This window comes from Nitrincola iocasae, assembly GCF_008727795.1.
Classification (GTDB): Bacteria; Pseudomonadota; Gammaproteobacteria; order Pseudomonadales; family Balneatricaceae; genus Nitrincola; species Nitrincola iocasae.
The window spans coordinates 3,224,080-3,281,750 of sequence record NZ_CP044222.1 but is presented as its reverse complement, the minus strand read 5'-3'; the positions used below and the strand labels follow the sequence as shown (position 1 = coordinate 3,281,750).

At 50.4% G+C, this 57,671-nt stretch carries 50 protein-coding genes and 3 tRNA genes (2 of these 53 only partly in view); 46 read left to right on the top strand and 7 right to left on the bottom strand.

What is annotated here, in order from left to right:
- The 29 genes from rpsB to F5I99_RS14970 form a co-directional block, all read left to right on the top strand.
- On the top strand, positions 1–110 hold the final stretch of the coding sequence (rpsB, locus tag F5I99_RS15110) for a 30S ribosomal protein S2 (protein ID WP_151057410.1). Its footprint begins 625 nt before the window's first position; the window shows 110 of its 735 coding nt (coding positions 626–735); the start codon falls outside the window, past its left edge; the stop codon is at positions 108–110.
- A gap of 109 nt (positions 111–219) precedes the next feature.
- Entirely contained in the window at positions 220–1,080 is an 861-nt protein-coding gene (gene tsf / locus F5I99_RS15105; RefSeq protein WP_151057409.1) for a translation elongation factor Ts, read from the top strand.
- 192 nt (positions 1,081–1,272) lie between these two features.
- Positions 1,273–2,028 (top strand): UMP kinase, encoded by a 756-nt coding sequence (gene pyrH, locus F5I99_RS15100; protein ID WP_151057407.1) that lies wholly within the window; start codon positions 1,273–1,275, stop codon positions 2,026–2,028.
- Positions 2,021–2,578: a ribosome recycling factor gene (gene frr / locus F5I99_RS15095; protein ID WP_151057405.1), complete on the top strand. Its 558-nt coding sequence runs from the start codon at positions 2,021–2,023 to the stop codon at positions 2,576–2,578. Before pyrH ends, frr begins: the two co-directional genes overlap by 8 nt.
- Positions 2,579–2,658: 80 nt before the next feature.
- Complete coding sequence (uppS, locus tag F5I99_RS15090) at positions 2,659–3,369, top strand: polyprenyl diphosphate synthase (protein WP_456093912.1); 711 nt, start codon at positions 2,659–2,661, stop codon at positions 3,367–3,369.
- Positions 3,370–3,372: 3 nt separating this feature from the next.
- Positions 3,373–4,182 carry a phosphatidate cytidylyltransferase gene (locus tag F5I99_RS15085; protein WP_151057401.1) on the top strand — a complete coding sequence of 270 codons (810 nt, stop codon included), beginning with the start codon at positions 3,373–3,375 and terminating at the stop codon, positions 4,180–4,182.
- Between the two features lie 33 nt (positions 4,183–4,215).
- Complete coding sequence (gene rseP / locus F5I99_RS15080; RefSeq protein WP_151057399.1) at positions 4,216–5,568, top strand: RIP metalloprotease RseP; 1,353 nt, start codon at positions 4,216–4,218, stop codon at positions 5,566–5,568.
- 42 nt (positions 5,569–5,610) lie between these two features.
- Positions 5,611–7,977 (top strand): outer membrane protein assembly factor BamA, encoded by a 2,367-nt coding sequence (gene bamA / locus F5I99_RS15075; protein ID WP_151057397.1) that lies wholly within the window; start codon positions 5,611–5,613, stop codon positions 7,975–7,977.
- 13 nt (positions 7,978–7,990) lie between these two features.
- Positions 7,991–8,485 (top strand): OmpH family outer membrane protein, encoded by a 495-nt coding sequence (locus F5I99_RS15070; RefSeq protein WP_151057395.1) that lies wholly within the window; start codon positions 7,991–7,993, stop codon positions 8,483–8,485.
- Positions 8,486–8,493: 8 nt separating this feature from the next.
- Positions 8,494–9,531, top strand: coding sequence for a UDP-3-O-(3-hydroxymyristoyl)glucosamine N-acyltransferase (gene lpxD / locus F5I99_RS15065; RefSeq protein ID WP_151057393.1), 1,038 nt, complete (start codon positions 8,494–8,496; stop codon positions 9,529–9,531).
- Positions 9,528–9,965: a 3-hydroxyacyl-ACP dehydratase FabZ gene (gene fabZ / locus F5I99_RS15060; protein WP_151057391.1), complete on the top strand. Its 438-nt coding sequence runs from the start codon at positions 9,528–9,530 to the stop codon at positions 9,963–9,965. The genes lpxD and fabZ overlap by 4 nt, the downstream gene beginning before the upstream one ends.
- Positions 9,962–10,738, top strand: a complete 777-nt coding sequence (lpxA, locus tag F5I99_RS15055; protein WP_151057389.1) for an acyl-ACP--UDP-N-acetylglucosamine O-acyltransferase — start codon at positions 9,962–9,964, stop codon at positions 10,736–10,738. The genes fabZ and lpxA overlap by 4 nt, the downstream gene beginning before the upstream one ends.
- 9 nt (positions 10,739–10,747) lie before the next feature.
- Positions 10,748–11,908 (top strand): lipid-A-disaccharide synthase, encoded by a 1,161-nt coding sequence (lpxB, locus tag F5I99_RS15050; protein WP_151057387.1) that lies wholly within the window; start codon positions 10,748–10,750, stop codon positions 11,906–11,908.
- Positions 11,905–12,489 carry a ribonuclease HII gene (gene rnhB / locus F5I99_RS15045; RefSeq protein ID WP_151057385.1) on the top strand — a complete coding sequence of 195 codons (585 nt, stop codon included), beginning with the start codon at positions 11,905–11,907 and terminating at the stop codon, positions 12,487–12,489. The genes lpxB and rnhB overlap by 4 nt, the downstream gene beginning before the upstream one ends.
- 1 nt (position 12,490) lies before the next feature.
- Positions 12,491–15,997, top strand: coding sequence for a DNA polymerase III subunit alpha (gene dnaE, locus F5I99_RS15040; RefSeq protein ID WP_151059252.1), 3,507 nt, complete (start codon positions 12,491–12,493; stop codon positions 15,995–15,997).
- Between the two features lie 165 nt (positions 15,998–16,162).
- Positions 16,163–16,537: a hypothetical protein gene (locus F5I99_RS15035; protein WP_151057383.1), complete on the top strand. Its 375-nt coding sequence runs from the start codon at positions 16,163–16,165 to the stop codon at positions 16,535–16,537.
- 266 nt (positions 16,538–16,803) lie between these two features.
- On the top strand, positions 16,804–17,763 hold the full coding sequence (gene accA / locus F5I99_RS15030) for an acetyl-CoA carboxylase carboxyl transferase subunit alpha (RefSeq protein ID WP_151057381.1): 960 nt from the start codon (positions 16,804–16,806) through the stop codon (positions 17,761–17,763).
- Positions 17,764–17,782: 19 nt separating this feature from the next.
- Entirely contained in the window at positions 17,783–19,087 is a 1,305-nt protein-coding gene (tilS, locus tag F5I99_RS15025; RefSeq protein WP_151057379.1) for a tRNA lysidine(34) synthetase TilS, read from the top strand.
- Positions 19,088–19,139: 52 nt separating this feature from the next.
- Positions 19,140–20,768, top strand: a complete 1,629-nt coding sequence (locus F5I99_RS15020) for a CTP synthase (protein WP_151057377.1) — start codon at positions 19,140–19,142, stop codon at positions 20,766–20,768.
- A gap of 36 nt (positions 20,769–20,804) precedes the next feature.
- A complete protein-coding gene (gene eno / locus F5I99_RS15015) occupies positions 20,805–22,100 on the top strand; it encodes a phosphopyruvate hydratase (protein WP_151057375.1) in 1,296 nt (431 codons plus the stop codon).
- A gap of 58 nt (positions 22,101–22,158) precedes the next feature.
- Positions 22,159–22,458 (top strand): cell division protein FtsB, encoded by a 300-nt coding sequence (gene ftsB / locus F5I99_RS15010; RefSeq protein ID WP_151057373.1) that lies wholly within the window; start codon positions 22,159–22,161, stop codon positions 22,456–22,458.
- The gene (truD, locus tag F5I99_RS15005) at positions 22,455–23,534 is read left to right on the top strand and encodes a tRNA pseudouridine(13) synthase TruD (protein ID WP_151057371.1); all 1,080 of its coding nucleotides are present in this window, start codon (positions 22,455–22,457) and stop codon (positions 23,532–23,534) included. The genes ftsB and truD overlap by 4 nt, the downstream gene beginning before the upstream one ends.
- A gap of 50 nt (positions 23,535–23,584) precedes the next feature.
- Positions 23,585–24,340 (top strand): 5'/3'-nucleotidase SurE, encoded by a 756-nt coding sequence (surE, locus tag F5I99_RS15000; protein ID WP_151057369.1) that lies wholly within the window; start codon positions 23,585–23,587, stop codon positions 24,338–24,340.
- Positions 24,340–25,002, top strand: a complete 663-nt coding sequence (locus tag F5I99_RS14995; protein WP_225307434.1) for a protein-L-isoaspartate(D-aspartate) O-methyltransferase — start codon at positions 24,340–24,342, stop codon at positions 25,000–25,002. Before surE ends, F5I99_RS14995 begins: the two co-directional genes overlap by 1 nt.
- A 17-nt stretch (positions 25,003–25,019) precedes the next feature.
- Positions 25,020–25,937, top strand: coding sequence for a DUF368 domain-containing protein (locus F5I99_RS14990; protein ID WP_225307433.1), 918 nt, complete (start codon positions 25,020–25,022; stop codon positions 25,935–25,937).
- Between the two features lie 12 nt (positions 25,938–25,949).
- Entirely contained in the window at positions 25,950–26,786 is an 837-nt protein-coding gene (locus tag F5I99_RS14985; RefSeq protein ID WP_225307432.1) for a peptidoglycan DD-metalloendopeptidase family protein, read from the top strand.
- 53 nt (positions 26,787–26,839) lie between these two features.
- Positions 26,840–27,838, top strand: a complete 999-nt coding sequence (rpoS, locus tag F5I99_RS14980) for an RNA polymerase sigma factor RpoS (RefSeq protein WP_151057367.1) — start codon at positions 26,840–26,842, stop codon at positions 27,836–27,838.
- 15 nt (positions 27,839–27,853) lie between these two features.
- Positions 27,854–28,909, top strand: coding sequence for a lysylphosphatidylglycerol synthase transmembrane domain-containing protein (locus F5I99_RS14975; RefSeq protein ID WP_151057365.1), 1,056 nt, complete (start codon positions 27,854–27,856; stop codon positions 28,907–28,909).
- On the top strand, positions 28,893–31,127 hold the full coding sequence (locus F5I99_RS14970) for a glycosyltransferase (protein ID WP_151057363.1): 2,235 nt from the start codon (positions 28,893–28,895) through the stop codon (positions 31,125–31,127). Before F5I99_RS14975 ends, F5I99_RS14970 begins: the two co-directional genes overlap by 17 nt.
- Before the next feature lie 30 nt (positions 31,128–31,157).
- Here the strand turns inward: F5I99_RS14970 and mutS are convergent, their stop codons facing one another.
- Positions 31,158–33,755: a DNA mismatch repair protein MutS gene (mutS, locus tag F5I99_RS14965; RefSeq protein WP_151057361.1), complete on the bottom strand. Its 2,598-nt coding sequence runs from the start codon at positions 33,753–33,755 to the stop codon at positions 31,158–31,160.
- A gap of 172 nt (positions 33,756–33,927) precedes the next feature.
- Here mutS and F5I99_RS14960 point away from each other — a divergent pair, with 172 nt between their 5' ends.
- The 12 genes from F5I99_RS14960 (at position 33,928) to F5I99_RS14905 (ending at position 44,440) form a co-directional block, all read left to right on the top strand.
- Positions 33,928–34,428 (top strand): CinA family protein, encoded by a 501-nt coding sequence (locus F5I99_RS14960; protein WP_151057359.1) that lies wholly within the window; start codon positions 33,928–33,930, stop codon positions 34,426–34,428.
- A 68-nt stretch (positions 34,429–34,496) separates the two neighbouring features.
- Complete coding sequence (recA, locus tag F5I99_RS14955; protein ID WP_151057357.1) at positions 34,497–35,540, top strand: recombinase RecA; 1,044 nt, start codon at positions 34,497–34,499, stop codon at positions 35,538–35,540.
- Between the two features lie 130 nt (positions 35,541–35,670).
- Positions 35,671–36,129, top strand: coding sequence for a regulatory protein RecX (locus tag F5I99_RS14950; protein WP_151057355.1), 459 nt, complete (start codon positions 35,671–35,673; stop codon positions 36,127–36,129).
- A gap of 99 nt (positions 36,130–36,228) precedes the next feature.
- Positions 36,229–38,817 carry an alanine--tRNA ligase gene (gene alaS, locus F5I99_RS14945; protein WP_151059244.1) on the top strand — a complete coding sequence of 863 codons (2,589 nt, stop codon included), beginning with the start codon at positions 36,229–36,231 and terminating at the stop codon, positions 38,815–38,817.
- A 55-nt stretch (positions 38,818–38,872) separates the two neighbouring features.
- Positions 38,873–40,108 (top strand): aspartate kinase, encoded by a 1,236-nt coding sequence (locus tag F5I99_RS14940; protein WP_151057353.1) that lies wholly within the window; start codon positions 38,873–38,875, stop codon positions 40,106–40,108.
- Positions 40,109–40,184: 76 nt separating this feature from the next.
- Positions 40,185–40,373, top strand: coding sequence for a carbon storage regulator CsrA (gene csrA, locus F5I99_RS14935; RefSeq protein ID WP_151057351.1), 189 nt, complete (start codon positions 40,185–40,187; stop codon positions 40,371–40,373).
- A gap of 50 nt (positions 40,374–40,423) precedes the next feature.
- A tRNA-Ser gene (locus tag F5I99_RS14930) sits at positions 40,424–40,513 on the top strand.
- An 11-nt stretch (positions 40,514–40,524) separates the two neighbouring features.
- Positions 40,525–40,601: transfer RNA gene (locus F5I99_RS14925), tRNA-Arg, on the top strand.
- A gap of 30 nt (positions 40,602–40,631) precedes the next feature.
- Positions 40,632–40,708 (top strand) — tRNA-Arg (locus tag F5I99_RS14920).
- Between the two features lie 318 nt (positions 40,709–41,026).
- Complete coding sequence (locus tag F5I99_RS14915) at positions 41,027–41,287, top strand: OadG family protein (RefSeq protein WP_151057349.1); 261 nt, start codon at positions 41,027–41,029, stop codon at positions 41,285–41,287.
- 35 nt (positions 41,288–41,322) lie between these two features.
- Positions 41,323–43,125 carry a sodium-extruding oxaloacetate decarboxylase subunit alpha gene (gene oadA / locus F5I99_RS14910; protein ID WP_151057346.1) on the top strand — a complete coding sequence of 601 codons (1,803 nt, stop codon included), beginning with the start codon at positions 41,323–41,325 and terminating at the stop codon, positions 43,123–43,125.
- A gap of 13 nt (positions 43,126–43,138) precedes the next feature.
- Positions 43,139–44,440 carry a sodium ion-translocating decarboxylase subunit beta gene (locus F5I99_RS14905; RefSeq protein WP_151057344.1) on the top strand — a complete coding sequence of 434 codons (1,302 nt, stop codon included), beginning with the start codon at positions 43,139–43,141 and terminating at the stop codon, positions 44,438–44,440.
- Positions 44,441–44,509: 69 nt separating this feature from the next.
- On the opposite strand, the gene F5I99_RS14900 is transcribed toward F5I99_RS14905, so the two are convergent.
- Together F5I99_RS14900 and F5I99_RS14895 are read right to left on the bottom strand one after the other, a co-directional pair.
- Complete coding sequence (locus F5I99_RS14900) at positions 44,510–45,604, bottom strand: TRAP transporter substrate-binding protein (RefSeq protein ID WP_151057342.1); 1,095 nt, start codon at positions 45,602–45,604, stop codon at positions 44,510–44,512.
- Between the two features lie 87 nt (positions 45,605–45,691).
- The gene (locus F5I99_RS14895) at positions 45,692–46,615 is read right to left on the bottom strand and encodes a DMT family transporter (RefSeq protein WP_151057340.1); all 924 of its coding nucleotides are present in this window, start codon (positions 46,613–46,615) and stop codon (positions 45,692–45,694) included.
- Between the two features lie 235 nt (positions 46,616–46,850).
- On the opposite strand from F5I99_RS14895, the gene F5I99_RS14890 reads away from it, so the two are divergent.
- Both F5I99_RS14890 and F5I99_RS14885 read left to right on the top strand, forming a co-directional pair.
- Positions 46,851–47,399, top strand: coding sequence for a TRAP transporter small permease subunit (locus F5I99_RS14890; protein WP_151057338.1), 549 nt, complete (start codon positions 46,851–46,853; stop codon positions 47,397–47,399).
- A 2-nt stretch (positions 47,400–47,401) separates the two neighbouring features.
- Positions 47,402–48,796, top strand: coding sequence for a TRAP transporter large permease (locus F5I99_RS14885; RefSeq protein WP_151057336.1), 1,395 nt, complete (start codon positions 47,402–47,404; stop codon positions 48,794–48,796).
- A 34-nt stretch (positions 48,797–48,830) separates the two neighbouring features.
- On the opposite strand, the gene F5I99_RS14880 is transcribed toward F5I99_RS14885, so the two are convergent.
- Together F5I99_RS14880 and F5I99_RS14875 are read right to left on the bottom strand one after the other, a co-directional pair.
- On the bottom strand, positions 48,831–49,754 hold the full coding sequence (locus F5I99_RS14880; protein WP_151057334.1) for a histone deacetylase family protein: 924 nt from the start codon (positions 49,752–49,754) through the stop codon (positions 48,831–48,833).
- 189 nt (positions 49,755–49,943) lie between these two features.
- The gene (locus F5I99_RS14875; protein ID WP_151057332.1) at positions 49,944–51,293 is read right to left on the bottom strand and encodes a DEAD/DEAH box helicase; all 1,350 of its coding nucleotides are present in this window, start codon (positions 51,291–51,293) and stop codon (positions 49,944–49,946) included.
- 185 nt (positions 51,294–51,478) lie between these two features.
- Between F5I99_RS14875 and F5I99_RS14870 the strand changes: the two genes are divergently transcribed.
- Positions 51,479–51,979, top strand: a complete 501-nt coding sequence (locus F5I99_RS14870) for an NlpC/P60 family protein (RefSeq protein WP_151057330.1) — start codon at positions 51,479–51,481, stop codon at positions 51,977–51,979.
- A 45-nt stretch (positions 51,980–52,024) separates the two neighbouring features.
- On the opposite strand, the gene F5I99_RS14865 is transcribed toward F5I99_RS14870, so the two are convergent.
- Positions 52,025–53,362, bottom strand: a complete 1,338-nt coding sequence (locus tag F5I99_RS14865) for a DUF1329 domain-containing protein (RefSeq protein WP_151057328.1) — start codon at positions 53,360–53,362, stop codon at positions 52,025–52,027.
- A gap of 20 nt (positions 53,363–53,382) precedes the next feature.
- On the bottom strand, positions 53,383–55,329 hold the full coding sequence (locus tag F5I99_RS14860; RefSeq protein WP_325062994.1) for a DUF1302 domain-containing protein: 1,947 nt from the start codon (positions 55,327–55,329) through the stop codon (positions 53,383–53,385).
- A gap of 227 nt (positions 55,330–55,556) precedes the next feature.
- Here F5I99_RS14860 and F5I99_RS14855 point away from each other — a divergent pair, with 227 nt between their 5' ends.
- Both F5I99_RS14855 and F5I99_RS19895 read left to right on the top strand, forming a co-directional pair.
- On the top strand, positions 55,557–56,612 hold the full coding sequence (locus F5I99_RS14855; RefSeq protein WP_225307431.1) for an AraC family transcriptional regulator: 1,056 nt from the start codon (positions 55,557–55,559) through the stop codon (positions 56,610–56,612).
- Between the two features lie 193 nt (positions 56,613–56,805).
- On the top strand, positions 56,806–57,671 hold the 5' portion of the coding sequence (locus F5I99_RS19895; protein WP_151057323.1) for a bifunctional diguanylate cyclase/phosphodiesterase. It continues 1,918 nt past the right edge of the window; the window shows 866 of its 2,784 coding nt (coding positions 1–866); it begins with the start codon at positions 56,806–56,808; its stop codon lies off the right edge, out of view.

The window sequence follows — 57,671 nt, the reverse complement described above, 5'->3', positions numbered from 1 at the left end:
CTATTCAGATCTATGCCAGCTCTGTTGCAGATGCCTGCATTGAAGGTCAGGGCAAGACTGTAGCTGATAAGAGCGAATTCGTTGAAGTTGAAGAAACAGCGGCTGAGTAATCAGTTTGTAAGCCTGGCGTGTCAGGCTTGGTGATTGTCAGACGGGGGAGCGAAGCTCCCCTTTTTTCGATCAGATTAATGAATAATTGATGTTTTGAGGATGAGTAACATGGCGAATATCTCTGCTGCGATGGTAAAAGAGCTGCGTGAGCGTACCGGTCTGGGCATGATGGAATGCAAGAAAGCCCTGGTTGAGTCGGAAGGCGATATCGAAAAGGCAATTGATGATCTGCGCAAGTCTTCCGGTATGAAAGCTGCCAAGAAAGCCGGTCGTACGGCGGCTGATGGTGTAGTTGCATTGCGTGTTGCTGATGACAACAGCTATGCAGTGCTGCTGGAAGTGAACTCCGAAACTGATTTTGTTGCACGTGATGAAAACTTCCTGGGTTTTGTTAATAAAGTGCTGGATAAAGCATTTGCAGATAAACAGACTGATGTTGCGGCGCTGATGGCGGGTGAGCTTGAATCTGCGCGTGAAGCGCTGGTACAAAAAATCGGTGAAAATATCACTGTGCGCCGTTTGTTCCTGGTTGAAGGTGCCATGGTTGATGGTTATGTGCACAGCACGAACCGTTTGGCTGCTGTTGTGGCGCTTAGCGGTGCCAGTGCTGACGTGGCACGTGATGTTGCCATGCACGTTACCGCTGTTAACCCGCGTGTTGCCAAGCCTGATGATATGCCTCAGGAAGAGCTGGCGCGTGAGAAAGAGATCATCATGGCGCAGCCGGATATGGACGGTAAGCCACAGGAAATCAAAGAAAAAATGGCGATGGGCCGGATTAAGAAGTTCCTCGCTGAAAATAGTCTGGTTGAGCAGGCGTTCGTCAAGAACCCAGAGCAGACTGTTGGTCAACTGGTTAAAGCGGCCGGTGCTGAGGTGGTTTCATTTATCCGTGTTGGTGTAGGTGAAGGTATCGAAGTTGAGAAGAAAGACTTCGCTGCTGAAGTGGCTGAGCAGCTTAAGGGCTGATCGGTCTGGTCTGCTTGACAGGGCCCGAATAGCTGATGTGTTAAAGGCTTGGGCTGGATAAATACACTATGGGTGAGCGTTGAGCTTGCCCATAGTGCTGTTGGGCAGGCTGTGTTTTCGGCAGAAAAAACTGCGTAATCGCGCTGTTTTCTTGTACACTGTTGCAACTCATTAAGTGCGGAGAACCCATCGATGCCGGTCGCTGATAAACAATCCAGATATAAACGTATTCTCCTCAAACTCAGTGGTGAAGCGCTGCTGGGTGAAGTAAATTTCGGTATTGATCCCAAGGTACTTAACCGCATGGCGCTTGAAATAGGGCAATTGGTAGGTATTGGTGTTCAGGTTGGTATAGTGATCGGTGGCGGTAATTTATTCCGTGGCGCCGCGCTGAGCGCCGCAGGCCTGGATCGTGTTACTGGTGATCATATGGGCATGCTGGCTACAGTTATGAACGCCCTGGCGCTGCGCGATGCACTGGAGCGCTGTAATATTGCTACGCGAGTGATGTCGGCAATTCCCATGTCGGGTGTGGTCGATCATTATGACCGTCGTAATGCCATGCGCTACCTGCGTCAGAACGATGTGGTTATTTTCGCTGCGGGCACAGGTAATCCCTTCTTTACCACGGATTCGGCGGCGTGCCTTCGCGGAATAGAAGTAGAAGCTGATGTGGTGGTTAAGGCTACTAAGGTAGATGGCGTCTATACGGCGGATCCGATGAAAGACCCGTCGGCAAAGCGTTACAAACATTTAAGTTTTGATGAAGTTCTGGAAAAACAGTTGGGTGTCATGGATATGACGGCAATCTGTCTGACTCGTGATCATAATATGCCGGTACGTGTGTTTAATATGAATAAACACGGTGCGCTGGTGAATCTGGTGATGGGTGGGGACGAAGGAACACTTATTGATGCCTATCCGGCTGCAGGAGAAACCTATGCTTAATGAAATAACTAAAGACGCTGAAGTGCGTATGGCCAAAAGTGTTGAATCCTTGGTCGATAACTTCAAAAAAATTCGTACAGGCCGTGCGCATCCCAGTATTCTGGATAGTGTTCAGGTATCTTACTATGGTTCCATGGTGCCGCTTTCTCAGGTTGCCAATATTAACGTTGAAGATTCAAGAATGCTGACGTTGATCCCTTGGGAAAAGAAAATGGTGCCAGAGATTGAAAAAGCCATTATGAAGTCAGATCTGGGTATTAATCCTAATGCCGCCGGTGATGTGATTCGTGTGCCTATGCCTGCGCTGACCGAAGAGACGCGTAAGGGTTATATCAAACAGGCGCGCTCAGAAGCCGAAGCGGCTAAAGTAGCCATTCGCAATATACGTCGTGATGCCAACGGTAGCATTAAAGATCTGTTGAAAGAAAAAGCCATCAGTGAAGATGAAGAGCGCCGTGGCGAAGACGCGGTTCAGAAGCTGACCGATAAGTTCGTATCGGAAGTGGACGCATTGCTGACTCAGAAAGAGTCAGATCTTATGGAAATTTAATGTATCTGCCGGAGCGCGGGGCGTAAGTCCCGCCACTCGTCCTTATGTCCTCATCTGCAAGTCAAACAAGCACCGCCTCTGTGCCCCGTCATGTTGCCATTATTATGGATGGCAACAATCGTTGGGCGAAACAGCGTCATTTGCCGGGTGTCGCGGGTCATAAAGCCGGCGTCAGCAGTGTTCGTCAAACTATAGAAGGTTGTGTCGAGCAGGGTGTAGAAGTATTAACGCTTTTTGCGTTCAGCAGTGAAAACTGGAAGCGTCCGGAGAAGGAAGTTCGGGGGTTAATGGATCTGTTTATGCTGTCGCTGGATCGCGAGGTGAAAAAACTGCATCGTCATGGTATTCGTCTGAATATAATCGGCGATCGGCAGCGTTTTTCTGCCAGATTACAGCAGAAAATGGCTGCCGCAGAAGCGCTGACGGTTGGTAACGAGGGCTTAATACTGAATATTGCTGCTAATTATGGTGGGCGCTGGGACGTGGTACAGGCAGCACGAGCTGCAATGCAGTCTTGTCTGGATGGTCAGTTGCAGCCGTCAGATCTAGATGAGGCTCTGTTCGATAGCTTTACTTCCCTGGCCAATATGCCTGAACCTGATCTTTGCATTCGTACGGGTGGTGAGCAGCGTATCAGTAACTTTTTAATCTGGCAGATGGCTTATACAGAGCTGTATTTTTGCGACTGTTACTGGCCGGATTTTGGCAAAGCAGAACTGAGTAAAGCAATTGAGAGTTTTGCTAATCGTCAACGTCGTTTTGGAAAAACATCTGACCAGATAGAGGCCTGAATAGTGCTGAAGCAAAGAGTCATCACAGCCGTTGTGTTAAGCGTTCTGATCCTGAGTGCGGTGATCTGGGCGCCGGTATGGCTGTTTTCCTTGTTGGTCGCTCTGGCAACACTTTATGGTGTGTGGGAATGGTCTAATTTTTGCCGTTTTGATGTGCGTGATCGAGCACTTTATGTGGCAGTGGGCGCGGTTCTGATCCTGTTACTTGAGTGGTTTGCGACCAGTGTGTTGGTTGCCCAGGTGATGCTTGTAGCGGGCGCTTTCTGGCTGCTGGCGCTTACTATGGTGCTGCGCTACCCCGAAGGAGTGCGTTGGAAAGCCAGTACCCCAAAGTTGTTTATAGGTCTTTTGGTACTGATTCCTGCTTGGCTGGCTTTAAGTGAGATCAAGGCGCTGGAACAGGGTGAGTGGTTGATCCTGCTGTTGCTGCTGTTGGTATGGGGGGCAGATACTGGTGCCTATTTCTCTGGAAAAGCGCTGGGTAAGCATAAACTTATGCCTAAAGTCAGTCCTGGGAAAACCCTTGAAGGCTTGCTGGGCGGTCTGCTGACGTGTGTGATGATTGCATTGCTGTATGCTTTTTTCCGTGAACTTTCGCTGATGGCGACAGTCTTCCTTGTACTGTTGGCGGTGATTACCGCCATGGCATCAGTGCTGGGAGATCTATTTGAAAGTATGTTCAAGCGCGAGAGAGGTATCAAAGACAGTGGTACGCTCCTGCCTGGACATGGTGGCGTTCTTGACAGGATTGACAGCCTGACGGCTGCTGCGCCAGTGTTTTTGCTGGGGCTTATGTATCTGCCGGCACTCTGAGTTGAGTGTTATCCATTTTACCTGGAGTGATAAATGGGATTGATCCAGACTTTGTTGGCGACCCTGGTAACGCTTGGGGTCCTTGTAACGATTCATGAATGGGGGCACTACTGGGTTGCCCGTCGTTGTGGAGTCCGGGTGCTGCGCTTTTCAATCGGCTTTGGCAAGCCGCTGTTCTCATGGAAAGGAAAGGATCAGACCGAATACGTCGTTGCGGCGATTCCGTTGGGTGGTTATGTGCGCATGTTGGATGAGCGCGAAGATACCGTGCCAGCTGAATGGCAGGGACAAGCGTTTAATACCAAGCCGGTAATGCAGCGTATTGCTATAGTGGCGGCAGGGCCGGTAGTGAATCTACTGTTTGCTGTGCTGGCTTACTGGTTCCTGTTCGTGTTGGGAACCAGTGTGATCATTCCTAAGGTCGGTGAGGTGCGTCCGGGTTCGCCTGTTGCGGTTGCTGGCTTAGGCGCGGGTGTAGAAATACAGTCAATCAATGGTTATGAGGTAAATTCCTGGGAGCAGGTAAACCTGCGACTGGCGGCTTTGATTGGTGATACCCGAGAAATTGAAATACAAGCGTCTGAATCAGGGCGCAGTGCACATAACTACACAGTGCAGTTGAATGATTGGCGAGTAGATCTCGATCGCGAGTCACCGGTCACGGCGTTGGGCTTTATTCCCTGGCGGCCCGATGTGGAACCCGTGCTTGGCCAGTTGCTGGAAGATGGCCGTGCTGCACAAGCTGGCCTGCAAACTGGAGATCGAATACTTCGGGTTGATGGAGAGCTCGCTGATACCTGGCAGGGTTTGGTTGAGTTGATTCAAGCAAGTGCTGACCAGCCTCGGGTATTCGAGGTTGAACGCTCTGGTCGTGTGCTGACTGTTGAAGTGACACCCGCTTCACGTAGGGCAGAAGATGGATCGGTCAGCGGTTTCATTGGCGCGGGTGTGCAGGTGCCAGAGTGGCCCGAGGCAATGCAGCGTGAAATACGCTATGGTCCTGTTACGGCGTTAGTGATGGGAGTTGAGCGTACCGGTCAGATGATTGTGCTGACGCTGGACTCAATTCGTAAGATGTTTACAGGAATCATCTCGGTTAAAAACTTGAGTGGTCCGATAACCATTGCTAAAGTGGCAGGGGATTCAGCTGCATCTGGCCTGGAAGCCTTTATCAGTTTTCTTGCCTATCTGAGTATCAGTCTCGGGATACTGAATTTGTTACCGATACCTATGCTCGATGGTGGCCATCTGATGTATTATATGGTCGAGTTAATCAGAGGTAAGCCCGTTAGCGAACAGGTGCAGTCATTAGGCCTGAAAATCGGAATGTTGCTGTTATTTAGCCTGATGGCTGTGGCGATGTTCAATGATATAGCGCGCCTCTGAGCAGGCATTCTTAAACCGACAGACAACAAAAGTATTTACGCCATGAAGCACACGTTAATGTTGTTCCTTATTTCACTGCTCTGGGTTACACAGGGGCATGCTAATACGCTGCCTTTCGTTGTCAGTGATGTTCGTGTTGAAGGTCTGCAGCAGGTTGATCCGGGGGCGGTGTTCCGTAATTTTCCAGTGGCTGCTGGTGATCAGGTAGATGCCGCAAAATTGGCATCGGCAACCCGCGAGTTGTTTCGCTCGGGTTACTTTGATGATGTGCAACTCAATCGTGACGGCGATGTGCTGGTATTGGTGCTGCGTGAGCGACCATCTGTCGCCATCATTCGTATTGAGGGTAATAAAGCCATCAAGGAAGAACCGCTGCGCGAAGGTTTAAGTCAATCCGGTCTACAGGAAGGTGATGTATTTCGCCGTGCGACCCTGGATCAGATCGAACTTGACCTGATGCGAGTATATTCTGCTCAGGGTCGCTATGGTGCCGATATTCAGACTGAGGTAGAGACCCTTCCAGGTAATCGTGTTGCCCTAAATATCAATATCACTGAAGGCCGTATTGCCAGTATTCAACACATTAATATCGTCGGTAACGAAGCGTTTCCAGACGATGAGCTGATAGACCTTTTTTCACTTAAGTTGCCAGGATTTCTGACTTTCTATACCAAATCTGATCAGTATTCCCGTGAAAAACTCTCCGGAGATCTGGAACGTTTACGTTCCTATTATCTGGACCGCGGCTATATCAATTTTTCCCTTGATTCAACTCAGGTCTCTGTCTCGCCGGATAAAAAAGATGTCTTTATCACAGTGGGTATCACTGAAGGAAAACAGTATACCGTCAGTGAAGTGCTGATGGTGGGGAATCTTATTGTCGGTGAAGATGAACTGATCAGTAAGATGAGTCTGGGTGAGGGTGATATGTTCTCCCGCCGCGAAATGATTGATTCCCAGGAGCGCTTGCAGCGTTTGCTCGGAGATGAGGGTTATCTGTTTGCTAACGTCAGCCCTATACCTCAGGTGGATGAGGAGTCCGGCAGCGTATCCCTGCGTTATTTTATTGAGCCGGGTAAGTTGACTTATGTCCGACGTATTGCCATTCGTGGTAATACCCGCTCTGCCGATGAGGTGATTCGTCGAGAGTTGGAGCAGATGGAGGCAGGGGTTGTCTCAAGTGAAGCCATAGAACGCTCCAAAGCACGTATAGAGCGTACCGGACATTTCAGTAATGTTAATATAGAAACGCGTCCTGTACCGGGTACTGATGATCAGGTAGATCTGGAAATTACCGTTGAGGAGCAGCAGTCTGGTCAGTTAACCGCCAGTGTCGGCTTCGCACAGAATGAAGGGATTATTCTGCAGTTAGGGGTTTCTCAGGATAACTTCCTGGGAACCGGCAAGAGTGTGGCGTTTAACATTTCCAATAGTTCAACCCTGACCGAATACAGCTTTAACTATCTGGACCCTTACTTTACCGTTGATGGTGTCAGTCGCGGTTACAACTTTTACTACCGTGAAGAAAACTACGATGAGGATGATCGTGGGGATTACAATACCGATGGCATTGGTGGTGGGATCACTTTCGGTTATCCGATCGACGATTTTCAGCGTCTGAGTTTTTCCGGTGATGTTGAGTTTTTACGCCTAAAACCAAATGATGAACTAAACGCCAGCGGCGATAATGATGCTGTGAATGTTATAAAGGCCTATGTGGATAATAATGGTGATGAATATATAAATGCCAAAATTACTGCTGGCTGGAGTGATAACCGCTTAAATCGTGCCATCTTTCCCACCCGTGGTCGGTCGCAGGGCGCTACATTTGAAGTGTCATTGCCGGGTAGCGATCTGCAGTATTATCGGGCGCAGTATAACAACCGTTTTTACTGGCCGCTTAACGACGATGAAACCTGGGTGGCGGCCTTGCGTGGCCGGGTGGGTTACGCCGACACCTATGGGGATGACAAGGACTACCCTTTCTTTAAAAACTTCTATGCGGGTGGTTTGACCAGTGTAAGAGGTTTTGAAGCCAATACTTTGGGCCCCCGTTACAGCCGAGGCAGTCAAAGCAGCAACTCACGTTCTATGGGTGGTAATGTGTTAGTGGCGGGCAGTGCTGAGCTGATTTTCCCGATTCCCTTTATGAAAGATCAAAGTGCCTGGCGTACCTTAATATTTATGGATGCGGGTAATGTATTCACCACAGAGTGTTTGCCAGGTGCTCTGGATACATCGACTTGTGTAGAGGGCGTGGACTTTGGTGATATACGCTATACAGGAGGGATAGGGGTGAGTTGGTTGACGCCAGTGGGTCCTCTGTCCATTTCTTTGGCACAGGCATTCAATAGTAAGTCCGATGATAAAACCGAGGTGTTTCAGTTCGCGCTGGGACAGACATTCTGATACAGGGGTTATAATGAAAGTTAAAGCGTTAGCCGTTATGGTTTTAATCTGTTGCAGTAGCTGGGCAATGGCGGATAAAGTGCGGGTGTTGGGTGTTCAGGAAGCCTTGTTGAGCTCTCAGGCAGCGAATGATTTTCGAGCTCAACTGGAGCAGGAGTTTGCATCCGAAGAGACTGCTTTGACAGAACTAGAGCGCCAGGCCGTGGCGGCGCGTGATCGTGTACAGCAGAATCAGGATCTGGTTTCTGAGGCAGAACTACAACAATTGATTATGCAGTTTGAGAAAGCCTATACGGAGTTTCAGACGCGTGCTGAACAGTTGAATCAGCAACGCATGGAACGTGAAGAAGAGTTCTTGACCATGATGCGTCCAAAGCTTGATCAGGCGATTCGTACATTGATCGAGTCAGAGAATATCGAGGTGGTCGTAGCCAAACAGGCAACTGTATATACCAGTAGCACCGTTGATCTTACCCCCCGAGTGATCGAACTGTTGAACCAGCAGTAAATAATCCAGTGTATAGGCTGAGTGAGTTAGTCGGACATATTGGCGGTCAGTTGTCAGGTGATCCGGATTACTGTGTTTCAGGGTTGGCTACGCTGGAAGATGCCCGGTCGAATCAGTTGTCTTTTTTTGCAAACTCGCGGTACCTAAAGCAATTAAAGGTCTCTGATGCCGGTGCGGTATTGGTGCATGCCAGTGCAGCTGTGCATGTACCCCATAATGCCATTATTGTTGATGATCCTTACCTGGCCTACGCGCGTCTGAGCCAGTTGTTTGATTGGCGTGATGCGATTCAGCCTGGCGTTTGTGCGACTGCAACCTTGGATACAACCGCTCAGATTGACGCGTCAGCCCAGATTTGTGCTCAGGCAGTAATCGGCCCCGATGTGATTATTGAAGCGGGTGTTTATATAGCCCCCCATGTCGTGATTGGGCGTGGCTGTCAAATCGGCAAGGACAGTCGGATTGAGGCAGGGGTGGTACTTTATCCTGATGTAATTATTGGCGCACGGGTGATTATACATAGCGGCAGTGTCTTGGGGGCTGATGGTTTTGGTTTTGCGCGTCATCAGCAGCGCTGGGTTAAAATCTGTCAACTGGGTGGTGTACGCATTGGCGATGATGTCGAAATCGGCGCGGGTGTGACCATCGACCGTGGCGCACTCAGCCCAACCCGCATAGAGCAGGGCGTTAAACTCGATAATCAGATACAGATCGCCCACAATGTTGTTATTGGCGAACATACAGCTATCGCAGGCTGTACAGGGATTGCGGGCAGTACTCGCATCGGTAAACGTTGTACGCTGGCAGGTATGGTAGGGGTTACTGGACATCTGACACTTGCCGATGATACCCATGTAACAGCAATGAGTCTTGTGAGTAAATCGATTGATAAGCCCGGCACCTATTCCTCAGGTACCGGATTGGAGCCTCATCAGCAATGGAAACGCAATGTTGTACGTTTTCGTCAGTTGGATGAATTAGCAAAGCGGGTGCGTTCACTGGAACAAACCAAGGCTGAAGATATTAATAAGGTTAGTAAAACATGATGGACGTAAAAGAAATCCGCAAATATTTACCGCACCGTTATCCGTTTCTGCTAGTTGATCGGGTGATTGAGCTGGTGCCCGGTGAGTCCATCGTGGCAATCAAGAATGTCACTGTGAATGAGCCGTTTTTTAACGGGCATTTTCCCGAACATCCGGTCATGCCGGGTGTGCTGTTGGTTGAAGCGATGGCTCAGGCCGCGGGTATACTGGGTTTCAAAACCATGGATAAAACCCCGGAAGGTGGTTCTATTTATTATTTTGTCGGAGCTGATGATCTGCGCTTTAAGCGCCCGGTTGTTCCCGGTGATCAGGTGAAGTTAGAAGCCCGTGTGATGTCCGAACGCCGGGGTATATGGAAATTTGCTGTCAAAGCCAGTGTAGACGATTTGATTGTCTGCAGTGCGACCATTCTGTGTGCAGACCGGAAAGTATGAGCCAGATAGATCCAACCGCTATTATTGATCCTCAAGCAACACTGGCAAGTGATGTGGTTGTTGGCCCCTGGACCTATATTGGTGCCGGGGTTGAGATAGGTGCCGGTAGTGTGATTGCTTCGCACGTCGTGATCAAAGGCCCGACACGTATTGGCGAGCACAACCGTATTTTTCAGTTTGCCAGTGTCGGTGAAGACTGTCAGGACAAAAAATACCAGGGTGAGCCAACCCGACTCGAAATAGGCGATCACAACGTCATTCGTGAAGGCGTCACCCTGCACCGGGGTACCGTGCAGGATCAGGGTGTTACCCGTATCGGCAGTCACAACCTGTTGATGGCTTATGCGCATGTGGCCCACGACTGTATTGTCGGAGACCAGGTTATTCTGGCTAATAATGCGGCACTGGCAGGCCATGTTCGGGTCGGTGATTATGCTATTCTGGGTGGCTTTACTGCCGTGCATCAGTTTTGTCATATCGGTGCGCATGTCATGTGTGGCGCCGGTAGCGTGGTACTCAAAGATATACCGGCGTATGTTATGGCTAATGGCAATACGGCGTCTCCCCATGGCATAAATGTCGAAGGCTTAAAGCGTCGGGGCTTCAGTGCTGAGACTCTGGCTCATCTGAAACGCGCGTACAAAATTATTTACCGTCAGGGACTGACGCGTGAACAGGCCTTGCCGTTGTTGCAGGAAATAGCAGCAGAAGACAGCGCAGTTCAGTTGTTGATAGATTCATTTCAGAGCTCTTCACGCGGCATTATTCGCTAGGAGGCTCACGTGTCTGCACCCCTTCGTATTGCAATCGTAGCCGGAGAGGCCTCAGGAGATATTCTGGGTGCCAGGTTACTCGCTGAACTAAAGCAGCGTTTTCCCGATCTTCAGGCTGAGGGCATCGGCGGCGAGCTGATGCAGGCTGAGGGTTTCCATAGTCTGTTTCCAATGGAACGCCTGTCAGTGATGGGGTTGACTGAAGTGCTAGGACGTTTGCCCGAGCTACTGGGTATTCGGCGTCGGTTAGTACAACGTTGGCGGTTAGCACCGCCAGATCTGGTCATTGGTATAGATGCCCCCGATTTTACCCTGAGGCTGGAGCGCAAGCTGCATGATGTGGGTATTAATACTGTGCATTATGTCAGTCCATCCGTCTGGGCCTGGCGTCGAAAACGGGTCGAGGGGATCAAGCGCAGTACTGATTTGATGCTGACACTGTTTCCATTTGAAGCTGACTTTTATCGCGATAATCAACAGCGGGTCGCCTTTGTCGGTCATCCTTTGGCCGATCAGTTTCCCTTGGAACCGGATACTCAGGCGGCACGTGAAGCACTGGGTGTGGCTGAGGATGCCTGTGTCATTGCATTGTTACCCGGAAGTCGTGGTGGCGAAGTAGGGCGTTTGGCGCTGCCATTCCTGCAAGCCGCCAGATTGTTGCATAGTCGACGGCCCACTGTGGAATTCCTGATTCCGGCGGCCAATCAGGCACGCTTTGACAGCCTGCAAACTCTGATACAAACGCAGTTTACGGATCTACCTGTGCGTCTGGTATTAAAGCAATCGGATCGGGTAATGACTGCCAGCAACGCTATTTTGATTGCATCGGGTACGGCAACACTTGAGGCCTTGTTCTGTAAAAAACCCATGGTGGTTGCTTATAAGATGGCGCCCCTGACCTACCGTATTATTTCATCTATGGTGAAAAGTCGCTGGATTTCATTACCCAATTTGTTAGCGCAAGCGACACTGGTGCCAGAAGTATTGCAGGATGACGTTACGCCTGAGCGTTTGTGTAACGAATTGGAGCATTGGTTATCAGACCCCGTGGCTTGCCAGCAACTTACAGAAACCTATACACAGATACATCAAAGTCTGCGTGGTGGTGCCAGTCAGCGAGCGGCAGATGCCGTGGAAGCGTTGCTACGTGATAAACAGGTGGTGCTATGACCGAGTCGATGCTATGGGTTGCCGGTGTTGATGAAGTCGGACGTGGACCTTTGGTGGGTCAGGTGGTGGCCGCCGCAGTGGTATTGGATCCACTCAATCCGATTGACGGATTGAAGGATTCAAAAAAACTGTCTGAAAAGCGCCGTAATCTTCTCTATGAGCAGATTTGTGAACGAGCTGCAGGTTATGCCATTGCCAGTGCATCAGTACAGGAAATCGACAAATTGAATATACTGCATGCCAGTATGCTGGCGATGCAGCGTGCGGTGCTGGCGTTAACTTGTCAGGTCGATCGGGTGCTGGTGGATGGCAATCGTTGCCCTGAGTTGCCCATGCCATCGGAGGCTATCGTAGGTGGTGATGCCAGTCACGCCTGTATCAGTGCGGCGTCGATATTGGCCAAGGTCACCCGTGATCGGCAGATGGTTGCGTTGCATCAGCTCTATCCAGACTATGGTTTCGACCGTCACAAAGGCTACCCCACGCGGGAGCACCTGCAGGCACTGCAGCGCCTGGGTCCATTGCTAGAACACCGGCGCAGCTTCAGGCCGGTACGTGAAACGCTTGAAGGAGCTGATTGATATGACCGCCGATAGCTTTGTACACCTGCGTGTACACAGTGAGTATTCACTTTATGACGGCTTGGTTAAGGTCAAGAAGCTGGTTGCCGCCGCAACGCAACAACAGATGCCTGCCGTTGCCCTGACCGACCAGACCAACCTGTTTGCACTGATAAAGTTCTATAAAGCCGCCGTAGCCGAGGGGATTAAACCCATTTGTGGTGTGGATCTCTGGTTGGCTCACCCTGAGGATGATAGTGCTGAACCCTCGCGCCTGACGCTTTTGGTTCGTAATGGTCGTGGTTATAAAAACCTGATGGAGCTGGTGTCGCGCGCCTATGCTGAAGGCCAGTCGCTACAGGATGACCGGGCTCTAGTGCGGCGCGAGTGGGTCAGGGAAAAGGCCGAGGGTTTGATTGCCTTGTCTGGGGCGTCACGCGGTGAAGTGGGGCGGGCCTTGCTGGAGGGGCATACGGATCAGGCAATGGCGTTGCTGCAAGAGTGGATGGCAGTATTTCCCGAGGCCTTCTATCTGGAAATACAACGTACCGGGCGTGTCAATGATGAAGAGCTGGTACATGCCAGTGCGGCGTTGGCCAGTCAAGCCGGTTGCCCTCTGGTAGCAACCAACGAAGTCATGTTCCTGTATGCCGATGATTTTGACGCGCATGAAGCGCGGGTATGCATCAACCAGAGCCGAACACTGGCTGATCCTTCACGTCCGCGTGATTACTCAGAACAACAGTATTTTCGCAGTAGTCAGGAAATGGCGGAGTTATTTGCTGATCTGCCATCAGCAATCAGTAACAGTGTCGCCATTGCTCGACGTTGCAATATTGAGATAGAGCTGGGAACTTACTATCTACCGGAATACCCCATCCCTGAGGGGATGACGATGGATGAATTTTTCCGCAAAGAGTCGTTTGATGGCCTGGCCTTTCGTTTAGAGACTATTCTGGATCCCGCCGATCCGGATTATGCCGCTCAGCGCCAACTCTATGATGAGCGCCTGACATTTGAGCTGGATATTATTATTCAGATGGGCTTCCCGGGTTACTTCCTGATCGTCATGGACTTCATTCAGTGGGCCAAGGATAACGATATTCCGGTAGGCCCGGGAAGGGGGTCAGGTGCTGGCTCACTGGTAGCCTATGCGCTGAAAATCACTGATCTGGATCCGCTCGAATATGACCTGCTGTTCGAGCGATTTTTGAATCCTGAACGTGTTTCCATGCCCGACTTTGATATCGACTTCTGCATGGATAACCGTGATCGGGTAATCGATTATGTGGCCGATCGTTATGGTCGTGATGCGGTATCGCAGATCATCACCTACGGTACCATGGCGGCGAAGGCGGTGGTGCGTGACGTGGCCCGGGTTCAGGGCAAGCCGTTTGGTCTGGCAGATCGCTTGTCAAAAATGATTCCCTTTGAAGTGGGCATGACGCTGGGTAAAGCGATTGAGCAGGAGACGCTGCTCAAGGAGTTCATTGAAGGTAGTGAAGAGGCCGCCGAAATCTGGGAAATGGCGCTCAAACTGGAGGGGATTACCCGCAACGTAGGTAAGCATGCGGGCGGGGTAGTGATTGCGCCCACTCGCCTGACAGATTTTTCGGCGACCTATTGTGATGAGCAGGGACAAGGTCTGGTCACCCAATATGACAAGAATGATGTCGAAGAAGCCGGTCTGGTCAAGTTTGACTTTCTGGGGTTGCGTACCCTGACGATTATTGATTGGGCCTTACGTACCATCAATCACTTGCGTCGGCGTAAAGGTGAGGAAGATCTCACCATTGAAAGTATCGACCTTGAAGACCCGCAGGTGTTTCAGATGTTGCAGCGAGCGGAAACTACCGCAGTGTTTCAGCTGGAATCCTCCGGGATGAAAGATCTGATCCGCCGTCTGCAGCCCAGCCGTTTTGAAGATATTATCGCCCTGGTGGCGCTGTTTCGTCCCGGACCCTTGCAGTCAGGCATGGTGGATGACTTTATCAACCGTAAGCATGGTCGAGCCCCCCTGGCCTGGCCGCACCCTGATTATCAACTCGACAGTTTGCAGCCGGTACTGGAGCCAACCTATGGCATCATCCTGTATCAGGAACAGGTCATGCAGATTGCCCAGGTTATGGCGGGTTATTCACTCGGTGAAGCCGACTTGTTGCGTCGTGCGATGGGTAAAAAGAAAGCCGAAGAGATGGAAAAGCAGCGGCAGTTTTTCCTGGATGGTTCTGTTAATCAGGGTATCGATGTCGGTCTTGCCGGTAGTATCTTTGATCTGGTAGAGAAATTTGCCGGTTATGGTTTTAACAAGTCGCACTCAGCCGCTTATGCCTTGGTGTCTTATCAGACCGCCTGGTTGAAGGCTTTCTATCCGGCACCCTTCATGGCAGCGGTGCTTTCTTCGGATATGCAGAACACCGATAAAGTGGTGATCTTCATTGAAGAGTGCCGGCAGATGAAACTGGTCGTGAATCTGCCTGATGTCAATGCCAGTGAGTTTATGTTTACCGTGAATGACGCCGGTGAAATAGTGTACGGTCTGGGCGCCGTTAAAGGTGTCGGTGAAGGGCCGGTCGAAGCGATTGTCAGCGCACGCCAGCAGGGCGGCGACTTTACTGATCTGTTCGATTTTTGTGCCCGCGTGGGCGTTAAACGCCTTAATAAGCGGGTGATGGAAGCCCTGGTTCGTAGCGGGGCACTGGATAAACTCGGCGCCAGGCGAGCAGTACTCTGGCAGGCGATTGCTGCGGCGTTGCAAACAGCCGATCAGGCGGCTCGGAATGCCGATGCTGGCATGCTTGATCTGTTTGGTGAAGTGGTCGAAGAGACATCAACTGATCCTTATGCTGAATTTACCCAGGTGCGCGATTGGACGGATAAAGAGCGCTTGCTGGGTGAGAAGGAAACCCTCGGTCTTTATGTGACCGGGCATCCCATCGATGAGTATGAACCTGAATTATCCCGCCTGGTGAGTCGTAAGCTGGTGGATATACAGCCCCAGCGCGGGCGTACACAGAAAATGGCTGGATTAGTCGTGGATCTGCGTATCAAGAAAACCAAGAAGGGCGATAACCTGTGCATCCTGACGCTGGATGATCGCAGCGCACGCATGGAAATCACCCTGTTTGGTGATACCTATGAGGCCTCGCGGCATCTGATCAATAAAGATGTGGTATTGGTGATCGAGGGTGAGGTGGCCCCGGATGACTATAATGGCGGCGTGCGTGTACGCGGTCAGAGTGTTATGAATGTGACCCAGGCCAGAGCACGCCATGCCAGCCGGATTGAAATCTGTTGTGATCAGTCTTCGTTGACCGCTGCCCGGCTGCGACAACTCAGTGATTGTCTGACCAGCACCCGCCAGGCGACAGAGAAGCTCCCCCTGGCTTTACGCTTTCGCCGTGCGGATGCAGAAGGGGATTTGCTTCTGGGCGAAGCCTGGCACTCGGAACCCTCTGATGATCAGATTATTGCCCTGAAAGAGATCTTTGGTAATCCGGCAGTACGTCTGGTTTGGCCTGACAACTGAGTGGTTTAGATTGTATTAGATAATAGTTCCTGAATTCAGGGTTGAAATATTGAAGTTGTATTGATAGCTTCAATGTAGGGATATGTATTAAATATTTAATGGATAAAATAATGCCAAGAGCTCAGTGCATAACTGCATTGCCTTCTAATTAGGGGGTGATTGTCGATGTTTTTTACATACATTTATCGACATGGTTGGCGTTATACCTCCTTGGCTTTTTCTAATTTCTTACTGTGGTTTTCCGTGCTTCTTCAATTGGGAGGACTGATGGTATTGGGGTCATCACGACCTGTTTACAGTCAACTCAGTGCTGAAATGGGGTATGAGGAAGGTACTCTAATGGGATCGCTGCTCCTGGAGAAACTTTTAGGGGGTATAGGGTTATGGAGTTTTGCTTTGATCGCATTAATTGTTCTAGTAAAAGAATTTGTTGGGTTGGCTTTGCTGCGAAGACTTAAAATTAATGGGGTGCTTTTTCTTATTTGTCTTGGACTAGTGGCTTACGTAATCACCATGCTTTATTACCTGCCAATTCAATAACATTTTCAATCCTAATTCTGAAGCAAGCCAAATTGAGCGGATGCTGATCATTGATATGGGCGCCCTTGACGGGGCGCTTCGTGCTTGGTCGCATTCACTGCAACATGCCTCTTAGTTATAGCCTTCGGTACGGCGGTGTTTTATGTGGGGGCTCATTTTGGTTTTGGTGCTACTGATGCTATCCAGACTGGTGAACGGTTCGTTCAGCAGGTAGAATCCCACTATAAATAAATTTTAATTTTTGAATAACGCAGAACTGGAAGCACATGAATCCCAACTATCTCGATTTTGAACAGCCAATTGCAGAGCTGGAAGCCAAAATCAATGAGCTACGCCACGTCGGTGCTGGTAATGCAGATCTGAATCTGTCTGATGAGATCAATAATCTGCAGGAAAAGAGTAACCGTCAGACGCGATCAATCTTCAGCGATTTGAGTGCATGGCAAATATCGCAACTCTCCCGTCATCCTCAGCGTCCTTATACGCTGGATTACCTGGCTTTAGCGTTTGACGACTTTGACGAGATACACGGGGATCGTCATTTTGCCGATGATCCGGCTATTGTGGGTGGTATTGCACGTCTGGATGGTGTCCCCGTTGTGGTTATCGGTCATCAGAAAGGGCGTGAAGTAAAAGAGAAAGTTCGGCGTAACTTCGGTATGCCGCGGCCTGAAGGGTACCGTAAGGCGCTGCGAATTATGGAGATGGCCGAGCGCTTCAAGTTACCGGTACTGACCTTTATTGACACACCCGGGGCCTATCCGGGTATTGATGCCGAAGAGCGCGGCCAGTCCGAAGCCATCGCCTTTAACCTGGCTAAAATGTCACAACTGAAAACCCCGATTATCTCTACCGTGATCGGTGAGGGTGGGTCTGGTGGTGCGCTGGCAATCGGCGTTTGTGATGAGCTGCTGATGCTGCAGTATGGTACTTATTCGGTGATTTCGCCGGAAGGCTGTGCCTCCATTTTGTGGAAAAGCGCCGAACGGGCTCCTGACGCAGCCAAAGCCATGGGGATCAACTCTCAGCGTCTGCATGAGCTGGGGCTGGTGGACCGGGTGGTTCCGGAACCTCTGGGTGGTGCTCATCGTAATCCAACGGATATGGCGGCCAGCCTGAAAGTCCAGTTGCAGGCGTCACTGGAGCGACTCGCACAGATGGATACTGATGCCTTGGTTGAGCGTCGTTATAAACGTTTAATGTCATACGGCATCGGCTCGGTCTGAGTCGCGTTTCGCACCGGGTATGAAGGATCCTGTCGCTTTATTGGCTCGCTTACCCGGTCGCTTCCCTGATGCCAAACGCTGGTTGATTGCTTACAGTGGTGGGTTGGACTCTCAGGTCTTGCTGACTGCGGCGGCTGAAGTCTTGCCGCACGCTCAGCTATTGGCTGTTCATGTTCATCATGGCTTGCAAGCCGCCGGGGATGACTGGGCAGCCAGTTGCCAGCATCATTCGAGCGAACTAAACATCGATTTTCAGTTGTGCCGTGTGGCGCCGCAGAGCAGCTCTGAAGCAGCTGCACGGGATGCACGTTACCAGGCTTTTGCTACCCTGATGCAGCCAGGTGATGTGTTGTTGATGGCGCATCATGCCAATGATCAGGCCGAAACTCTTCTTTATCGATTGATCCGTGGAGCCGGCGTGGCAGGTTTGTCGGCCATGCCGGTGGAGCGCCCGTTGGGGCAGGGTAAGTTGGTGCGCCCTTTTTTATCCTTGTCGCGGAGTGTGCTGGAAAGCTGGGCACGGCAGCGTGAGCTTGACTGGGTTGAAGATCCTTCCAATGCTTATCAGCAGTATGCACGTAACTATCTGCGCCATCAGGTAATGCCTGTAATCACTCAGCGCTGGCCGGGCGCTGTTACCCAGTTTGTAGAAACCGCAGGCTATATGGCTGAAGCCCGTGAACTGTTAGACGTTCTGGCTGAGCAGGATGCAGTATCTTGTCTGGAATCACCAGAGGTACTGCAGCTGCCGCCATTGTTCCAGTTGTCAGAAACGCGTCAGAACAATCTGCTGCGCTATTGGTTGCGCAGTCATCAGTGTGTACTGGGAACTGAATCCTTGCATCAGTTACGCCGTCAGTTTCTCCAGGGAAAGGGTAACCCGGAGCGCTTGCTGCAATTGCAACCCGATTTACACTTACGCACATACAGAGAACGTTTGTTCCTGTGGCGACCTTCGGTGCTATCCACTTGCTTAACAGCCGGACCTTTGACACTGCAGCCAGGTTCCGCAATTTCCCTCGCTGGTGGCGTCTTGCGGATAGACGGAGATGCCCCTGGGCAAAACGGCATTATGCAACTGAAATACCGACAGGGTGGTGAGCAGCTACACCCGGCTGGACGAGGTGTAGGCGTTAGTTTATCTAAACTATTTCAAGAGGTTGGTGTGCCGCCCTGGCTAAGAGATAGCTGGCCGTTACTCTGTGATGACAAGGGTATACTAGTGGTGCCAGGTATCTGCGAAGATCAGCGCTGGCAGGGTAAATCAAATCTATCTTGTCTCTGGCAACCTTTTGGATTGTCTGGTGAGCCATTTTTTTGTTAGTATGCAATACCATCTTGACCCCTCCTAAAATCACGACTTTTACAGGTTTCGCATGACGCGCTATATATTCGTCACAGGCGGTGTAGTGTCCTCACTGGGCAAAGGTATTGCCTCAGCTTCACTGGCAGCCATTCTTGAGGCCCGCGGCCTTAAGGTCACTATGCTTAAGCTCGATCCATACATCAATGTGGATCCGGGTACCATGAGTCCTTTTCAGCATGGAGAGGTTTTTGTTACCGATGATGGTGCCGAAACAGATCTTGATCTGGGACACTATGAGCGATACATCCGCACGACTATGAATCGGCGGAACAACTTCACCACCGGTCGTGTTTATCAACACGTGTTGCGCAAAGAGCGTCGCGGTGACTATCTGGGCGGCACAGTGCAGGTGATTCCGCACATCACCGATGAGATCAAACGCCGTGTTATTGAGGGTGCCAGTGGTGCCGAAGTAGCGCTGGTAGAAATCGGCGGGACTGTAGGTGATATTGAATCCTTGCCGTTTCTTGAGGCTGTGCGCCAACTGCGCATTGAGGTTGGTGCCAATAATGCCATGTTTATGCATTTGACCCTGGTGCCTTACATCGCGACAGCGGGTGAAACCAAAACCAAACCCTCTCAGCACTCGGTAAAAGAGTTACGGTCTATCGGTATTCAGCCGGATATTCTGGTGTGCCGTTCCGAACAGCCTTTGCCGTCTTCCGCAAGACGTAAGCTGGCGATGTTCACCAATGTGGAAGAGCGTGCGGTAATCTCCTTGCCCGATGCTCAGTCAATCTATTCAATCCCACGGATGCTGTTTGAGCAGGCGCTGGATGAGATTGTTATTGACCGTTTTCGTATCGACTGCCCACCGGCTGATCTGCAGGAATGGGATAGAGTCTCTGATTGCTTCCTGAATCCGGATGGCGAAGTACGTATTGCCATGGTCGGTAAGTATATGGAGCTGCTGGATGCGTATAAATCACTGATAGAGGCGATTACGCATGCCGGTATCGCACTGCGTAAGAAAGTACGCATTGATTATATCGATTCAGAAAAAGTTGAGCGTGAAGGCACCGCAATCCTGGAAAATGTTTCCGCCATACTGGTGCCCGGTGGGTTCGGTGAGCGTGGTGTTGAAGGCAAAATCATGGCGGCACGTTACGCCCGTGAGAACAAGGTACCTTACCTGGGTATTTGTCTGGGTATGCAGGTGGCTGTTATTGAGTATGCGCGTAACGTTGCTGGATTGGCGCAGGCTAACTCTACCGAGTTTGATAAACAGTCTGCGCATCCGGTCATCGGTTTGATTACTGAATGGGTTGATCTGGATGGTAATGTAGAGCAGCGCAGTGATGATACCGATCTGGGTGGCACTATGCGCCTGGGTGCGCAGGTTTGTCATCTGACTGAAGGCTCACGTTCGGCGCAGGTCTATGGCGCTACGGAAATCAGAGAACGGCATCGTCATCGTTACGAAGTGAATAATCACTATGTGCCACTTTTGGAAAAAGCCGGTTTACTGATTGCCGGGCGTTCTGCCGATGGTGAGCTGGTCGAAGTGGTTGAAGTGCCGGATCATCCGTGGTTTGTAGCCTGTCAGTTTCATCCTGAGTTTACTTCTACCCCTCGTTACGGCCATGGCCTGTTCACTGGGTTTATTCAAGCGGCACTGGACTACGCAGTGCAAAACTGAAAGTTTTGTTACCTACTTAATCGGAGAGTAAAAGTTATGGCAAAGATTGCTGATATCAAAGCGCGTGAGGTTCTGGATTCGCGTGGCAACCCCACGGTTGAAGCCGACGTGATCCTGGAATCCGGTGTTGTCGGCAGCGCTTGCGCGCCTTCCGGTGCCTCTACCGGTTCCCGTGAAGCACTGGAGTTACGTGATGGCGATAAATCACGTTACCTGGGTAAAGGCGTTTTGAAAGCAGTTGCTGCTGTAAATACTACTATCCGTCAAGTGCTGCTGGGTATGGATGTCACTGATCAGCGTGCGCTGGATGGCAAGATGCTGGCGCTGGATGGTACGGCTAATAAGTCTGTACTGGGTGCCAACGCGATACTGGCGGTGTCCTTGGCTGCCGCTAAAGCGGCAGCTACAGCCAAAGGCATGCCGCTCTATGCCCATATTGCCGAGATCAATGGCACGCCGGGTCAGTATTCTATGCCCTTGCCGATGATGAATATCCTCAACGGTGGAGAGCACGCCGATAACAATGTGGATATTCAGGAATTCATGGTGCAGCCGGTTAACTTCACCAGCTTCAGTGAAGGGCTGCGTTGTGGCGTTGAGATTTTTCATGCGCTCAAAGCGGTGCTGAAAGCACGTGGTCTGAACACGGCAGTTGGCGATGAAGGTGGCTTTGCGCCTAACCTGGGTTCCAATGAGGAAGCGCTGGTAGTGATCCGTGAGGCGGTGGAACGGGCTGGATACGAACTGGGTAAAGACGTTACCTTGGCACTGGATTGTGCCGCCTCTGAGTTTTACAAAGCCGGTCAGTATGATCTGGCCGGTGAAGGCCAGGTATTTGATGCCGCCGGTTTTGCTGATTATTTGAAAATGCTGTCAGAAAAGTATCCGATAGTGTCTATCGAAGATGGTATGGACGAGTCTGACTGGGCTGGCTGGGCTGATCTGACACGTAAAATCGGTGATAAAGTGCAATTGGTCGGTGATGATCTGTTTGTCACCAATACCGAAATTCTGCAGGAAGGTATCGAAAAGGGTATCGCTAACTCGATTCTGATCAAGTTTAACCAGATAGGTTCGCTCACTGAAACCCTGGATGCGATCCGTATGGCTAAAGAAGCCGGTTACACGGCGGTTATTTCTCACCGCTCTGGCGAAACGGAAGACACCACGATTGCAGATCTGGCAGTTGGAACAGCCGCCGGGCAGATAAAAACCGGCTCACTGTGCCGCTCAGATCGTGTTGCCAAGTACAACCGTTTGCTGCGTATTGAAGCGGAGCTGGGTGACAAGGCAGTCTACAACGGCTTGTCTGAAATCAAAGGTCAGTCCTGATAGTTGCTATCAGGCTGTCTGAAAGGGGGTGTATCCCCCTGTTTGGGCGGGTAATCTCGTGTTTCGTCTGTTAATTTTAATCCTGTTGCTGCTGTTGGCTGGGCTGCAGTACCGGCTCTGGCTCGGAGATCCCAATCTGCGTCAGGTGTGGCAACTGGAGCAGGCGATTCTGGAGCAACGTCGTGAAAATCAGCTTTTGGCTGAACGTAATCAGCGTCTCGAAGCGGAAGTGGCTGATCTGAAAGAAGGGGTGAAAGCCATTGAAGAACGGGCACGTAGTGAAATGGGGCTGATTCAGGAAGGTGAGACCTTCTATCGTCTGATTGAACAGGATGCATCTCAGAGGTCTCAGCCTTGAATCTTCTGGATCAGTTACTCAGTCGGCCAGATGCCTACTTACTGGGTGCGCCCACAGGTACAGCCGTTATCAGGCGCTTTGCCGAGGACTTCTGCGTTGAAGAAGTCCTCGGTTTTGAACCAGATGGCGCAGGTGAACACCAGTTTCTGTTCATTCGTAAAACGGGTGAAAATACTGACTGGGTGGCCCAGCAACTGGCATGCTTTACTCAAACCCATCCCCGCGATATAGGTTATGCTGGCAAAAAAGATCGTCATGCCGTGACCGATCAATGGTTCAGTGTACGGCTCCCTATAGGTAAACAACTGGATTGGTCTGCTTTTGAAACCGATTCCATTAAAGTGCTCAGACAAGCTCGTCATAGCCGTAAATTGAAAACCGGCGTGCTGCAAGGCAATCGTTTCAGTCTGCGTTTGCGGGATGTCAGTCATCCGGATGAGTTGCAGCAACGCTTTAATCAGTTGAAAACATCCGGTGTGCCTAACTATTTTGGCGAGCAGCGCTTTGGCCATAATTATGGCAATATCAGCAAGGGTGAGTTATTGATTGCCGGACGGTTGCGCGATCGCAATCGTCAGAAGCGAGGCCTTTATATTTCGGCTCTTCGCTCAGCGTTATTTAATCAGGTAGTGAGTGCGCGTATTCATCAGGGTATCTGGAACAAGGTTGCCCCAGGGGATGTATTGATGCTTAATGCCAGTCAAAGTTGCTTTGTTTACACTGATGCTGAAACGGATTGTCAGTCGCGCTTGGAACAAGGCGATCTGCATTTGACCGCCCCTCTTTGGGGGCGTGGGGGATTGATGTCACAAAATAGCATGGCTGAGTTTGAACAGTCGGTGCTGTCTCCCTGGCAGGCTTGGTGTACCGGGCTGGAAGGCCTGGGACTAAATCAGGAACGCCGTGCGGTCAGAGTATTATTGCAAACGCCGGGTCTGGAGCAGGAGTCTGGCTCGACCTGGCGGATGAGTTTTGGTTTGCCCGCAGGGGCTTTCGCTACCAGCCTGGTGCGTGAGCTCTGTCAGTTGGAAAATGAAAAAGCTGTACCAGGCTGCTCTCCACAAACGGATGAGTAGTATCAAAGTGCTAATTAAAAATACTGCCTGACAGTATTCAGAGAGAAGAGATGAACATTTTAGTCTCCAATGATGATGGGGTATACGCACCGGGACTAGCCATTCTAGCAGAAGCTCTGCGTCAGGATGCCAAGGCGCTGTGTGTCGTTGCTCCGGACCGTAATCGCAGTGGTGCCAGTAATTCATTGACACTGGATCGCCCCCTGGAAACCTACCATCATACCAGTGGCTATTTCAGCATTAATGGAACACCAACGGACTGCGTGCATTTAGGTCGCTCTGGTTTATTTATGGATGGCTTCGTGCCGGATATCGTAGTTTCCGGTATTAATGTGGGTGCTAATCTGGGTGATGATGTGATTTATTCAGGTACAGTTGCCGCCGCGATGGAAGGGCGTACTTGCCGTTTACCACCGATTGCCGTGTCTATGGATAGCTTTCATCCCAAGCATTTTGCTACTGCGGCTGAAATTGTTCGCAGTATTGTGGCTAAGCTAGAGTCTTTGGTGATCGCTCCACGCACTGTGCTTAATATCAATATACCGGATTTGCCGATGGATCAGATTCAGGGGATTCATGTTACGCGCCTGGGGCATCGTTTAGCGGCTAACCTGCCGGTGGCAACGGAAGATCCGCGAGGTAAGGTACGCTACTGGATTGCTGGTGCCGGTGAAGTGGCTGACCGGGAACCTGGAACAGATTTTTTTGCGCTGGAGCAGAATTGCGTATCTGTAACACCTTTGCAGATCGATATGACCCATTATTCTGGTATGGATAACCTGGCTAGCTGGTTAGAGGCGCTGTGATGGATCTGGATCTTCAGGGAATTGGTATGACGTCGCGTCGTACCCGGGAGCGTTTGATAGCACGCTTGCGTGAAAAGGGTATCGCTAATATGCGTGTTCTGGATACCATTCTGGCAACACCGCGACACCTGTTTCTTGACGAAGCCTTATCACATAGAGCTTATGAGGACACCTCTCTGCCTATCGGTTTTAATCAAACTATTTCACAGCCTTATACGGTGGCAAGAATGACCGAGGCTTTGTTGGCCGGAGGGCCACTGCAATCGGTGTTGGAGGTTGGAACCGGGTCGGGATATCAGACAGCTGTTCTGGCGCAGTTGGTTGATCAGCTATATAGTGTTGAACGCATTCGTCCCCTGCAGGAAAAAGCCCGCAGTCGTTTGCAGCGACTGAAGCTTTACAATGTCATGTTGCGCCATAGCGATGGTGGTATGGGATGGCCGGAGAAGGGGCCTTTCGATGGTATTCTGGTGACAGCTGCACCGGCTGAGGTACCACCGGAATTGCTTGAACAGTTGGCACCGGGTGGTCGTCTGGTCATTCCAGTGGGTGGTGATCTGCAGCAATTGAAACTGGTTATACGTCATGACGACGATAACTACACGACTGAAGTGCTCGAAGGGGTCAAATTTGTGCCTCTGCTCAGTGGGCTGGTGCGTTGATAAGGATTGGAATATTAATGCAGCGAAGCAAGAAAGATTATGTGGTTTTAGCCGGTAAAGGCATGTTGATGGGAGCGGCTGATGCTGTTCCAGGCGTTTCCGGTGGTACGGTTGCTTTTATAACCGGCATATACGAAGAACTTATTCACAGTATTCGTCAGTGTGGCCCGGAGGCTTTGAAAACCCTATTTTCTCAGGGTTTGAAGGCATTCTGGACGCAGATTAACGGGACTTTTCTGTTGACGTTGGTCAGCGGTATCCTGTTCAGCCTGGTGACTTTGTCACGAGTGGTGCTTTATTTGCTGGATCAGCATCCTGTGCTGCTTTGGTCGTTCTTTTTTGGGTTGATCCTAGCGTCCACCTGGAGTGTTATGCGCCACACAGGGCGTGTGAGTCTGAATGTGTTGGCGGTGTTTTTACTCGGTGCCGTTGTCGCTTTGCAGATCACATCCATGACACCGGTCGTGACTGATCCAAGTTATTTTATGATCTTTATTTCCGGAATGATTGCCATTTGTGCGATGATTTTACCTGGTATATCCGGCAGTTTTATTCTTTTGTTACTGGGAATGTATGCTCCCGTGCTGATGGCTCTTAAAGGGTTTCAACTGGACTTTATTGGCGTGTTTGTACTGGGATGTGTGACGGGTCTACTGAGCTTTTCACATTTTCTGAGTTGGGCTTTTGCTCATTACCGTGTGCTGACTCTGTCGTTACTCGGTGGCTTTATGCTGGGCTCTCTGAATATGGTCTGGCCATGGAAGTACACCCTGGCGTACAGTATTAATGGTCAGGGAGAAGAGCTGCCACTGCAGCAGAAAAATATTTTACCGGATACTTTTTCTGCGCTGACCGGCCAGGACCCCTTGACCTTAGTTGCCATAGGTTTGATGCTTGCGGGCATGGTTTTAGTTCTGATACTGGACAAGCGCTGAACGGGAGAAAACGTGAGCAGGGGCAGGATCAGTTTTATTGTCATGATACTGTCGCTGGGGCTGATACAGAGCTGCAGCACTGGGTATGCACCTGTGACCGAGCGTTCCATGGGCGCACGTCAGCTCGGTGTGCCTGTGTCCTCCTCCCAGCGAAATAACAGTCGGCCTGCCCCTTTGTCCAATCCTGGCAGCTACAGGGTTCAGCGGGGTGATACACTTTACTCTATCTCCTGGCGCTATGGCCTGGATTACCGAGAAGTGGCGCGTTGGAATGGTGTCAACGAGCGCTTTGAGATCTACCCCGGTCAGGTGCTGAATCTGGCAATATCCTCCAGCAGTAACACCAAGCCAACGCCCCCAGTTGCTTCACCAGCCACCACCACGCAGTCCCGGTCTCAGCCAACCTCATCAACTCAGTCAGTATCATCGGCATCCCAATCCTCTGCATCGGCACCCTCGACAGTCATTGTTGCCGGACAACCTGCTTGGCGTTGGCCAGCAGACGGTCAGATTATTCGACGCTTCTCAGCGGTAGAGGGTGGGAGTAAAGGCATTGATATTGCCGGTAAAACAGGCGATTCTGTCATCGCCGCTGCCGATGGGCGGGTTGTCTATGCTGGCAGTGGCTTGCTGGGCTACGGTAATCTGGTGATTATCAATCATAATCGTCAGTTTTTGAGTGCATACGCGCACAACAGTCGCATTCTGGTGAGTGAAAATGATATGGTTAAATCAGGTACGAAAATCGCCGAGATGGGACAAACAGGGACTGATCGAGTGCAGTTGCATTTTGAGATCCGGCGCGATGGAAGGCCCGTAGATCCTTTAACGTATCTTCCAAAACGATAACAATAAAACTGGATAATCCAGAGTCTTTACTGAAGGGTTAGCAGATGGTGTCAATGAACGATAGCGATAAAATTGACGATGAGTTCGTAATGGACTCGGATGATCTGGTCGATGATCTCGATCAACAGGATGAGGAAGAAAGTGACAATGAGGTCGATGAGTTCATGAACAGTAGTCGCGGACGTGGCAGTGCCACACATCAGGATCTGATGAATGCCAAAAGCCTTGATGCAACACAGATCTATTTAAATGAGATCGGATTTTCCCCACTTTTGTCAGCAGAGGAGGAGGTTTACTTTTCCCGGCTTGCACTCAAAGGTGATGATGCTGCCCGCAAACGTATGATTGAAAGTAACCTGCGTTTGGTCGTTAAAATCGCACGACGCTATATCAATCGTGGTCTGACCCTGTTGGATTTAATTGAGGAAGGTAACCTGGGTCTGATTCGGGCCGTAGAAAAGTTTGATCCTGAACGAGGTTTTCGATTTTCGACCTATGCAACCTGGTGGATACGCCAGACCATAGAGCGTGCAATTATGAATCAGACACGCACCATCCGTCTGCCGATCCATGTGGTTAAAGAGTTGAACCTGTATCTGCGGGCTTCCCGTCAATTGGCACAAAAACTTGACCATGAACCAACGGCTGAAGAGATAGCGGCGCTGGTCGAAAAACCGGTCGAAAGCGTTGAGCGCATGCTGGGCCTGAATGAACGTGTGGCATCTATTGATATCCCGGGTGCTGGTGGCAGTGACAAACCCTTGTTGGATACGCTGGCCGATACTGAAGGTAATGATCCAGAGTCGCTGCTGCAAACCACCAATATCAGCGGCAATCTGAATCGTTGGTTGGATATGTTGCCGGAAAAACACGCTGAAGTGATTGCGCGCCGTTTTGGCTTGCGTGGTTACGAAATGAGCACACTTGAAGAAGTTGGTAATGAGATCGGCCTGACACGTGAGCGCGTCAGGCAGATACAGGTTGAAGGTCTGAGAAAGCTGCGTGAAATTGTTGAAAAGAACGGTTTGAATGGTGAAGACCTGTTGCAATAACCCGGCTTTATCCTGATGAGCCGCCTCAGCCGTATTCTGCCTTTGGGCCGAAAGCGTTTGCTGGCATCGGTGCTGCTGTTTTTGGCGCTCAGTTTAGCCGTGCCCTGGGTTATTCACTCGCGTCTGGGTGGCGATTGGCCTGTTCTGGAACTGCAAGTCTGGTGGCCGGGCTGGCTTGCAGCCTGTGTACTCCTGTTGCTGCTGTACTATCTGGCAGATGGGTTACGACTCTATTTTACGCTCAGGGTATTGAAGCAGCGGGTGCCACTCACCTCTCTATTGCCTCTGGTGTTTCTCAATCTGTTGGTTTCCAATCTGACCCCTATGGCTACGGGTGGTGGGATAGCGCAGGTCTGGTATTTACGTCGTCATGGCGTTCATATGGGTACAGCGACAGCGGCGACGACGCTGAGAACACTGCAGTCGGTACTGCTGATTTTTCTGCCTGTGCCGCTGTTGATAATCTGGCTGAACCCTCTTGCCGGCACGGGATTTGGGGAGACTCTGGAATTTTCACTGGGATTTGTTGCCGGTGTATACCTGTTATTTTTTTATATTCTGTTTCGTCATGTACGCTTGGTAATCGCGACGCTGGAGTTGCTGCTGCGACTTCCCGCTCACTTCAACTGGATATCAGCCACCAGGCTAGGGTATTGGCGCTTTAAAATCCGGCGCGAGATGATACGCTTTGTTACCGCGATGAACCTCTTTTTGCGGGGCGATCCCGTCTACATACTGCTTTCCCTGGTGTTTACTGCCATTTTTCTGCTCAGCCTGTTCAGTTTTCCCGCTTTGATTCTGGTAGGGCTGGGTCAGGGAATTGACTATTTTGAAACTCTGGGTTTGACCAGTATGACCACCTTTGTGATGTATTTTGCACCTACGCCAGGAGCGGCTGGCGTTGCTGAAGGCGCCCTGGGGACGCTGTTTTCGGGCCGGGTGCCCGCTTCGAGTCTAGTGCTGATGGTGCTGCTGTGGCGTTTTCTGACCATCCATCTGGGAATGTTAATAGGTGTGCCCATTACGCTGCATATTCTGCTCAAAGGACACACTAATGCCAAAAGGCAGTAATGCGTTGATCCGGGTGCTGTTCTATCTCAGCCTGGGATTGGTACTGCTGCTCATTCTCTATAAAGTGTACCTGAATTTTTTCGAAATCGACTTTCATTCTGTGCATGCCGAGCAGGTCGATCTCATTGAAGAAACGCTGGCAGATCGTGATAGCTTTCGTTTTGCTGTAGTGGGCAATATCAACAATTCAATAGGTATTTTCGAGCGCAAAATTATTCCCATGTTGAATGACAGCGGTGTGGATTTCGTGGTCTCGGCGGGCAATGCGGTTAGCGGTGGAGGGGAGGATAAATACCGGGCTCTGCATCGTACGCTGTCACGACTGAACCTGCCTTACCTGCTGACCTTTGGTGAACAGGAACACAGCTTCTTGGGGGATTTTCGCTTTTATGATCATTACGGCCCTTATGTGTTTTCGTTTGTGGTTGGCAATAGTCGTTTTCTGTTTATCGACAGCACCTTGAAAACCGATCTGGAGTGGCAAATACACTGGCTGGAACAGGAGCTCGCGGGCAGTGATGAGCACTACCGTTTTATGTTCATTGGTCAACCTCTTGTTGCGGTGAAACAGGAATGGGTAATTGATCTTGGGGATGACTATCTGATGTCTGAGCCGGGCCAAAAGGCCTTGCAATCGATTATCAAGGATCAGGGCGTGGATGTGGTATTTTCAGCCAACTTTCCCATCTACTCTTACCAGCAACATGATGGGGTTGAGCATGTGGTAACCGGTGGCGCCGGAGGTTTTGTTCCCGATACTGAACACGGTTACTACCATTATGTGGATGTTAGCGTGTCTCCACAGGGTATTGTCATTGAACCGGTAAGTCTTGATATCACCCAGCATCCTATCTGGAGAAGGCTAGAGCGGCTCTGGCTGTGGATACACTCGTTGTTCTATGTAGGGTATCTCAACTTTATACTCCTGCTGGGAATGCTGATTGCGCTGTCGAGCTGGCTTTATGGGCTGATTTTTGTGGAACGTGACTATTATCCCAGTTTCGACCGAGACCCGGCGCTTTATCTGCAGCAACCTTTGCGGGTGGCGATGTTCACCAATAATTATCTGCCGTTCATCGGTGGAGTGCCTATCTCAATTGACCGCTTGCGGCGCGGTCTGGAAGCGCTGGGGCATAAGGTGCTGATAGTGGCTCCGGCCTATGGTAAATACAGCGAAGACACAGAGGTGCGTGTGCCCATGCTGTTGCCATTGGGACGCAACAGTGAGTTCAGGTTGGCAAATCTGTTTCAGCCAGCTATGTATCGCCGTGTTAAAGCATTCAAGCCGGATATCATTCATGTTCATCACCCTTTCTGGCTGGGCAGTGCCGGGCTTTGGTTAGGTCGCGGGTTGGGTATACCTGTGGTGCTGACCTATCACACCCGTCTGGAGCATTATGCTCATTACGTTCCCCTTCCGGGTCCATTGTTTCGTAATCTGGTTTCTCATGCCCTGGTAAAACGCTTTGCCAACCGCTGTGATGCGGTGGTGGTGCCAACCCATTCGGCCGAAGAGTATTTGCGGATGATCGGTGTGCGTCGCCCCATTCATATACAGCCAACGGGCATTGAATATGTGCGTTTCAGTAAGGTCGCAGAGGATGAGGTAGCCCAGTTGCGACAGGAACTGGCACCTCAAGGAGAGCGGCTGTTGCTGAGTATTTCCAGACTGGGGCGTGAGAAAAACCTCGATTTTCTGCTGGATGCTTTTCATCAGTTGCGTAAGACCTGTGAGCAGCCCGTGCGACTGGTAATTCTGGGTGAAGGGAATGAGCGTTCTCACCTGGAGCAACGTATACATGAGGAGGGTCTGCAGGAGGTTGTTTTACTGCCTGGCAGCGTGCCACCTGAACAAATTCCGATTTATTGCCGTGCAGCGGATGTATTTGTGTTTGCTTCCTGTTCTGAAACTCAGGGCATGGTTATTCTGGAAGCGATGGCCGCCGGACTGCCGGTTGTGACAGTCCGTTCCAGTGGCATAGACGATATTGTCGAACAGGGGCGCAACGGCTTCAAAACAGCGCTGGATAAAGAGCAGTGGAGTAGCCAGGTAGGTCAGCTGCTGGAAGATGAACCTTTACGTATCCGGCTGGCACAAGCCGCTTATGCCTTCGCCGCTGATTATGATATTGCGCCCTTTAGCCGCAGTATTGCCGAACTCTATGCACGAGCATTGGCGCAGAAAGACGCTGGTAACCCCGTACAACCTGATGGATAACAACAGCAACTGAGATAGACACGGCCTGTCTCAGTCCATCAGTTGCTTCAGCGCATAAAGCGTCTCTAAGGCCTGGCGCGGCGTCAGATCATCCAGCTGTAGTTCACGCAGTTGCGTTTCTACCCTTGACGGTCGTGATGTGACAAACAGGTCGCTCTGCACCGGGGTATCGGGTGAGTGATAACCAGGATCCGGGTTGCGTTCAGGCTGACTGGCACTGCTACGACTGTCCTGCTCAAGTAACACCAGCTTGTCGCGTGCATTGTTGATTACCTCCGTCGGGATGCCTGCCAGTTGAGCCACCTGGAGGCCGTAGCTCTGGCTGGCGGGGCCCTGTTGTACCTCATGCATAAACACTATGTGGTCGTTGTGCTCAACGGCGGTCAGGTGCACATTATTGACACCTGAGGCCAGCTCCGGCAAAGCCGTCAGTTCAAAATAGTGGGTGGCAAACAGGGTAAAGGCGCGAATCTCGCGGGCCAGATACTCAGCACAGGACCAAGCCAGGGAAAGTCCGTCAAAGGTACTGGTTCCACGTCCAACTTCATCCATCAGCACCAGACTGTTGGGTGAGGCGTTGTGTAGAATATTGGCCGTTTCATGCATCTCGACCATAAAGGTGGAACGCCCCCCGGCCAGGTCATCCGATGATCCCATGCGGGTAAATATCCGATCAGTTAAGCCAATACGTGCCGCTTCGGCCGGCACGTAGCTGCCAATCTGTGCCAGCAAGGTAATCAGGGCAACCTGGCGCATATAGGTGGATTTACCCCCCATATTTGGACCGGTAATAATCTGCATAGGCTGTTCCCGGTTCAGGTACAGGTCGTTAGCGACAAAGGGAGTGTCATTGACCTGTTCCACTACCGGGTGACGCCCGGCGGTAATTTCAATGACCGGCTCCTGTGTTAACTCTGGGCGGCAATAATTCAAGGATTCAGCACGTTCGGCCAGGCAGCAGAGCAGGTCAAGCTCAGCCAATGCCGATGCCGAGAGCTGCAGGGGACCTAGCTGTTCAGCCAGTACTTCCAGCAGCGCCTCATAAAGTTGTTTTTCCCGCGCCAATGCACGGCCTTTGGCACTGAGTGCTTTGTCTTCAAACTCTTTAAGCTCCGGAGTAATAAAACGCTCGGCATTTTTGAGTGTTTGGCGACGGATGTAGTCCGCTGGCACTGTGCCAGACTGGCTGCGACTGAGTTCAATGTAATAACCATGCACGCGGTTGTAACCAACCTTCAGCGTGGCAATATCGGTGCGTTCACGTTCACGTTTTTCCAGTTGCAGCAGATAGTCGCCCGCATGCTCGCTGAGACCTCGCAGTTCATCAAGCTCAGCATCATAGCCACTGGCAATCACACCGCCATCGCGGATAACAACCGGTGGACCATCAATGATGGCGCGTTGCAGTAGTGCGGCCAGTGTTGGGAACTCGGCAATCTCGGTAGAGAGTTCCGCGATTCTGATGGCATCGACTGACTGCATGGCAGCCTGTATAGAGGGTAGTGCCTGGAGTGCATCACGCAGGCGTTCCAGATCCCTGGGGCGTGCTGAGCGCAGGGCGACACGTGACAGAATACGCTCGCAGTCACCTATGGGTTGCAGCGCTTCGGCCAGGCGCTCAAAACGATAGTCTTCCAGTAGCCAGCGAATGGCATCCTGGCGCTGTTGCAGTCGGCTAAGGTCCCTCAGGGGGCGGTGTAACCAGCGTTTCAGCAATCGACTACCCATAGCCGTCTGGGTGCGGTCCAGTACCGATGCCAGGGTGTTCTCTCGTCCGCCACTGAGATTCATGTCCAGTTCAAGGTTGCGACGTGTGGCGGCATCCAGTTGCAGCGTTTCACTTCGGTCTTCAACCTGTAACCGGCGGATATGTGGCAAACTGCTGCGTTGTGTATCACGTGCGTACTGTAAAAGGCATCCGGCAGCACAAATTGCCAGTGGCAGGTGGGTACATCCAAACCCGTCCAGATTACTGACACTAAATTGCTGACAGAGCAGGCGTTCAGCTGTGCCTTGCTCAAAGTACCAGGGGGGCTGGTGATGTATGCCTTTACGCTGTAGCAATTCCGGTGGCAGTGCAACTGACTCATCATATAGAATTTCGGCAGGTTGCAGGCGTTCAATTTCAGCGATCAAATCGGTTTCCGAGTCCAACTGCAACAGGCTGAAACGCCCGGAACTGAGGTCAAGCTGTGCCAAACCTGTCAGGTTGTTCTGGCAGAGCACGGCCACCAGCAGGTTATCACTGGTGGCCTCAAGAAAGGCTTCATCAGTCAGGGTGCCAGGCGTGACAATACGTGCAACCTGTCGGTCCACTGGACCTTTGCTGGTGGCGGGATCGCCCACCTGTTCACAGATAACCACGGATTCACCCTGGCGTACCAGTCGTGCGATATACCCCTCTGCCGCATGATAAGGCACGCCCGCCATGGGGATGGGGTTGCCACCTGACTTGCCGCGTGCCGTCAGGGATATATCCAGCAATTTCGCCGCACGTTTAGCATCATCATAAAAAAGTTCATAAAAATCGCCCATGCGGTAAAACAGCATCTGCTGCGGATGTTCAGCCTTAAGCCTGAGATACTGTTGCATCATGGGCGTGTGCTGAGATAAATCTTCCTTAGACATGATCACCTTATCTCTCATCGATCTTTTGTAAACCGCACATTACAGGCCTTGACAGCAGTCTGCATTTGTCGGTTTCGACAGGGGTGATACGATACGGGATTTCGGGCGAATGTGGAACGAAGTGTTACACTCTATGCTATATAGATGATGGGTATAAACAGGAAACATAAAAATGAGAGATCTCGCTCAGGAAGTCGGTCTGGCGTTGCTGCATCGAAACGCCAGAATGGTCACTGCAGAATCTTGTACCGGGGGATGGGTGGCCGAACTGCTAACCCAGATTCCAGGTTCATCTGCCTGGTTTGATGCTGGCTATGTCACCTACTCGAACCAGGCAAAACAGCGGATGTTGGGAGTCAGTGCTGAAACTTTGATAGTCAAAGGCGCGGTATCTGAACCCGTGGTAGTGCAAATGGCTGAAGGGGCACGACAGGATGCCGATGTTGATATCGCAGTAGCTATTAGTGGTGTTGCCGGGCCTGACGGGGGGAGTGAGCGTAAGCCGGTAGGGACAGTCTGGTTTGCCTGGTCTATTCGTGGCTATCCGACAGTGACTTGCCTGTCATTTTTTTCTGGAGACCGGCAGGCTATCCGAGCCCAGGCGGTGGAGCAGGCGCTGGCTGGTGTGTTAGCTTATCTGCCAGCGCAGACTTGCATTCCTGAAAAAATATGAAATAATACTGTTCATGTATACAGTATCATCTGTAAAGCCCTAATGCTAAACCCAGAGGTTATAATTCAATGGACGAGAACAGAAAGAAAGCGCTTGATGCGGCACTGTCTCAAATAGAACGCCAGTTCGGTAAAGGCGCGGTAATGCGTATGGGCGATCACCCAAGGGAGGCGATTCCAAGTGTTTCCACCGGCTCGCTTGGTCTTGATATAGCTTTGGGATTGGGTGGTTTGCCTTATGGTCGCGTTGTGGAAATCTATGGACCTGAGTCTTCAGGTAAAACAACCCTGACACTGCAGGTGATAGCCCAGGCGCAGAAGCAGGGTAAAACCTGTGCCTTTGTGGATGCGGAACATGCGTTGGATCCCATCTATGCAGAAAAACTGGGCGTTGACGTTGATTCCTTGCTGGTTTCTCAGCCAGATACCGGTGAGCAGGCGCTGGAAATCACCGATATGCTGGTGCGCTCAAATGCGGTGGATGTCATCGTAGTCGACTCAGTCGCGGCGTTGACACCCAAAGCGGAAATCGAAGGTGAGATGGGTGATTCTCATATGGGGCTGCAGGCGCGTTTGATGTCGCAAGCATTGCGTAAGATGACCTCTAATGTAAAAAATGCCAATACGCTGCTGATTTTTATCAACCAGATTCGCATGAAAATCGGGGTGATGTTCGGTTCACCAGAAACCACAACCGGGGGCAATGCGTTGAAGTTTTATGCCTCTGTGCGTCTGGATATTCGCCGTATCGGTGCGGTAAAACAGGGTGACGAAGTAGTGGGTAATGAAACCCGGGTTAAGGTGGTCAAGAACAAAGTCGCACCGCCTTTCAAACAAGCTGAATTTCAGATTATGTATGGCAGCGGTATTTACCATATGGGTGAGGTTATTGATCTGGGTGTGAAGGAAGGATTGGTGGATAAATCCGGCGCTTGGTATGCCTATAAAGGGGACAAAATCGGTCAGGGTAAGGCTAATGCGGCCAAGTATCTGGAGGAACACCCAGAAGTAGCAGATGAAATTGAGCTGGAAATCCGCCGTCGTCTGCTGGCAACATCTGTCAAGCCTGAAAAGGCAGAGGCCTCCGAGGAGCCACAACTGGACTTATCGTGACGTTTCGCTACACTGCATTCTAGGAAGAATGCAGTTACTGCATCAAGCCTTTTCAGCCGTGTTGTGCTGATCTTTCTTGCGCTGAAAAGCCGCTTGGTGCAATCACCCTGCAACAGGATGTTGATTTTCTATGAAGTCGCCACTAGACCGACAAGCTCTCAAAAATAAAGTTATCACGTTTCTTGCTCGGCGAGAGTACTCTCGGGCAGAGCTTGTTTTGCGTCTCAAATCTAAAGCTGAATCCCCTGATATTCTGGAAGACGTTCTCGATGAGCTGGAAGCGGCCGGTTACCAGAGTGATCGGCGTTTTGCCGAAATATTTATCCGTAATCGTTTGAGTCAATGTTGGGGGTTAGAGCGGATCCGTTATGAGCTTCGACAAAAAGGCATCTGTCCGTCGCTCACCGCAGAAGTGTTGCAGGAACAATCACCTGATTGGGATTTACTGGCACGCACTTTGGTCGAAAAACGTTTTGGTGAAACGCTGGCTGCTGATTTGAAGGAGCAGGCTAGGCGGCTCCGTTACCTTGTGAATCATGGCTTTAGCTATGATCAGGCACAGCGCGCGCTTAAAACGGATTTGCAATGAAAATGCAAGGAAAAACATCGTACATTTTATTGTTATTCTATATAATCTTCGGTCATTTTCGGACCCGTACCAGGTAGCAGAAGGTTAATTATGCAATTCATGACCAGTGCAGAGATACGTCAGGCTTTTCTTGAATATTTCAGAGAGCAGGGGCATACCATTGTTGGGTCCAGTTCGCTGATACCCGGAAATGATCCAACCCTGTTGTTTACTAATGCCGGGATGGTGCAGTTTAAAGATGTGTTCTTGGGCACCGATAAGCGTGATTACAGCCGTGCAACTACGTCCCAGCGTTGTGTACGTGCGGGTGGCAAGCACAATGATCTTGAAAATGTGGGTTATACCGCACGCCATCATACCTTCTTTGAAATGCTGGGTAACTTTAGTTTTGGTGATTATTTTAAGCGGGAAGCCATAGGTTTTGCCTGGACTTTCCTGACACAAGTGCTGCAATTACCCGCTGAGCGCCTGTGGATCACTGTACATCACAGTGATGATGAAGCTGAGAAAATCTGGAAAGACGAAATAGGCGTTGACCCTGAGCGTTTTTCTAAGCTGGATGAAGATAATTTCTGGTCGATGGGTGATACCGGCCCTTGCGGTCCCTGTACAGAAATTTTCTTTGATCATGGGCCGGAAGTTGCCGGTGGGCCTCCGGGCAGTCCAGATGAAGATGGTGATCGCTATATAGAAATCTGGAATATCGTGTTTATGCAGTACAACCGTTCTGCCGATGGCGCTATGGCTCCTTTGCCCAAGCCTTCGGTAGATACGGGCATGGGCCTTGAGCGAGTTGCTGCCGTGTTGCAGCAAGTACATAGTAATTATGAAATTGATCTGTTTCGTGATTTGCTCGCAGCGGCGGCTGAAGCAGTAGGCTGTCCTGATCAGCAGCAGAAATCCTTGCGGGTTATTGCGGATCATATCCGTTCGAGTTGCTTTCTGATTACTGATGGCGTGGTGCCCTCGAACGAAGGCCGTGGTTATGTGCTTAGGCGTATTGTGCGTCGGGCTATACGCCATGGTAATAAGTTGGGTGCAAAAGGGGCCTTTTTCTACCAGTTGGCCAGGGCGATGGCTGACATTATGGGTGATGCTTACCCGGAATTACGCTCACAGCAGGCGCAAATTGAAAAAATATTATTGAAAGAAGAGCAGCAGTTTGCACGCACATTGGATAACGGCATGGGGATTCTGGAGCAGGCAATCGCTTCTCTTGCAGGCAAGGAGTTACCGGGTGAAACCGTATTCAGATTATACGATACCTATGGTTTTCCCGTTGACCTGACCGCTGATGTGGCACGTGAGCATGATCTGACCCTGGATATGGAGGGCTTTGAAGCCGCTATGCAAGCACAGCGCCAGAGAGCGCGTGCGGCCGGGCAGTTCAGCGTGGATTATAACGAGCAGTTGCAGCTGGATGGCGAGACCTGTTTCAACGGCTACCAGGCGTTGGAGGATCGTGGTCGTGTATTGATGTTGCTGCGTGATGGTAAAGCTGTAAAGCAATTGGCAGCAGGCGAAAAAGGTGTGGTTGTGCTCGAAAATACCGCTTTTTATGCTGAGTCAGGTGGTCAAGTGGGCGACTCTGGCGTATTACGCTGGGATAAAGGGCTGTTTGCTGTTACGGATTGTACCAAAGAAGGTAAGCACCATCTGCATCATGGCGAAGTGGCTGAAGGTGTGCTGCAGCTGGATGCGGTTGTTGTTACAGAGGTTGATGCTGCCAAGCGCCAGGCAACGGCATTGAATCACTCCGCAACACATTTGTTGCATGCCGCACTTCGTGATGTGCTGGGTGAGCATGTTCAGCAGAAAGGTTCATTGGTAGATGCTGAGCGTCTGCGTTTTGATTTTTCACACTTTGAAGCGCTGACTACGGAGCAATTGGAGCAGATTGAAAAACAGGTTAATGAGCAGATACGCGCCAATGTGGTTGTTGAAACTGAACTCATGTCACTTGATGCGGCCAAAATAAAGGGTGCAATGGCACTGTTTGGCGAAAAATATGAAGCCGATGTGCGTGTGCTGAGTATGGGTGACTTCTCGTTGGAACTCTGTGGTGGCACGCATGCTCGTCGTACCGGCGACATCGGACTGTTTCAGATTGTCAGTGAGGCGGGAATTGCTGCCGGTGTGCGTCGAATAGAAGCAGTAACAGGCGCCAACGCGCTTAACTATGTGGATGAGACCGAGTCACTGGTTGCTGAAATAGCCAGCTTGCTTAAGGGATCGCGCGGGAATGTTCTGGACAAGGTCAAGCAGTTGTCTGAGCGTACGCGTCAGTTGGAAAAAGAGTTGAGCCGGGTTAATTCGCAACTGGCATCAGCACAAAGCGGCGATCTGCTCTCACAGGTTCAGCAGGTAAACGGTATTGCAGTACTGGCAACACACCTTGAAGGTACTGATCCTAAATCGCTAAGAGATTTAATGGATCAGTTAAAAAATAAACTTGGCAGTGGCGTTGTGGTATTGCTGGCGCACGAGGATGGCAAGGTCAGTGTGGTTGCGGGTGTGACCAAAGATCTGACGTCACGTATTAAAGCAGGTGACCTGGTTCGCGAGTTGGCCACTATTCTGGGTGGTAAAGGCGGTGGTCGACCAGATATGGCCCAAGGAGGCGGTACTGATGCGACGGCAATTCCAGCCGCGCTTCAGCGTGTGCCTGAACTGGTGAGCGCTATCTGATTATTTTGTAATTTACTGTTTGACCGGGCCTTAGGGTCTGATCGGAGAAATGAAAATGGCATTGTACGTACACAAGTACGGCGGTACATCGGTGGGCTCAATCGAACGAATTGAAGCGGTTGCTGATAAGGTAAAAAGTTTTCGTGATCGCGGTGATGACGTTGTTGTCGTCCTATCCGCTATGAGTGGCGAGACAAATCGTTTGATCGGGCTTGCCAAAGCGATTGCGGCTGATCCTGATCCACGCGAAATGGATGTACTGGTGTCTACCGGAGAGCAGGTAACCATCGCGTTGCTGTGTATGGCGCTAGCTAAACGTGACGTGCCTGCACGCTCTTATACAGGAAGCCAGGTCAGAATCCTCACAGACAGTGCATTCAGTAAAGCCCGCATTCAAGACATAGACACGGGTAAAATGCGCGACGATCTGGCTGCAGGACGGGTTGTTGTAGTTGCCGGTTTTCAGGGTGTGGATGGTGAAGGTAATATCACCACCCTGGGTCGAGGTGGCTCCGATACAACGGGTGTGGCGCTGGCGGCTGCACTGAAAGCGGATGAGTGTCATATCTACACGGATGTAGATGGTGTCTATACAACAGATCCTCGCGTGGTTGGAACAGCAAGACGGTTGGAAAAAATCACTTTCGAAGAAATGCTGGAAATGGCTAGTCTGGGATCTAAAGTCTTACAGATCAGAAGTGTCGAATTCGCCGGTAAATACAAAGTCCCCTTGCGCGTACTTTCAAGCATGGTTGACGGGCCGGGTACATTGATTACAACAGAGGAAGACAGTATTGTGGAAAAACCGCTAATCTCAGGTATTGCTTTCAATCGTGATGAAGCCAAGCTTACCGTTGTTGGTGTGCCCGATATCCCGGGCGTTGCATCCAGAATTCTGGGGCCGGTCAGTCGTGCCAATATAGAGGTCGATATGATCGTACAGAATGTGGCAGGAGATAAGACCACAGACTTCACTTTTACCGTACATCGTAATGACTATGAAAAAGCCAGGACGATTCTGGAGAAGGTGGTAGTTGAGTTAGGTGCTCGTGAATGCACAGGGAATAACAAAATAGCCAAAGTATCAATTGTGGGTGTCGGGATGCGCTCACACGCCGGAGTGGCGAGTAGTATGTTTGATGCATTGGCTAATGAAAATATCAACATTCAGATGATCTCAACGTCCGAGATCAAAGTATCAGTCGTCATAGCTGAGAAGTATCTGGAGCTTGCAGTGCGTGCTTTGCATTCTTCGTTCAATCTTGATGCCACTGATACAGTGTCTGAGTAATTACTAACGGCTAAGGAGTTAAGCCATGATAACTAATCTATCAGGCTGCGCTAACTAAAAGGACCAGGAGATTCAAATGCTTATTTTAACAAGACGTGTAGGTGAAACCCTGATGGTCGGTGATGATGTTACTGTCACTGTTTTGGGTGTAAAGGGTAATCAGGTTCGTATCGGCGTTAATGCACCGAAGGATGTATCTGTTCATCGTGAAGAGATATATCAACGAATTCAGCGTGAAAAAGGAGATGATTCCGAAAAAGAGTAAATTTCTCTTTTCACAGGGAATTTTTCTTAGTAGTATATGCGCCGTTGTTAGGTGAGTTGGCCGAGTGGCTGAAGGCGCGCCCCTGCTAAGGGCGTATAGGGGAAACTCTATCGAGGGTTCGAATCCCTCACTCACCGCCATTTTGATATATGCGCCCGTAGCTCAGCTGGATAGAGTACCTGGCTACGAACCAGGCGGTCAGAGGTTCGAATCCTCTCGGGCGCACCATCAAAAAACAACGGCAATGTAAAAAAGTGTGCGCCCGTAGCTCAGCTGGATAGAGTACCTGGCTACGAACCAGGCGGTCAGAGGTTCGAATCCTCTCGGGCGCACCATTTACATCTCGTCACTTCTCTTTTCAGATCCGTTTAATCCCTTCTACTTTTTTCTTGTGTAACCCCAGTTCGAAAACACAATGTCTTGTCGTTTCAGTATGTTTGTCTGATTCTTGTAAAAAAATTACATCTTGGCTTGAGTATTGCTGATAGGCATAAATTTAGTTTTAATGGGGCTATTAAAAAATAAACAGTGTGCTGCCTGTCTTGAGTCGTGCACTATACTGAAAGCTATCTGTCGAACCTTACCTTGTTTTGGGGTGTGCGGTCATAAGCTGCCGGCAGATCAACCTGTCTTTATCGTTACAGGAGAGTTAAATGGATGAGTTATTAGCGGAAGGCCTTTCGCTCATGCTGTTTGGCATGGGGTTTGTCGTGGTCTTTTTGACCTTGCTGGTCATTGCTACCAATATTATGTCCCGATTGGTAATGCGTTTTGAGCCAGCTGCTGCACCTGCGGTTCCTGCCAAAGGGAGGGCGTCCTCCTCTTCAGCGTCCGGTCAACCGGATGACCAGACACTTGTCGCCGTAATGACGGCCGCCGTGCAAAAATTTCGTGCTGATCGTAACGGTCAATGAATCATTTTTAACGACATTAAAAAAAGGTTAGCCTCATGTCAGACGTAAAGAAATCGCTTGGCATCACTGAACTGGTTTTACGTGATGGTCATCAGTCCCTGCTGGCAACTCGTATGCGCCTCGATGATATGCTCCCTATTGCCGCTAAAATGGATCAGGTGGGTTATTGGTCAGCAGAAAGCTGGGGTGGTGCAACGTTCGATTCCTGTATTCGCTACTTGGGTGAAGATCCCTGGGTACGTATTCGTGAGCTGAAAGCCGCGATGCCGAACACCCCACAGCAAATGTTGTTGCGTGGTCAGAATTTGCTGGGCTACCGCCATTACGCCGATGACGTCGTAGCGCGTTTTGTTGAGCGCGCCGCTACCAATGGTGTGGACGTATTCCGTGTGTTTGACGCAATGAATGATCCTCGCAACCTGGAGTCAGCGATTAAGGCCGTTAAAGCCTGTGGCAAGCATGCCCAAGGCACTATGTCTTACACCACCAGCCGTGTGCATACGCTGGATATGTGGGTTGACTATGCCAAAACGCTTGAGGATATGGGGGCTGATTCCATAGCCATTAAGGATATGTCAGGTATCCTGACGCCTTACGACGCATTTGATCTGGTTTCTCGCTTGAAAGCTCAGACAGATCTCGAAGTGCAGTTGCAGTCGCATGCAACCTCTGGCATGGCTGATATGACGCTGCTGAAAGCCATCGAGGCTGGAATTGACCGAGTAGATGCGTCCATTTCGTCCATGTCCATGACTTATGGTCATACAGCAACTGAAACGGTGGTAGCTGCTCTGCAGGGACAGGAGCGTGAAACAGGCTTAAATCTTGAATTGCTGGAAGAAATTGCCGCCTACTTCCGTGAGGTGCGTAAAAAATACGCGAAATTTGAAGGCTCTCTGCGTGGTACAGACTCTCGTATTCTCCTGGCTCAGGTGCCCGGCGGTATGCTGACCAATATGGAAAGCCAGCTAAGAGAGCAGGGTGCTGCCGATAAGTTTGATGAAGTATTGGCTGAAATACCTAAGGTCAGAGAAGATCTGGGTCTTATCCCGTTGGTCACTCCTACGTCACAGATCGTGGGTACTCAGGCCGTTATTAACGTACTGGTGGGTGAGCGCTACAAGAGCATCTCTAAAGAGGTTCAGGCCATCCTTAAGGGCGAGTACGGCGCTGCCCCCGCCCCTTACAATACTGAGCTGCAGGCGCGTGTTTTGGAGGGTGCTGAGGCAATTACCTGTCGTCCCGCTGATATGCTGGAGCCTGAGGTTGAAAAACTGACCGCTGAGCTAAAGCAGATTGCCAGCGAAAAAGGCATGAAGCTGGAGACCGGAGACAAAGAAATAGATGATGTGCTCACTTATGCACTCTTTCCGCAGATAGGTCTCAAGTTTCTGGAAAATCGCAATAATCCGGCTGCCTTTGAACCTGTACCAAGTGCTGAAGATCAGCAGTCAGTGTCATCTGTGTCTAAAGAGACAGCAACGTCATCAGGTGATACAGGTGTCTACACTATTACCGTCAATGGTCAGAGCTATGTTGTTCAGGTCGCTGCAGGTGGTGATATATCTTCAGTGACGCCCTCTTCCGGACTGAACGCCGCACCTGTAGCCGCTCCGGTAACCGGTGGCGAGCCCGTGCCAGCTCCGCTTGCAGGTAATATCTGGAAGGTAATGGTGTCCGCAGGACAGCAAGTGAAAGAGGGTGATGTGTTGATCATTCTGGAAGCCATGAAAATGGAAACTGAAGTACGCGCCGCTCGAGCCGGAAGTGTTGTCTCTGTTGATATCAAAGAAGGTGATTCCGTCCAGGTGGGCGATTCACTGATGACGATTGCCTGATAGGTGCTGATAAATGGATAAGTTACTCAGTCTCTGGTACGCCTCTGGTGTTTACAACGTGGCCCCGGGTCAAGTTGTAATGATGTTGGTGGGTGTATTGTTACTTTATTTAGCAATCAATAAGAAATTTGAGCCTTTGCTATTAGTGCCAATCGGCTTCGGGGGGATTCTTGCGAACATTCCTCAAGCAGGTATGGCTTATTCGGCTGTTGAAAATGCCATTTATTTTGCAACGCCCAGCGTGCTGAATGAATTGTCTATTCTGTTTGATGCCGTTTCTATTGATCCTCATGAGTTGAAGGCTTTGTATGCCAATGCTCCAGCATCGGTAAAAGCCGCAGCCACTTTGATTGCCCAGGATGCAGGTTATACCAATGGTATGATGTACAATTTCTACAGTGTTGCAGTGAAATCCGGTGCGGCGCCTCTGCTTATCTTCATGGGTGTGGGTGCGATGACAGATTTCGGCCCTCTGTTAGCCAATCCAAGAACCTTGTTTCTTGGTGCAGCTGCCCAGTTCGGTATCTTTGCGACGGTACTCGGAGCGGTGGGTTTGACGGCCTTGGGGATAATGGACTTTTCCATCAGTGATGCGGCTGCCATTGGTATCATCGGTGGTGCGGATGGCCCGACGGCTATATATGTGGCCACTATTTTGGCTCCGCATCTGCTGGGTGCAATTGCTGTATCGGCCTATGCCTACATGGCCCTGGTGCCGATGATTCAGCCGCCGATCATGCGTTTACTGACTACAGAGCGAGAACGCAAAATCGTGATGAGCCAGCTGCGTCATGTATCCAAACGTGAAAAAATATTTTTTCCGATTGTGTTACTGGTGCTGGTTGCGCTGTTGTTGCCTGATGCCGCGCCGCTGTTGGGGATGTTCTGCTTTGGTAACCTGATGCGCGAATGTGGTGTTGTCGATCGTCTGAGTGATACAGCCCAGAATGCGCTGATTAACATTGTCACCATCTTCCTGGGGTTATCGGTCGGTTCCGTATTGATTGCTGAGAAGTTTCTTGATCTGCAAACCTTAGGGATCCTATTGCTGGGTATCGTGGCGTTTGCTATAGGTACTGCGGCGGGTGTGCTTATGGCTAAGGTGTTGAATGTCATGATGGGTGGCAATGCGATCAACCCATTAATAGGTTCTGCCGGAGTCTCTGCTGTGCCTATGGCCGCACGCGTATCTAATAAACTAGGTCTTGAAGCTAATCCGCAGAACTTCCTGTTGATGCATGCAATGGGACCTAACGTAGCGGGTGTAATTGGTTCAGCTGTAGCAGCTGGGGTGATGATTAAGTTTGTCAGTTGATTGTTAATTTATATCCTATAAACAAAAAAAGGGCTGCAATTGCAGCCCTTTTTGTATGAATGATCTGAATTAATCCAGCTTGAAGTACTTAGCTCTGGCTGCCAGAAATGCTTGGTCAGTATTGTCAGTTCGTGTGCGCAGAATATTCAGTGCGCTGACATAGCTTTCGGCGGTTTTCTTGGTGAGGGCATCACCTCCATCGCGAATCTCTGACAAGATATCCATAGCGGCTTTAGCACCGGCTTCAAGAATCTCTTCTGGGAACTGGTGTACGCGTACTCCATGCTGTTCAACCAGTGTTTTCAGTGCAAGGGGATCATTTGCATAGAACTCTGACGCAACCTGGTCATATTCAGCCTGACAGGCAGATTCAACAATGGCTTGTAGATCGGCAGGTAGGGCGGCGAACTTCTCTTTATTGACGACGAGTTCAGTTGCCAGGCCGGGCTCGATAAAGCTGGGGAAGTAGTAGTCCTTGCATATCTGATGAAAGCCGAGTGCCAGATCGTTATAGGGGCCCACAAACTCGGCGGCATCCAGTGCACCGGACTGTAGTGCTGCGTAGATTTCACCACCTGCCATGTTGACCACGGTAGCGCCCATACGCTGCCATACCTGTCCACCGAGCCCTGGTGTACGGAACTTCATTCCCTGAATATCACTGAGACCGGTCAGTTCTTTGCGGAACCAGCCACCTGCCTGAGTACCTGTGTCGCCGGAGAGGAAGCCTTTTACCCCGAATTGATCATAGACTTCATCCCAGATGTCCTGTCCACCCATATAACGTATCCAGGCGGCCAGTTCGCGCGATGTCATACCATAGGGAACACCGGTGAAGAATGCCGTTGCCTGGCTTTTATTTTGCCAGTAATAAGCAGCACCATGGCTCATTTCAGCTGAACCTTCAATAACTGCATCGAATGTCCCTAATGCAGGAACCAGTTCACCGGCCGAAAAAACCTGAACAGTGAGGCGGCCTTCGGACATGGCGGTGATACGATCTGCTAGACGCTGCGCCCCAGTGCCAAGGCCTGGAAAATTACGTGGCCAGGTGGTGACCATGCGCCAGGTAATACGACGCTGAGCAATGGCTGGTGCGGCTACTGAGGTTGCCGCAACACCAGCACCTATGGCGGCGCCTTTAATAAAACTACGACGTTTCATGGGAGATCTCCATTAGAGTTATTGTTTTGCAGGGTTAATTTAGACTAGAAAAGAACCAAAATCGACTATTCCAGTCATCAAAACTCACTAACGGGCCGCTACAGTTGCCTGTTTCGACCTTTTCAGACTGGCTAGCCCTATTCCGGAAAAAATCAATAAGATGCCTAACCAGTGAAACCAATACATGTTTTCCCCCAGGATCAGGCTTGCCAGAAGTAAAGCCCAGACCGGGATTAGATGAATAAAATTACCTGCACGATTAGGCCCGAGGATTTCTACTCCACGATTCCAGAACAAAAATGCAAATACAGATGCGAATAAGCCGACATAAACGATGCTGAAGAGAGCGCTCATCGTGAATAGCAGGGGTTTTTCCATTAAGTGATGTTCATACAGGTAAAAGGGCGTGATTATCAGCCAGCCAATAATCACTGTAATGGCAAAAAAAGCCTGCCCACTTATGTCGGCGGAGCGCTTTCTCAACAGTACGGAATAGAAAGACCAGCTAATGACTGCCGCCAGAATCCACAAACTGCTCATGGCCCCCTGAAAAACAGCGGCAATATGGGTGGGTACCCCTCCGGTAATAATGACCAGAACACCACTTAGCGACAAAGCAATACCGATGAGCTGCCGGCTGCTGATCGGTTCTTTAAAAAGCAGACGGGAGAACAGCAGGATGATAACAGGTGTTGCCGACAGCAATAACACGGCATCCGTTGCTGTCGATGTTTGCAGGCCCAGGTAAACAAAGGTGTTAAAATTTGTGATCCCCAGAATTGATATGCCTGTAAGAAATAGCCAGTGTTTTCTGATCCGGTGACGAAGTTGCCAGAGAGATTTAGCTGTAAATGGCAGGATCACCAGCAGCGCAAATAACCACCGCCACCAAGCGAGCGCAATCGGAGGAATGTCTGTAGACACTGCGCGTCCTACTATAAAGTTCCCACCCCAGAATAGGGTTGTAGTGGCGAGTAATAGATAGGCAAGGTGTTCAGTTTTGATTTGCATTAGCTAATCTTGATGTTTGTTGTATCTCTATTTGAACCTGTATTGTCCTTGCTTTCAAGCGGGTAGCGCAAGTTTGCCAGAGTTAATATTTGACCCTTGGCGTTTATACCGGTATAAACGCGAAACTTTAGCTGAAATTTACAGCAGTTTAACGACTGTCAGCCAGGCTTGTATATGCTGCCGCTGGCGCTTACTCTATGTTTAAACAAAAACAATAGACACCCTGAGAGGTAGTATGAAAATGCTCTCCTTATTGATTCGGTTAATTTGCCGGATCAACCTGTTGCTGGGTCACGTGTTTTCCTGGTTTTCCTTAGGCATTGTGCTGGTCTGCTTTACGGTAGTCGTCATGCGTTATTTTTTCTCCAGTGGCTTTGTCTGGATGCAAGATTTGTATGTCTGGCTTAATGGCATGATGTTCATGGGGATCGCGGGGTTTACGTTGTTCCAGAATGGCCATGTGCGCGTGGATATCTTCTACCGCCCGGCGGGCAATCGTCGTAAAGCGCTGATCGATATGATCGGTGCCATCCTGTTCATTGTACCTTTCCTGTGTATTATCACTATTTACAGCTTGCCCTACGTAGTGCGCTCCTGGGGTTTTATGGAAGGATCGGCTAATTTCGGCGGAATGCCGGGCCTCTATGTGGTGAAATCATTTATCCTGGTGTTTGTAGTAGTAGTAGCCCTGCAAGCCTTGGCGATGATTATGCGCAGTATTTTGATCCTGAGTCACAATGAAACGCTGGTCCCGGAAAACTACCGTTACAAGGAAGGGGGCTAAGCATGGATCCGGTTCTGTTGGGTGAGATCCTCTCATTATTAATGTTTTTTTCCATCATCGGTGTGTTGATGATGGGCTTCCCGGTTGCCTTTTCGCTAGCTGGGACATCAGTCATTTTTGCTGCTGTCGGTCATGTGCTCGGTGTGTTTGACCTGTCTAATCTCTCCAGCCTGGCGCCCCGTTATATTGGCATCATGTTGAATGAGGTGTTGGTTGCTGTGCCTTTATTCATCTTTATGGGGATGATGCTGGAGCGTTCCGGAATTGCAGAGCAGTTGTTGATTACCATGGGGCGCTTGTTCGGTAAACTACGGGGTGGTTTGGGGTTATCGGTCATCGTGGTGGGTGCGTTGTTAGCGGCGTCTACGGGTATCGTCGGGGCTACCGTGGTCACTATGGGGTTGTTGTCGCTGCCAGCGATGATGCGAGCTGGCTATGATCCTAAATTAGCAACTGGCGTAATCTGTGCTTCAGGCACTTTGGGGCAGATTATTCCGCCGTCTACTGTGCTGATCTTTATGGGTGACATGTTGGCTGGGGTCAACCAGCAGGTGCAGATGTCCAAAGGGAATTTCGCGCCGACGCCCGTTTCAGTGGGTGACTTGTTTGCCGGAGCATTCATTCCCGGGCTGATGCTGGTGGGCATTTATATGCTCTATATGATCTACAAAGCGATTCGCCATCCTGAAACCTGTCCCGCGCTGGAAGTAACAGCTGCGGAGCGCAAGCGTCTGTTTCATGATGTTATTTTTACTCTGTTGCCACCTTTGGTCCTGATCATTGCCGTACTGGGCTCAATACTGGGGGGGGTGGCGACGCCTACGGAGTCGGCTTCTGTCGGTGCTGTCGGTGCCATTCTGTTGGCAGCGGTACGACGCAAACTGACCTTTACAAACCTGCGTCAGGTGATGTTTGCTACCGCCAATACCACAACGATGATCTTTATTATTCTGATCGGTGCGTCGGTATTTTCGCTGGTGTTCCGGATGATGGGTGGTGAAGAGCTGGTGAGTGATTTTCTTAACAGCCTGCCGGGCGGAAAGCTCGGGGCTATCATTTTTGTGATGCTGCTGATGTTTTTGCTGGGCTTTATTCTGGATACCTTTGAAATTATCTTTCTGGTTATCCCGATTACGGCTCCGATTTTATTGATGATGGATATCGATCCCATCTGGTTAGGGGTTATGGTGGCTGTTAATCTTCAGACCAGCTTCCTGACGCCGCCGTTTGGATTTTCACTCTTCTATTTACGCGGGGTGGCGCCGGATGCCATTACCACGCGGCATATATATCAAGGGGCTATGCCTTTTGTGGTGCTTCAGGTCGTGGCGATTGCGCTGCTGATTATTTTCCCAGGCCTAATTACCTGGTTGCCGGATATGATATACGGGCGTTGATATGAAGTGTGAGGGCAGGATGCCCTCACAGATTCTAAAAGCCTGCCAGAACCTCAAGGTGTGCCTGTACACTGAAAGCAAGTGCTACTGGGCTATAGCCACCTTCCAGCACTGAGACGATGCGTTTGTGGCTATGCTTTTCCGCCATCTGCATTATCTGTTGTGTCACCCAGCGATAATCTTCTTCATCCAGGTTTAAATCGGCCATAGGGTCTTCCTTGTGCGCATCAAACCCGGCAGAGATGAAAATGATATCTGGTTTGTGTGCTTCCAACGCCGGGAGCCAGCGCTCTTCAATCGCTTTGCGGAACACGCTGTTATCTGAATGAGCCGCAATCGGGCAATTGACTATATTGGGACGGTCGATTTCGCAATAGCGTTCCGGGTAATAGGGGTATTGGAAGGTTGAGCATACCAATACCTCTGGGCGATCTTTGAAAATATCCACAGTGCCATTACAATGGTGCACATCAAAATCGAGCACGGCAACGCGTTCGATGCCTTCCTGCAATAATGCATGGCAGGCGCCTATAGCCACGTTATTGTAAAAACAAAAGCCCATAGGGAGATTGTATTCTGCATGGTGGCCTGGTGGCCGAACCGCACAAAAGGCATTCTGTGCCTTCCCTGACAGAACCCGGTTGGTTGCCAGTATGACGCCACCCGCCGCCAAATGAGCTGCATCAAGGGAGTGAGGGCAGAGAGCGGTGTCCTCATCGGTATAGACAACCCCTTCACGTGGGACCTTCATTTCCAGTTTTTTCTGGTGCAGCTTGGCGTGTGCCAGCTGAATTTGCTCGGCTGATGCAGGCACCGCTGTAAGCTGGTCCATATGGTCCATAAGACCGGTTCGTTCCAGCACCTTGCGGATTGCCTGCAAACGCACCGGACTTTCCGGATGATCCGGCCCCATATTATGGAGCAGGCAGTCTTCGTGCGTAATGTATGCAGTTGTCATAAATTATTTTTCTCCTCATCTCTAAGTCTATTTTAGAGGAAAACCGCACGATTGAGCGTTAGGCGAAAGTTGTATTTGTATAAATTAATCAGAGACAACTAATTTGTTGATGCAGATCAGGTAATGCAGTCCGCTGTGACGATAGACTCTCAGTCACAGCATAGAACTGTACCTTTAGCACCTGATGTTTCACCCAGCGTCAGGTGCTTTTCTTTTTTTCAGGGGTGCGAAGCCCTGGTCAAGGGTCTGAGGTTCAGTATTTTGAGGCTTGCGGCGCTTGCCTATGGCTTTTTGATCCCGCAGACGTTTTTTAACCTTGGGTTTATCATCGTCCTGCTTTTTAGCTTCCGGACGTTTTTTCTTGCCTATGGCCTTGCCTGACGCCTTGGTTTTAAGCGGTCCTTTAAAGCTGCCTTCGAAACCTGATAGCGTGCGGCGTTCAAGGCTGATTCGAAGATAACGTTCAATGCTACACATCAAGTTCCATTCTGAAGGTGAGATCAATGAGATGGCGGTACCACTTTCACCTGCACGCCCTGTACGGCCGATGCGATGCACATAGTCGTCCCCACTACGAGCCATGGCGAAGTTAATCACCAGATCGATACCTTCTACATCCAGTCCGCGCGCGGCCACATCTGTGGCGACCAGTATCTGTATGCGGTTTTCGCGAAACAGCTTAAGTACCTGGCGTCGCTTGGGTTGGTCCATATCGCCATGCAACACGGCGGCGCGATGCTTCTGATAGCTTAGTACATTGCCCAATTGATCAGCCGCAACACGGGTATTGGTGAATATCAAGGCGCGGCTGTAGGGTTCATGGCTGAGCAAGCGGTTGAGTAGGCGCTCTTTGTGTTTAACATCGTCGGCCAGGATCACTTGCTGGGTAATGGCTTCAACCTGTGTGCGGGCATCGCTGAGTAACAGTGATTCAGGGTTGTTCATCACTTGTTCGGTCAGGCTGCGGATGTCACCAGTATTCAGTGTGGCTGAGAACAGCAGCGTCTGACGCTCTGGGCGGCATTGTGCGGCTATTTTCAGTACATCCTCACTGAAGCCCATGTCCAGCATACGGTCAGCTTCATCGAGTACCAGGACTTCCAGATCGCTGAGGTCGATAGTCTGGCGTTCCAAATGTTCAATCAAGCGGCCAGGTGTGGCGACCAGAATTTCCGGGTTTTTGCGTAGTTTTGCTGCCTGCTCTTTAAACCCTTCACCACCATATATACTCAATGATTTAATCTGGGTGAAGGCAGCCAGTTGCTCACAGGATTTTGAAACCTGTTCGGCCAACTCTCGCGTAGGTGCCAGAATCAGTGCACGTGTCGCTGTTTTGGGCGAGGGTGTATCAATAAAGCGTTGCAGCATAGGCAAAAGAAAGGCATAGGTTTTGCCGCTGCCCGTCACCGCACTGATCATTAAATCCCTGCCACTGAGAGCGGGGGCAATGGTGGCTTGCTGGACGGCAGTCGGTGCGGTAATGCCTTGAGCATCCAGGGCTTTCTGGAGGCGCTCATTGAGTTGGATATCAGTAAACACTTAGGGTCTTTCTCCTGCTTGTAATTGCGCTAATGCTAGCAGAAATAGGCTGCTTTGTCGGATAAAAGCGTGAGTTGTCATGAAAATGTTGAGGTGTCTGTGCCGGGTTGAATAATATAATTCACTTGTTGGTATCGGGGTTTTCAGTTATTTTAGCGCATTATTCTCATACTAATCTTATATTTATGCGTAATATATTACTTCTGACTTTACTATTGCTGCTGACAGGTTGTTTTTCTACAGGGCGGCAAGTCAGCCAGCCATTGACGTCAGCTCCCGAAATAGTGGGGATGCAGGGAGATATCCGCCTGGTGCTCGAGCAGCAGTATCAAGCCTGGGCTGGCACCCCTTATCGACTGGGTGGAGATGATAGGCAGGGTATCGATTGTTCTGCGCTGGTGCAGAGCATCTTTACCGATGCCTTTGACGTGCAGTTACCTCGCACTACCAGTGAGCAAGTTGCTGTGGGTGACGTTGTCACACGCCAGGCTCTACAGCCTCTGGATTTAGTATTTTTTCGAACCGGACGTAACCAGCATGTTGGGATTTATCTGGGTGCAGGTGAGTTTTTACATGCTTCTACCAGTCGCGGTGTAATGATCTCCAAACTTGATAACCCTTACTGGAAACGTAACTTTTGGACAGCGCGTCGTCCGGTTGAGGCTCTTCAGATCGCCAGCTCATAAAAAAGCCCACCTGGGTGGGCTAAGTTAAACGTTGAAGTCTAGCGTTTAGCGACCCATGCGACGGATCGCCTGAGGGGTGAAGTCGCTGTAGTCAAAGCGCTGGCTGAAATCATAGCCTATACCCTCTTCATTAGTCAGACCGCCTACTAGATAACGCCCAGATTGCAGGTCGTAGAAGGTTTCCGCTACTGACCAGGGAACCTGTACATCACGGTACTGGAATTGGTGCATTTCACCGACACGCCAGAGTTCCCCGCGTCCGTCATAATGGTCCACAGTAGCGATCTGCCAGGTGTCTTCATCAATGTAGAAGGTGCGTTTGCCATACACATGACGTTGACCTTCTTTCAGTGTGGCTTCGAGCTTCCAGACCCGATGCAGCTCATAGCGGGTATGATCCGGGTTCAGGTGTCCTGCACTGAGCAGATCATCGTATGACAGGTTGCGGTCTGCGAGCTTCCAGCTGTTATAAGGAATATACAGCTCCTGCTTGCCGACCAGATTCCAGTCGTAACGGTCCGGTGCGCCATTGAACATATCCAGGTTGTCCGTGGTGCGTTGGCCATCGGTTGCTGTGCCGGGTGCATCATAAGCGATGTTGGGTGCCAGGCGTACCCGACGTTGCCCTGAATTGTAGGTCCAGGCCTGACGCGGTTGGGTAATCTGGTTCATGGTTTCATGTACCAGAAGAATGTTGCCGGTCAGTCGAGCAGGTGCCGTGACCTCCTGGACAAAAAAGAACAGAATATTGTCATGGCGCTCGCCTTCGCCCTGGTCTTTCAGATAGCTGGGCCAAGAGAGTTTTTCGTTGATGCGTACCGGAGTGAAACTGCCATTGGTTTGTACCGGAACCTGTACAAAGGTACGTTCCAGCGCGCCACCCCGGTAGCGGGTCATGTGGTTCCAGATGACCTGTAGACCATTCTCGGGAATCGGAAAGGCCAGCGCCTCAGTGAAACCTTCTAAACCGTTACCATCGGCAGTCAGTCTGGCATTGTCCAGATTGCGTTTAGCTGCTGCATAGATGCTATCCGGTAATGCCGCTGTGCGGTGGGTTGGATAGACGGGTATCTTGAAGCTATCAGGATAGCGTTGAAACAGAGCTATCTGGCCTTCAGAAAGCTGGTCCTGGTAGTCTGTATAGTTGTCAGCAGTAATCACAAACAGGGGTTGCTCATCAGCAAACGGGTTTGCATAGCGGTCATCACTAGGGGCTATGCCACCGTCCCAGGCCGGAATAGTACCTGCCGCATTGCCAGCTCGTTCAGCTCCCATGGGAGTCAGGTCCTGCTCCAGTCGTTCAGGACTGGCATAAATGGCACTGCTCAGGGACAGAAGCAGCGCACTGCAAAGCAGTTTCTTTGGAAGGTTTAGCTGTATCATTATTCTTCTCCTGCAGCTATTTAAAAGGCGATAGAGGCATTAAGTGATAGATAGTCCCGGTCTTTTTCAGCATTAAAGGAGCCGCCAAAGAAGCTGGTATAAGATGCCCCGACGCGGTAGCGGTTCATATAGTCGGCGGTAATGCCCAGACTGATCGCTTTTTCATCTTCGCGGAACGCAGCACCAGGCTCAGGACCATTGCCTTTGACACCATGGCGGAAGTTTAGCTCGGGTCTCAGGGTCACACCGGCAAACGCGTTAGGGTATTCTAATGTGCCACGCAGAACGTAGCCGTAGGAGTTGCGAGTCACGAAACCATCAGTGTCACCCGCTTCGTAGCCATAAATACCTGAACGACCATATTTTAATGCATTGGCACTCTCATCCAGACCGTGTACATGTGTCCAGCCAAGTTCAGCAATTGTAGTTAAACGGCTGGCTCCCATTACATTATCAAAAAACTTGATGAAGGTGGTTTGAGCCTGAGTAACGTCGAACGTGCCATAGCCACGGATCGTGCCGCCAGCCCCGGCTTGTTGAACTAGTTGATCGGCCCCTGCATTACCCACGCCCCCGATATTTTGGCGTAGGATGGCTCCGACTAATAGAGGTCCGTTTACTTGGATTGGCATGTCTTGCTTGTGACTGATTTCACCTGACCAGGCTATGTCGCCCAAGTTGGTGCTAAAGCTCAGACCTACCATTTTTATGGAGTCTGGGTATTCGACAAAATATTCAGAATCAAAAGCCGCAATCAAAGGAAATAGCGCCATGGTTTCAGGGGGAAGCAGGCCGCCGGTTACAAGCGCTGATGCTGTGGCAGCATCGATGGAACCGACGCCAGGAATAAATACATTAACAGACCCAGGGGCACGTGCAGAGTTAATGCCACTGATCATCGGCAGGCGACTGTTGTAACGCGCAAAATATAGCCCGAATTCAGTATTATTCAGATTTTCAGCAAAGTATCGAAAGCCCAGTCCGAACTGGTCATCATCACTGCCTTCACGGCGACCATCAACGTTACGTCTTACAACAGGATCAATACCGTTCAGGGCCCATTGGCCACTGGATGCTAAATTGAAATATTCCTGATCTCCGACTGTCAGGTCAATTAGCGGTTGGCCAAGCTGAGAGTATACGCGAATTCCATCACAGCCCTCAGGGGTGAAGTCATTGCTGGAAAAATAGGTGCCACAGCCATCGACAACAGTGGGTTCCCATTCGTACTGGTAGAAGCCTTCAACACTGAGGTTGTCGGTTAAACCGAGTGAAGCAAAAGCACTGCCAAAGGGGAGTAAGCCCTCTTTGATCTCGGCACCCGGTCGACGGAAAGCCGTTACGTCGACCGGGTTAAATGAATTGATACCACCCTGGATAAAAGTGCTTTCGCCCCAGTTGATCGCCTGGCGACCAACACGTATATCGAGTGGCATGTTGCCCAGATCAAAACCACCGAAGAAATAAGCATCAAGTATTTCTACACCTGAAAACTGGGCAAAATCATTAAAGCCCTCGTCATTAAGTCGTGAGTTTGGGGTGTAACCATTGGGGATGTGCCCATGGCCACGCGATCCTTTCTCCAATTCGTAGTCATACCAATATTTACCCCGTCCGAAGAAGCCTAGGTTTTCATAGCGTAACTCCAGATCATGCACACCTTTGAGTACTGTCGAGAAGGGGCTGCCCTGTTTAAAGTTTTGCGTACCATCATCATAGCTTCCGGAACCCATGCTGGTGCCAGCGTTTGGCTGTGAGATCAGGCTTGGGTTGGGATCATCCATGCGAATACTAGTGCCGATGGAAATATTGGAATCGAAGCGGCCTTCAATTTCACCTAACTGAAATTCAAGCGCTTGTGTTTGTGCGGTAAAGCCGGAGGCTAGCAAGCAAGCGAGCAGAGCGGGACGGAAGCCAGGGCGTTGCAGCGCCCGCTGACCTTTACGGCGCAGTATTTTAGTTGCCATTTCGTTCATTCCACCTTGTTATTATTGTCTTACTGAGGTTTATTGTTAGGCTATGCTGCTGCAAAGAGGATTCAATCCAACTTATGCCAGAGCAATGGCCGAATTTGCAATAGATACCAGTCTTATGCATAGCTGTATTGTGAACAATGACATTAGAGCTCAATCAGGCTGACATTTTTGTGCGCTGGATCACATAATTGATATTTTTTGATGACCAGGAGGGTAAGGTGGAGAAAACGATTACAGTACCGACCGGCTATGTACGCCACCTACTGGCGATGGCAGAGCTGCAAGGCTTTAATACCAATGATCTGCTGACGCATGTCGATATCAGCCGAGAGGAGATGGAGCAGCTTAATGAGCTGCCGGCTTTTAAGTTCGGATTGTTATACCAGCAGATTATGTGGATTGCTCAGGATGAGTCTTTTGGCATGCTCAGCGGAGGTCGGGTTCCTAACGGTACCTTCCGTATGATGTGTCACGCCATTATCCATTGTTCTACGCTGGAGCGCGCGTTACGACGCTGCAGCGACTTTTACGAAATTTGCCGTGGCTCAATGATTAAACCTGTTTTGGTGCGTCGGGGGCGATATGCCAAAGTGTCTTTTGCGCCGATCGAGAGTTTAAGTGAAGCTGATTTTCGTTCGCTAATGGGTAAGGAGTCGCCCTTGCAGATACGTACGTCTCTGTCTATGTGGCACCACTTTATGAGTTGGTTGATCGGCCGCCGTCTGGAGCTAAAGGCGGCTTATTTTACCTTTACAGACCCCGGAGATGCAGATCAGTACGTCAAACTGTTTCAGTCCGAAGTGAAGTTCAGTCAGCATGAAGACGCCATTGTTTTTCCAGCCAAATACCTGGATCTTCCTTTGGCTCAGAATGAAGAAACCCTGCGTGGTTTTCTGAAGACGGCTCCCTATCAGCTGATCGTGATGGTGGATGATGACAAGAGTCTGAAAGCGCGAGTGATTTCGATGCTGGGCAAGGATTTTAGTCGGGAGTTACCTTCTGCGGAAGAAGTTGCGCGTGCGTTGCACATGTCAGTTTCAACCCTGCGTCGACGATTGCTGGAAGAGGGCACGTCTTATCAGAAAATCAAGGATGAAGAACGTCGTGCTGCGGCAATCAACTACATGAACGCACCCCAGTTATCGATCAATGATGTGGCAGGACTCATGGGCTTTGACGAGCCGTCTGCATTTTTTCGTTCTTTCAAAAAATGGACCGGCATGACCCCGGGAGAATACCGGCGCAGTGAGTACTATACTGAACGTTATAGCTGAGACATCGTTTTTGAAAGTGAGGCAGGATAATATATCACTATATTTTACAAGTGTTACAGGGCGTGGGAATGAAGTTGATCAAGCGGGGCTGTGTATTACTGCTGTTGTTGCTCCTGAGAGGGTGTGTTAAGAATAAGGTTCTGTCAGATAATCAGGTAGCGGCACAGGCAAATCTAATCGACAGGTTTCTGCCATGATTAGACGTATTCCGGTTTTCTCATTGCGCCGTTCTATTCCATTGTTGATTCTTGGGTTTGCCATCCTGTTGATGCTAGGGTCGCATCTGCTGCTCAAGCCTTTTGTTACCCAGCTGTTTTATCAGGCCGCTGAATCTAATTTGATACATACCCTGAATCGACTCCAGGGCAGTTTCGAGTATCTGCTGGCTCGGGGTGACCTCGAAGGTATTCGGCGTGAGGTTACTTCGACCGGGTCTCACGCTGAAGTAAAACATTTACTGGTTATGGATTCGTCACTGCATATTCTGGCGTCAGAAAATCCGAATTATACCGGGCAGCATCTCGATCAGGTGCCGTTACATTTTGATCGTCGCTTGCCGTTCAAAGTAATGGAGGTACAGCAACCTGAAATGCAGTTGAGAGCAGGTAATGAACATAGCTTGTATGGTCTGGTCCCTTTGCAGTTGCTTTCCAGTGATGGTGCCGGAGCGCAGGAGGTTGAAGTTGGAATTATATTGCTGGAACTGGATCTGGATCAGTCTGCACAGCAGGGCTGGTATCGTCTGGAAGCTGTATTTATCTGGGTGTCTTTTGCGATTGGTGCTTTGGCTGTTTTACTCTGGATCTGGTCGGAATGGTTTATTGGTCGACGGCTGGCGCTGATTACTGACGCCGTAGATAAAATTCGCCAAGGTGAGCTGGAGACGCAGGTGGCGTTGAAGGGGCGTGATGAGCTGGGCGTGATTGCGGCCGCCCTCAATCATATGCTGGAGTCATTGCGTAGCAGTCGTGATGAATTAATGCGCACCCACGCACAGATGGATAGCATTTTGCGCCATATTCCTTCTATGGTGTATATCAAAAACCTGCAGGGTGTTTA

Excerpts from the sequence above, each read along its gene's own strand:
- frr (WP_151057405.1), top strand. The coding sequence starts at position 2,021 with ATGCTTAATGAAATAACTAAAGACGCTGAAGTGCGTATGGCCAAAAGT.
- F5I99_RS14880 (WP_151057334.1), bottom strand. The coding sequence starts at position 49,754 with ATGACAACTGCATACATTACGCACGAAGACTGCCTGCTCCATAATATG.
- recA (WP_151057357.1), top strand. The coding sequence starts at position 34,497 with ATGGACGAGAACAGAAAGAAAGCGCTTGATGCGGCACTGTCTCAAATA.
- F5I99_RS14995 (WP_225307434.1), top strand. The coding sequence starts at position 24,340 with ATGGATCTGGATCTTCAGGGAATTGGTATGACGTCGCGTCGTACCCGG.
- eno (WP_151057375.1), top strand. The coding sequence starts at position 20,805 with ATGGCAAAGATTGCTGATATCAAAGCGCGTGAGGTTCTGGATTCGCGT.
- F5I99_RS15020 (WP_151057377.1), top strand. The coding sequence starts at position 19,140 with ATGACGCGCTATATATTCGTCACAGGCGGTGTAGTGTCCTCACTGGGC.
- tilS (WP_151057379.1), top strand. The coding sequence starts at position 17,783 with ATGAAGGATCCTGTCGCTTTATTGGCTCGCTTACCCGGTCGCTTCCCT.
- F5I99_RS14960 (WP_151057359.1), top strand. The coding sequence starts at position 33,928 with ATGAGAGATCTCGCTCAGGAAGTCGGTCTGGCGTTGCTGCATCGAAAC.
- F5I99_RS14865 (WP_151057328.1), bottom strand. The coding sequence starts at position 53,362 with ATGATACAGCTAAACCTTCCAAAGAAACTGCTTTGCAGTGCGCTGCTT.
- F5I99_RS14885 (WP_151057336.1), top strand. The coding sequence starts at position 47,402 with ATGGATCCGGTTCTGTTGGGTGAGATCCTCTCATTATTAATGTTTTTT.
- surE (WP_151057369.1), top strand. The coding sequence starts at position 23,585 with ATGAACATTTTAGTCTCCAATGATGATGGGGTATACGCACCGGGACTA.
- oadA (WP_151057346.1), top strand. The coding sequence starts at position 41,323 with ATGTCAGACGTAAAGAAATCGCTTGGCATCACTGAACTGGTTTTACGT.
- F5I99_RS14905 (WP_151057344.1), top strand. The coding sequence starts at position 43,139 with ATGGATAAGTTACTCAGTCTCTGGTACGCCTCTGGTGTTTACAACGTG.
- lpxA (WP_151057389.1), top strand. The coding sequence starts at position 9,962 with ATGAGCCAGATAGATCCAACCGCTATTATTGATCCTCAAGCAACACTG.
- F5I99_RS14940 (WP_151057353.1), top strand. The coding sequence starts at position 38,873 with ATGGCATTGTACGTACACAAGTACGGCGGTACATCGGTGGGCTCAATC.
- F5I99_RS14890 (WP_151057338.1), top strand. The coding sequence starts at position 46,851 with ATGAAAATGCTCTCCTTATTGATTCGGTTAATTTGCCGGATCAACCTG.
- mutS (WP_151057361.1), bottom strand. The coding sequence starts at position 33,755 with ATGTCTAAGGAAGATTTATCTCAGCACACGCCCATGATGCAACAGTAT.
- pyrH (WP_151057407.1), top strand. The coding sequence starts at position 1,273 with ATGCCGGTCGCTGATAAACAATCCAGATATAAACGTATTCTCCTCAAA.
- F5I99_RS14990 (WP_225307433.1), top strand. The coding sequence starts at position 25,020 with ATGCAGCGAAGCAAGAAAGATTATGTGGTTTTAGCCGGTAAAGGCATG.
- fabZ (WP_151057391.1), top strand. The coding sequence starts at position 9,528 with ATGATGGACGTAAAAGAAATCCGCAAATATTTACCGCACCGTTATCCG.
- F5I99_RS15035 (WP_151057383.1), top strand. The coding sequence starts at position 16,163 with ATGTTTTTTACATACATTTATCGACATGGTTGGCGTTATACCTCCTTG.
- dnaE (WP_151059252.1), top strand. The coding sequence starts at position 12,491 with ATGACCGCCGATAGCTTTGTACACCTGCGTGTACACAGTGAGTATTCA.
- F5I99_RS14950 (WP_151057355.1), top strand. The coding sequence starts at position 35,671 with ATGAAGTCGCCACTAGACCGACAAGCTCTCAAAAATAAAGTTATCACG.
- F5I99_RS14915 (WP_151057349.1), top strand. The coding sequence starts at position 41,027 with ATGGATGAGTTATTAGCGGAAGGCCTTTCGCTCATGCTGTTTGGCATG.
- rnhB (WP_151057385.1), top strand. The coding sequence starts at position 11,905 with ATGACCGAGTCGATGCTATGGGTTGCCGGTGTTGATGAAGTCGGACGT.
- alaS (WP_151059244.1), top strand. The coding sequence starts at position 36,229 with ATGACCAGTGCAGAGATACGTCAGGCTTTTCTTGAATATTTCAGAGAG.
- rseP (WP_151057399.1), top strand. The coding sequence starts at position 4,216 with ATGGGATTGATCCAGACTTTGTTGGCGACCCTGGTAACGCTTGGGGTC.
- tsf (WP_151057409.1), top strand. The coding sequence starts at position 220 with ATGGCGAATATCTCTGCTGCGATGGTAAAAGAGCTGCGTGAGCGTACC.
- rpoS (WP_151057367.1), top strand. The coding sequence starts at position 26,840 with ATGAACGATAGCGATAAAATTGACGATGAGTTCGTAATGGACTCGGAT.
- F5I99_RS14870 (WP_151057330.1), top strand. The coding sequence starts at position 51,479 with ATGCGTAATATATTACTTCTGACTTTACTATTGCTGCTGACAGGTTGT.
- F5I99_RS14860 (WP_325062994.1), bottom strand. The coding sequence starts at position 55,329 with ATGGCAACTAAAATACTGCGCCGTAAAGGTCAGCGGGCGCTGCAACGC.
- F5I99_RS14895 (WP_151057340.1), bottom strand. The coding sequence starts at position 46,615 with ATGCAAATCAAAACTGAACACCTTGCCTATCTATTACTCGCCACTACA.
- csrA (WP_151057351.1), top strand. The coding sequence starts at position 40,185 with ATGCTTATTTTAACAAGACGTGTAGGTGAAACCCTGATGGTCGGTGAT.
- bamA (WP_151057397.1), top strand. The coding sequence starts at position 5,611 with ATGAAGCACACGTTAATGTTGTTCCTTATTTCACTGCTCTGGGTTACA.
- F5I99_RS15070 (WP_151057395.1), top strand. The coding sequence starts at position 7,991 with ATGAAAGTTAAAGCGTTAGCCGTTATGGTTTTAATCTGTTGCAGTAGC.
- F5I99_RS14970 (WP_151057363.1), top strand. The coding sequence starts at position 28,893 with ATGCCAAAAGGCAGTAATGCGTTGATCCGGGTGCTGTTCTATCTCAGC.
- F5I99_RS14975 (WP_151057365.1), top strand. The coding sequence starts at position 27,854 with ATGAGCCGCCTCAGCCGTATTCTGCCTTTGGGCCGAAAGCGTTTGCTG.
- F5I99_RS14900 (WP_151057342.1), bottom strand. The coding sequence starts at position 45,604 with ATGAAACGTCGTAGTTTTATTAAAGGCGCCGCCATAGGTGCTGGTGTT.
- accA (WP_151057381.1), top strand. The coding sequence starts at position 16,804 with ATGAATCCCAACTATCTCGATTTTGAACAGCCAATTGCAGAGCTGGAA.